General features: G+C 36.7%; 51 protein-coding genes and 3 tRNA genes (2 of these 54 cut by a window edge). 23 read left to right on the forward strand and 31 right to left on the reverse strand.

Going from position 1 to position 57671, the window contains the following annotated elements:
* Positions 1 to 9, reverse strand: partial view of a transporter gene (locus HW347_RS12925; RefSeq protein WP_214612249.1) — the beginning only. The gene continues 840 nt to the left of window position 1, outside the view; only the first 9 of its 849 coding nucleotides appear in the window; it begins with the start codon at positions 7 to 9; the stop codon falls past the left edge of the window.
* A 130-nt stretch (positions 10 to 139) separates the two neighbouring features.
* Positions 140 to 2326 carry a glutamine synthetase III family protein gene (locus HW347_RS12930; protein WP_214612250.1) on the reverse strand — a complete coding sequence of 729 codons (2187 nt, stop codon included), beginning with the start codon at positions 2324 to 2326 and terminating at the stop codon, positions 140 to 142.
* Between the two features lie 211 nt (positions 2327 to 2537).
* On the opposite strand from HW347_RS12930, the gene HW347_RS12935 reads away from it, so the two are divergent.
* Entirely contained in the window at positions 2538 to 3554 is a 1017-nt protein-coding gene (locus HW347_RS12935; RefSeq protein ID WP_214612251.1) for a glutamine synthetase beta-grasp domain-containing protein, read from the forward strand.
* A gap of 88 nt (positions 3555 to 3642) precedes the next feature.
* Here the strand turns inward: HW347_RS12935 and HW347_RS12940 are convergent, their stop codons facing one another.
* Both HW347_RS12940 and HW347_RS12945 read right to left on the reverse strand, forming a co-directional pair.
* Positions 3643 to 4788 (reverse strand): glycerophosphodiester phosphodiesterase, encoded by a 1146-nt coding sequence (locus tag HW347_RS12940; RefSeq protein WP_214612252.1) that lies wholly within the window; start codon positions 4786 to 4788, stop codon positions 3643 to 3645.
* Positions 4789 to 4935: 147 nt separating this feature from the next.
* Positions 4936 to 5874 carry a calcium/sodium antiporter gene (locus HW347_RS12945; RefSeq protein ID WP_214612253.1) on the reverse strand — a complete coding sequence of 313 codons (939 nt, stop codon included), beginning with the start codon at positions 5872 to 5874 and terminating at the stop codon, positions 4936 to 4938.
* A gap of 570 nt (positions 5875 to 6444) precedes the next feature.
* Between HW347_RS12945 and HW347_RS12950 the strand changes: the two genes are divergently transcribed.
* A complete protein-coding gene (locus HW347_RS12950; RefSeq protein ID WP_214612254.1) occupies positions 6445 to 6597 on the forward strand; it encodes an SsrA-binding protein in 153 nt (50 codons plus the stop codon).
* Here HW347_RS12950 and HW347_RS12955 read toward each other — a convergent pair.
* Positions 6594 to 7106, reverse strand: a complete 513-nt coding sequence (locus HW347_RS12955) for an adenine phosphoribosyltransferase (RefSeq protein WP_214612255.1) — start codon at positions 7104 to 7106, stop codon at positions 6594 to 6596. The genes HW347_RS12950 and HW347_RS12955 overlap by 4 nt on opposite strands.
* A gap of 120 nt (positions 7107 to 7226) precedes the next feature.
* Here HW347_RS12955 and HW347_RS12960 point away from each other — a divergent pair.
* Both HW347_RS12960 and HW347_RS12965 read left to right on the forward strand, forming a co-directional pair.
* Positions 7227 to 7300: transfer RNA gene (locus HW347_RS12960), tRNA-Arg, on the forward strand.
* A gap of 287 nt (positions 7301 to 7587) precedes the next feature.
* Positions 7588 to 11274 (forward strand): BamA/TamA family outer membrane protein, encoded by a 3687-nt coding sequence (locus HW347_RS12965; RefSeq protein WP_214612256.1) that lies wholly within the window; start codon positions 7588 to 7590, stop codon positions 11272 to 11274.
* 59 nt (positions 11275 to 11333) lie between these two features.
* Here the strand turns inward: HW347_RS12965 and HW347_RS12970 are convergent, their stop codons facing one another.
* Positions 11334 to 12218 (reverse strand): DUF6268 family outer membrane beta-barrel protein, encoded by an 885-nt coding sequence (locus HW347_RS12970; RefSeq protein WP_214612257.1) that lies wholly within the window; start codon positions 12216 to 12218, stop codon positions 11334 to 11336.
* A gap of 485 nt (positions 12219 to 12703) precedes the next feature.
* On the opposite strand from HW347_RS12970, the gene HW347_RS12975 reads away from it, so the two are divergent.
* Positions 12704 to 13267, forward strand: coding sequence for a YeeE/YedE family protein (locus tag HW347_RS12975; protein WP_214612258.1), 564 nt, complete (start codon positions 12704 to 12706; stop codon positions 13265 to 13267).
* Complete coding sequence (locus tag HW347_RS12980) at positions 13264 to 13677, forward strand: YeeE/YedE family protein (protein ID WP_214612259.1); 414 nt, start codon at positions 13264 to 13266, stop codon at positions 13675 to 13677. Before HW347_RS12975 ends, HW347_RS12980 begins: the two co-directional genes overlap by 4 nt.
* 22 nt (positions 13678 to 13699) lie before the next feature.
* Here the strand turns inward: HW347_RS12980 and HW347_RS12985 are convergent, their stop codons facing one another.
* The 5 genes from HW347_RS12985 to HW347_RS13005 form a co-directional block, all read right to left on the reverse strand.
* Positions 13700 to 13975 (reverse strand): ATP-dependent Clp protease adaptor ClpS, encoded by a 276-nt coding sequence (locus HW347_RS12985; protein ID WP_155594474.1) that lies wholly within the window; start codon positions 13973 to 13975, stop codon positions 13700 to 13702.
* Between the two features lie 28 nt (positions 13976 to 14003).
* Positions 14004 to 14840: a 50S ribosomal protein L11 methyltransferase gene (gene prmA, locus HW347_RS12990; RefSeq protein WP_214612260.1), complete on the reverse strand. Its 837-nt coding sequence runs from the start codon at positions 14838 to 14840 to the stop codon at positions 14004 to 14006.
* Between the two features lie 160 nt (positions 14841 to 15000).
* On the reverse strand, positions 15001 to 15750 hold the full coding sequence (gene tpiA, locus HW347_RS12995) for a triose-phosphate isomerase (RefSeq protein WP_214612261.1): 750 nt from the start codon (positions 15748 to 15750) through the stop codon (positions 15001 to 15003).
* Between the two features lie 57 nt (positions 15751 to 15807).
* Positions 15808 to 16905 (reverse strand): BT_3928 family protein, encoded by a 1098-nt coding sequence (locus HW347_RS13000; protein ID WP_214612262.1) that lies wholly within the window; start codon positions 16903 to 16905, stop codon positions 15808 to 15810.
* Position 16906: 1 nt separating this feature from the next.
* Entirely contained in the window at positions 16907 to 17455 is a 549-nt protein-coding gene (locus tag HW347_RS13005) for a DUF1599 domain-containing protein (protein ID WP_214612263.1), read from the reverse strand.
* A 106-nt stretch (positions 17456 to 17561) separates the two neighbouring features.
* Here HW347_RS13005 and folP point away from each other — a divergent pair, with 106 nt between their 5' ends.
* Both folP and HW347_RS13015 read left to right on the forward strand, forming a co-directional pair.
* On the forward strand, positions 17562 to 18389 hold the full coding sequence (gene folP / locus HW347_RS13010; protein WP_214612264.1) for a dihydropteroate synthase: 828 nt from the start codon (positions 17562 to 17564) through the stop codon (positions 18387 to 18389).
* Positions 18390 to 18430: 41 nt separating this feature from the next.
* Complete coding sequence (locus HW347_RS13015; protein ID WP_214612265.1) at positions 18431 to 19219, forward strand: diadenylate cyclase; 789 nt, start codon at positions 18431 to 18433, stop codon at positions 19217 to 19219.
* Here the strand turns inward: HW347_RS13015 and HW347_RS13020 are convergent.
* Both HW347_RS13020 and truA read right to left on the reverse strand, forming a co-directional pair.
* Positions 19216 to 20982, reverse strand: coding sequence for an ABC transporter ATP-binding protein (locus HW347_RS13020; RefSeq protein WP_214612266.1), 1767 nt, complete (start codon positions 20980 to 20982; stop codon positions 19216 to 19218). The two genes, HW347_RS13015 and HW347_RS13020, sit on opposite strands and share 4 nt — an antisense overlap.
* Positions 20975 to 21727, reverse strand: coding sequence for a tRNA pseudouridine(38-40) synthase TruA (truA, locus tag HW347_RS13025; protein WP_214612267.1), 753 nt, complete (start codon positions 21725 to 21727; stop codon positions 20975 to 20977). The genes HW347_RS13020 and truA overlap by 8 nt, the downstream gene beginning before the upstream one ends.
* 113 nt (positions 21728 to 21840) lie before the next feature.
* On the opposite strand from truA, the gene HW347_RS13030 reads away from it, so the two are divergent.
* Entirely contained in the window at positions 21841 to 22341 is a 501-nt protein-coding gene (locus HW347_RS13030; RefSeq protein ID WP_194532311.1) for a metallophosphoesterase family protein, read from the forward strand.
* Between the two features lie 59 nt (positions 22342 to 22400).
* Here the strand turns inward: HW347_RS13030 and HW347_RS13035 are convergent, their stop codons facing one another.
* The 5 genes from HW347_RS13035 to HW347_RS13055 form a co-directional block, all read right to left on the reverse strand.
* A complete protein-coding gene (locus tag HW347_RS13035) occupies positions 22401 to 23414 on the reverse strand; it encodes a T9SS type A sorting domain-containing protein (protein WP_214612268.1) in 1014 nt (337 codons plus the stop codon).
* A gap of 117 nt (positions 23415 to 23531) precedes the next feature.
* A complete protein-coding gene (locus tag HW347_RS13040) occupies positions 23532 to 25124 on the reverse strand; it encodes a T9SS type A sorting domain-containing protein (RefSeq protein ID WP_214612269.1) in 1593 nt (530 codons plus the stop codon).
* A 586-nt stretch (positions 25125 to 25710) separates the two neighbouring features.
* Positions 25711 to 26571 (reverse strand): hypothetical protein, encoded by an 861-nt coding sequence (locus HW347_RS13045; RefSeq protein ID WP_214612270.1) that lies wholly within the window; start codon positions 26569 to 26571, stop codon positions 25711 to 25713.
* A gap of 121 nt (positions 26572 to 26692) precedes the next feature.
* Entirely contained in the window at positions 26693 to 27190 is a 498-nt protein-coding gene (locus tag HW347_RS13050) for a DM13 domain-containing protein (RefSeq protein ID WP_214612271.1), read from the reverse strand.
* Between the two features lie 264 nt (positions 27191 to 27454).
* Positions 27455 to 27865, reverse strand: a complete 411-nt coding sequence (locus HW347_RS13055) for a DUF4293 domain-containing protein (protein WP_214612272.1) — start codon at positions 27863 to 27865, stop codon at positions 27455 to 27457.
* Between the two features lie 193 nt (positions 27866 to 28058).
* Between HW347_RS13055 and rho the strand changes: the two genes are divergently transcribed.
* A complete protein-coding gene (gene rho / locus HW347_RS13060; protein ID WP_214612273.1) occupies positions 28059 to 29666 on the forward strand; it encodes a transcription termination factor Rho in 1608 nt (535 codons plus the stop codon).
* 274 nt (positions 29667 to 29940) lie between these two features.
* Positions 29941 to 30696, forward strand: coding sequence for a hypothetical protein (locus HW347_RS13065; protein WP_214612274.1), 756 nt, complete (start codon positions 29941 to 29943; stop codon positions 30694 to 30696).
* A gap of 794 nt (positions 30697 to 31490) precedes the next feature.
* Here the strand turns inward: HW347_RS13065 and rpsT are convergent.
* The 4 genes from rpsT to proS form a co-directional block, all read right to left on the reverse strand.
* Positions 31491 to 31742, reverse strand: a complete 252-nt coding sequence (rpsT, locus tag HW347_RS13070) for a 30S ribosomal protein S20 (RefSeq protein WP_155594491.1) — start codon at positions 31740 to 31742, stop codon at positions 31491 to 31493.
* A gap of 62 nt (positions 31743 to 31804) precedes the next feature.
* Positions 31805 to 31876: transfer RNA gene (locus tag HW347_RS13075), tRNA-Glu, on the reverse strand.
* An 84-nt stretch (positions 31877 to 31960) separates the two neighbouring features.
* Positions 31961 to 32032, reverse strand: a tRNA-Glu gene (locus HW347_RS13080).
* Between the two features lie 69 nt (positions 32033 to 32101).
* Positions 32102 to 33580 (reverse strand): proline--tRNA ligase, encoded by a 1479-nt coding sequence (proS, locus tag HW347_RS13085; protein ID WP_155594492.1) that lies wholly within the window; start codon positions 33578 to 33580, stop codon positions 32102 to 32104.
* Positions 33581 to 33675: 95 nt separating this feature from the next.
* On the opposite strand from proS, the gene HW347_RS13090 reads away from it, so the two are divergent.
* Positions 33676 to 34944 carry a hypothetical protein gene (locus tag HW347_RS13090; protein WP_214612275.1) on the forward strand — a complete coding sequence of 423 codons (1269 nt, stop codon included), beginning with the start codon at positions 33676 to 33678 and terminating at the stop codon, positions 34942 to 34944.
* A 40-nt stretch (positions 34945 to 34984) separates the two neighbouring features.
* Complete coding sequence (locus HW347_RS13095; protein WP_214612276.1) at positions 34985 to 36496, forward strand: OmpP1/FadL family transporter; 1512 nt, start codon at positions 34985 to 34987, stop codon at positions 36494 to 36496.
* Between the two features lie 50 nt (positions 36497 to 36546).
* On the opposite strand, the gene HW347_RS13100 is transcribed toward HW347_RS13095, so the two are convergent.
* Together HW347_RS13100 and HW347_RS13105 are read right to left on the reverse strand one after the other, a co-directional pair.
* Positions 36547 to 37971: a T9SS type B sorting domain-containing protein gene (locus HW347_RS13100; protein WP_214612277.1), complete on the reverse strand. Its 1425-nt coding sequence runs from the start codon at positions 37969 to 37971 to the stop codon at positions 36547 to 36549.
* Positions 37972 to 38089: 118 nt separating this feature from the next.
* The gene (locus HW347_RS13105; protein ID WP_214612278.1) at positions 38090 to 39892 is read right to left on the reverse strand and encodes a T9SS type B sorting domain-containing protein; all 1803 of its coding nucleotides are present in this window, start codon (positions 39890 to 39892) and stop codon (positions 38090 to 38092) included.
* Between the two features lie 200 nt (positions 39893 to 40092).
* Between HW347_RS13105 and folE the strand changes: the two genes are divergently transcribed.
* The gene (gene folE, locus HW347_RS13110) at positions 40093 to 40776 is read left to right on the forward strand and encodes a GTP cyclohydrolase I FolE (RefSeq protein ID WP_194532324.1); all 684 of its coding nucleotides are present in this window, start codon (positions 40093 to 40095) and stop codon (positions 40774 to 40776) included.
* 12 nt (positions 40777 to 40788) lie between these two features.
* Positions 40789 to 42267 carry a cysteine--tRNA ligase gene (gene cysS, locus HW347_RS13115; RefSeq protein WP_214612279.1) on the forward strand — a complete coding sequence of 493 codons (1479 nt, stop codon included), beginning with the start codon at positions 40789 to 40791 and terminating at the stop codon, positions 42265 to 42267.
* 2 nt (positions 42268 to 42269) lie between these two features.
* Here the strand turns inward: cysS and HW347_RS13120 are convergent, their stop codons facing one another.
* Positions 42270 to 43193 carry an AraC family transcriptional regulator gene (locus HW347_RS13120; RefSeq protein ID WP_214612280.1) on the reverse strand — a complete coding sequence of 308 codons (924 nt, stop codon included), beginning with the start codon at positions 43191 to 43193 and terminating at the stop codon, positions 42270 to 42272.
* Between the two features lie 221 nt (positions 43194 to 43414).
* On the opposite strand from HW347_RS13120, the gene HW347_RS13125 reads away from it, so the two are divergent.
* The 7 genes from HW347_RS13125 to HW347_RS13155 all read left to right on the forward strand — a co-directional run bounded on the left by HW347_RS13125 (position 43415) and on the right by HW347_RS13155 (position 49110).
* Positions 43415 to 44935 (forward strand): aldehyde dehydrogenase family protein, encoded by a 1521-nt coding sequence (locus HW347_RS13125; RefSeq protein ID WP_155594500.1) that lies wholly within the window; start codon positions 43415 to 43417, stop codon positions 44933 to 44935.
* A gap of 1 nt (position 44936) precedes the next feature.
* Entirely contained in the window at positions 44937 to 45308 is a 372-nt protein-coding gene (locus tag HW347_RS13130; RefSeq protein WP_214612281.1) for a DUF779 domain-containing protein, read from the forward strand.
* A gap of 157 nt (positions 45309 to 45465) precedes the next feature.
* Complete coding sequence (yidD, locus tag HW347_RS13135; RefSeq protein WP_155595520.1) at positions 45466 to 45675, forward strand: membrane protein insertion efficiency factor YidD; 210 nt, start codon at positions 45466 to 45468, stop codon at positions 45673 to 45675.
* A 126-nt stretch (positions 45676 to 45801) separates the two neighbouring features.
* Positions 45802 to 46764: a prolipoprotein diacylglyceryl transferase gene (gene lgt, locus HW347_RS13140; RefSeq protein WP_214612282.1), complete on the forward strand. Its 963-nt coding sequence runs from the start codon at positions 45802 to 45804 to the stop codon at positions 46762 to 46764.
* A 94-nt stretch (positions 46765 to 46858) separates the two neighbouring features.
* Positions 46859 to 47347: a DUF192 domain-containing protein gene (locus HW347_RS13145; protein ID WP_214612283.1), complete on the forward strand. Its 489-nt coding sequence runs from the start codon at positions 46859 to 46861 to the stop codon at positions 47345 to 47347.
* Positions 47348 to 47353: 6 nt separating this feature from the next.
* Positions 47354 to 47872: a GNAT family N-acetyltransferase gene (locus HW347_RS13150; RefSeq protein ID WP_214612284.1), complete on the forward strand. Its 519-nt coding sequence runs from the start codon at positions 47354 to 47356 to the stop codon at positions 47870 to 47872.
* Positions 47869 to 49110: an ATP-binding cassette domain-containing protein gene (locus tag HW347_RS13155; RefSeq protein WP_214612285.1), complete on the forward strand. Its 1242-nt coding sequence runs from the start codon at positions 47869 to 47871 to the stop codon at positions 49108 to 49110. Before HW347_RS13150 ends, HW347_RS13155 begins: the two co-directional genes overlap by 4 nt.
* A 122-nt stretch (positions 49111 to 49232) precedes the next feature.
* On the opposite strand, the gene secDF is transcribed toward HW347_RS13155, so the two are convergent.
* Together secDF and HW347_RS13165 are read right to left on the reverse strand one after the other, a co-directional pair.
* The gene (secDF, locus tag HW347_RS13160; RefSeq protein ID WP_214612286.1) at positions 49233 to 52226 is read right to left on the reverse strand and encodes a protein translocase subunit SecDF; all 2994 of its coding nucleotides are present in this window, start codon (positions 52224 to 52226) and stop codon (positions 49233 to 49235) included.
* Positions 52227 to 52382: 156 nt separating this feature from the next.
* Positions 52383 to 53309, reverse strand: a complete 927-nt coding sequence (locus HW347_RS13165; protein ID WP_194532332.1) for a malate dehydrogenase — start codon at positions 53307 to 53309, stop codon at positions 52383 to 52385.
* A 346-nt stretch (positions 53310 to 53655) separates the two neighbouring features.
* Between HW347_RS13165 and HW347_RS13170 the strand changes: the two genes are divergently transcribed.
* The gene (locus HW347_RS13170) at positions 53656 to 54030 is read left to right on the forward strand and encodes a hypothetical protein (protein ID WP_214612287.1); all 375 of its coding nucleotides are present in this window, start codon (positions 53656 to 53658) and stop codon (positions 54028 to 54030) included.
* Between the two features lie 120 nt (positions 54031 to 54150).
* On the opposite strand, the gene HW347_RS13175 is transcribed toward HW347_RS13170, so the two are convergent.
* The 4 genes from HW347_RS13175 to gyrB form a co-directional block, all read right to left on the reverse strand.
* Entirely contained in the window at positions 54151 to 54993 is an 843-nt protein-coding gene (locus tag HW347_RS13175; protein ID WP_214612288.1) for a universal stress protein, read from the reverse strand.
* 91 nt (positions 54994 to 55084) lie between these two features.
* Positions 55085 to 56047: a hypothetical protein gene (locus tag HW347_RS13180; protein ID WP_225901928.1), complete on the reverse strand. Its 963-nt coding sequence runs from the start codon at positions 56045 to 56047 to the stop codon at positions 55085 to 55087.
* Positions 56048 to 56217: 170 nt separating this feature from the next.
* Complete coding sequence (locus HW347_RS13185; protein WP_214612289.1) at positions 56218 to 56970, reverse strand: hypothetical protein; 753 nt, start codon at positions 56968 to 56970, stop codon at positions 56218 to 56220.
* Between the two features lie 86 nt (positions 56971 to 57056).
* Positions 57057 to 57671 carry the 3' end of a DNA topoisomerase (ATP-hydrolyzing) subunit B gene (gene gyrB / locus HW347_RS13190; RefSeq protein WP_214612290.1) on the reverse strand. Its footprint extends 1338 nt past the window's final position, so the window shows 615 of its 1953 coding nt (coding positions 1339–1953); its start codon lies off the right edge, out of view; its stop codon occupies positions 57057 to 57059.

Genomic DNA, 57671 nt, shown 5'->3' on the forward strand with positions numbered 1-57671 from the left:
ACTATGCATATTGAGAATATTTATAATATTCTTTACTTAGTATAACTTTTCACCACTGCCTTACACCACTTTGACCAATATTTGCGCCTCTCAACTAATTGTTATCTAAAACGTAGCTGATAGAGCACCTAGTTTACACTTATTTAATAGACAACAACTCGCGGTACTTAGTTAATGGCCAAAAGCGGTTATCTACTAGTCTTTCTAATTTATCGCAATGCATCCGTATTTCATCAAAATATGGTTTTACATTATCACAGTAAGCAAATGCTTTTTTATGGGTATCGGTAAGCTTGTTTGCTTTTCTTCTAGCATCAATCATAGCATCTGTCTGCTTTTTAAGCTCTGTGACATGCTCAGCAATTTGCTCAATAATTCCCGACTGGCCATCTGTCAATTTTCTGTGTACGGCACCATAAATTTCTTTTAGGCCCAAAACATTTTTAATCAAAATATTCTGGTATTCTATTACTGAAGGAATTATATGATTGTACACTAATTCATTGAATACTCTACCCTCAATCTGGATATGTAAAATATAGGCTTCCAGCTCAACTTCTTGTCTCGCTACAACCTCTTTTTCACTCATAACGCCCATAGACTCAAAAAGGTTTAGACTCTCTTTTGAGGTCAAAACTTGTAAAGCTTGCGGCGTATTTTTGTTATTACTTAATTTTCTTCGTTTTGCTTCTTTCTCCCATTCATCGCTATATCCATCACCATCAAAACGAATACGTTTTGAAGTTTTGATATATTCACGTAGCACATTAAAAACAGCCTCATCTTTTTTAAGACTCTTTTTATCTACCAACGCGTCTACTTCCTTTTTGAACTCTTGTAACTGTTTCGCAACAATTGTATTTAGAATGGTCATTGGTTTTGCACAGTTGGTCTTTGATCCAACACCTCGCATTTCAAATTTATTCCCAGTAAACGCAAAAGGAGAAGTACGATTACGATCTGTATTGTCTAATAAAATTTCAGGGATTTTACCAACAACATTTAGTTTCAGTTCTGTTTTCTCTTCCGGTGACAGTTTCCCTTTGGACACACCTTCTAATTCATCTAAAACACTACTTAACTGTTTACCTACAAATATGGAAAAAATGGCTGGTGGTGCTTCATTAGAACCCAATCTATGGTCATTACCTGCTGATGCAATAGACGATCGCAACAATTCTTCATAGGTATCAACAGCCTTGATTGTATTTATAAAAAACGTCAAAAACTGAAGGTTCTTCATTGGCGTAGAACCAGGGCTCAATAAATTTACACCCGTATCCGTAGCTAAGGACCAATTATTATGCTTACCCGAGCCATTAATATCTGCAAATGGTTTTTCATGAAAAAGAACTTTAAGATGATGCCGATCCGCAATACGGTCCATAACATCCATCAAAAGCAAATTGTGATCTACCGCCAAATTTGCTTCTTCATAAACAGGAGCCAATTCAAATTGATTAGGAGCTACCTCGTTATGTCTTGTTTTCAACGGAATACCAAGACGCATACACTCTACCTCTAGCTCCTTCATAAAGTTTATGGCCCGTAATGGAATTACCCCAAAATAATGATCATCTAACTGCTGACCCTTCGCCGCTGAATGCCCAACTAGCGTTCGCCCCGTTAAACTAATATCAATTCTAGAAAAAGCAAGCTCCTTATCTACCAAGAAATACTCTTGTTCCCAACCTAAAGTGGCATTTACTTTTACTACTGTTTTATCAAAATATCTAGCTACGGCCGTTGCAGCTTCATCAACAGCGCCTAAAGCACGCAATAAAGGTGCTTTATTATCTAAGGCTTCACCCGTATATGAAACAAATATTGTTGGTATACACAAGGTAGTATCATATACAAAAGCTGGACTTGTTGGATCCCATGCAGTGTATCCTCTAGCTTCAAATGTATTACGGATCCCACCACTGGGAAAACTAGAAGCATCTGGTTCTTGTTGTACCAATTGTCCACCTCCAAATTTCTCCAAAGCCCTACCATCTGGCATTAAATCAAAAAAGGCGTCATGTTTCTCCGCGGTAGCCCCAGTAAGTGGCTGAAACCAATGAGTATAATGCGTAGCACCCATTTCAATAGCCCAACCTTTCATGGCTTCGGCTACTTGATCTGCTATTTTTCTATCGATTTTTGATCCTGAAAAAATAGCGCCCTGCACACTTGCCAAAGCATCTTTGGTAAGGTATTGCAACATGCGTTCACTATTAAATACATTGTTCGCAAAAAGCTCTGACCTACGCCCCTGTTCATCTACGCTTACGCGGTCTCTTTTTCTACTCTCGGCAATAGCATCAAATCGCTGTCTAGACATACTTTTACTTTATTTTTATCGGCTAAAATAAGGATTAACGATTTAATAATAAAAACTTAAAATAATCAACTTACCATAAAATACCCCATTAAAAATGGGGCTATATTAAATTATACTCATTTTTTTCATATTTACCCCCCTAAAAATTAGTATAATTCAGTAAAAAACATATTTTTGTTCGTCTTTAAATTTAAAATTAATTACCGTAATTATGAGCAAAACTAAATTAGAGTACATCTGGTTGGATGGATATTTCCCCACACAGAACATGCGTAGCAAAACTAAAGTTGTAAACGATTTTGGTGGAAAATTAGAGGATTGCGATATGTGGTCTTTTGATGGAAGCTCAACAAGACAAGCCGAAGGCGGGTCTTCTGACTGTTTATTAAAACCAGTTGCTATATATCCAGATCCTGCACGTAGAGATGCCTTTTTAGTAATGACTGAGGTCTTAAATGCTGATGGTACTCCACACGTTTCAAACGGTAGAGCTGGTATTGATGACGATGATAATGATTTCTGGTTCGGTTTTGAACAAGAATACTTTATCATGGATACAAAAACACAACTTCCTTTAGGTTTCCCTATTGGTGGATACCCTGCTCCACAGGGAATGTACTACTGCTCTGTAGGTGGTTTACACACACACGGTAGAGAACTTGTTGAAAAGCACGCTGACCTTTGTATTGATGCTGGCTTAAATTTTGAAGGAATTAACCAAGAGGTTGCATCTGGACAATGGGAATTTCAATTGTTCGCTAAAGGTGCTAAAAAAGCTGGTGATGAAATCTGGGTAGCTAGATACCTTTTAGATAGATTAACAGAACAATATGGTTACTATATTGATTATCACCCAAAACCATTAGGTAAAGATATGGACTGGAACGGTTCTGGTATGCACGCTAACTTCTCTAACGAGGTTCTAAGAACATGTGGTTCTAAAGAGACTTACGAGAAAATATGTGAAGCTTTCCGCCCAGTTGTAAAAGAACACATTGCAGTTTATGGTGAATTTAACGACCAACGTTTGACTGGTCTTCACGAAACTGCTTCAATTACTGACTTTAGCTTTGGTATTTCTGATAGAGGTGCCTCTATCCGTATTCCAATTATTACAGTAGAGCAAGGCTGGAAAGGTTGGTTGGAAGATAGAAGACCTGCTTCTAACGGTGATCCATACAAGATTGCTGGTAGAATTATCAAAACAGTTAAATCTGCTAAGCTTTAATTATAAGATTTTTTGTTGTTAACATAATGTAAAACGCCCGAACCAATTGGTTCGGGCGTTTTTTTTATATCTAAATGTATCGATAAATCTACTTTTTATCTGGGCCTTCCCAAGTTTTTATGGCATTTACAGCTTCGTCTGTGTAATCTGTAAAGACACCATCTACACCTGCATCAAAGAAAAGGTGGTACTCACTTTCCGCATCTCCGCTACTCCACTTCTCATCTTCATTTCTAAAAGTATATGGGTGTACCTGCAAATCATATTTATGGGCCAACTCAATAAAATTAGTTTTTGGTAGCACAGAAATAGCTCCGCTTTCATCCGTTGTAAACGAAATTATAAAAGGTTTCCAAGGACCAATACCATCTGCATAAGATGATACAAAATTCATACCTTCTTCTGTAGAAAAATACTCGTAAGATCTTGCATCTCCATTGGCATAAAAATCAAAAGGCGCTGCGTATGAAATAAAATCACCTTCAGGCACATTATAATCTAAAGAACCGTCAGTATTTACGTTATATGTCGATATTAATTGTACCAACTTAACGTCTGATTTTGAATTGATGTATTGTAAAGGCGCAACCTCAAAACACTGCACAAAAACAGGCGAATCATACGAGTCTAATTTTGCTTCTGATAACTTAGCTAATAGTGCATCTTCAATAGCGAGACCTATTTGGTTATGAAAATAAGGATGTTTCATTTCTGGATAAAGACCAACATCGTTTCCTTTTAGGGTCTTTTTTGATTTAGCCAAAGCAATGATTTCATCTATTGTTGGAATCTCGAACATTCCATCAAACTGACTAGAACGATCAGAACGAGCCTGCTTGGCTTTCAATTTCTTGATTTGCTCTAAAGTAAAATCAGAAACAAACCAGTCCGTTATTTCTTTTCCATCGAGATTTTTAGTGGTTTTAAGGCTGGCGAATTCAGGTAAATCAGCAACGTTTGTTGTACCAGAAATAAAAGGCTCATGTCTTGCTACCAAAAAGCTATCCTTTGTCATTACAAAGTCTGGCTCAATATAGTCAGCCCCCATTTCAATAGCCTTAGCATACGCCTTTAACGTATGCTCTGGATAAATAGATTGCGCTCCTCTATGCGCAATTATCAATGGTTCGCGCACCTGCTCTTCCTGATGCCCTCCTCCAATAAAATCATCTAATTTATCGCATGAGACACCCATTGTTAACAGTGCGAAACCTGCCATTGATAAAAAATTCATTCTTTTCATTTTAGTGGTTTTAAAGTTAACACTAAAACAACAAAACGAATATTAGCTAAGCGTAAAAGAAAGTTACCATATCAATACGATTAGATAATGTAATCTTTAGGAGAATGTAAAGAATACTGCAGATACGATAGAAAAGCCTTATGAAATGGTTGTGTAGACAAAAGCAATATAAACTCCCAGCAAAATTATACCATCTCGCCACCCCAAGCGCAAACCTCTAGGAATGAAAACCAAAGGAAGAATAAGAAAGGAAATTCCTAACATCCAAAAAATATCGCTACTTAGCAAACCTTCATCCATTACTCTAATTGGCGTTATAATAGAAGTAATACCAAGTACAGCCAAAAGGTTAAAAATATTAGACCCAATAAGGTTCCCCAAAGAAATAGCTTTTTCTTTTTTGATAACTGCAATAACCGAAGCTGCCAATTCTGGTATACTGGTACCCACAGAAACAATTGTCACAGCAATTATACGCTCACTAACACCATATAAAGTAGCCAAACCTACCGCACCATTAATAAGCAACTCTGAGCCTCCCCAAAGTGCCGTACCACCAAGTCCTAAAAATAGCACCAGCTTATATAGCGGTAGAGGTTCATCATCCTCTGGAGACTCGTCCTCAACTGCCTGTTTTTGAAAGCGTAGTAAATAGACTAGGAACAAGAACAACACTACAACCATAATAATACCTTCGTACTGTTGCAATTCTCCATCAAAAAATATAAAACCAAAAAACAGTAGTGAAGCGGCCATCATAACCGGCCAATCCGTTGTATAAAAAGTTCTTCTTACGTCTATACTCCCCATAAGTATGGTTATACCTAGCACCAAACCTAGATTAGCAATATTAGACCCAACCACATTACCTAGCGCTAAATCCGGAAAACCGTCTAAAGCTGCTTTTATACTCACAATAAGCTCCGGAGCAGAAGTGGCAAAAGAAACCACCGTCATACCAATAACAATTTTCGGAATATTTAATCGTAAAGAAAGAGCAACGGCCGATTTTAAAAGCCAATTACCTCCAGCTATTAAAAGTATAAGGCCAAGCGCAATAAAAAGAAGATTCTGCATGTACTGGTTTCAGGGAATTAAAAAACAAAGATATATGAACATTTTAACTTTTAGTCGTCTTTTTTACCGAGTTGCCGAAGCAAAATAGACCCTAAAAAAAAGTCTATCGAAAATGGTTTTACAACAAAAGCATCAATTCTGGCTCAAAACTATACTTAAAAAAGAGAAGGGGTATCAAAACATGCCTTCAGATGTTACATATTATAATCATATGTAACATTTTTAATAATAATTTAAAACAACACTGAAGAAACTATTTTAAAATTATAAACACAAACCATTAATACACTTATAAAATCGCATTAGAATTGATTAATTCGCATCAATTCGCTTGGATATGAATATTTCTTTTAATTATCTTGATTGGATAATCGATTATTATCAACTATCTATTAACCTTAAAAATCCCTAATTATGATTACACTTGCTAAACTTCTGTTGTTACTCCTAGTATCGCTGATCACGATAGTAGCGTAAGTTAAATCATATAGGCCTATATAATAAAAAGACCGCCGTACAGCGGTCTTTTACTTTATTTTCAATAAGTTAGCATCTTTGATAAATTAACCGATGAAAAAACTAGTATTTAAATTTCTTGCCAAAGTAAACCAGTTACTTCTTCCTTCTTTTTCTAAAAAAAGGCTTGACCTTTCTAAAGCATCAAAGTTTCAGATGGCTTTAATTGGCTGGCGTTATTTCGTTACTAGCCGCGCTTTGGATTAATAATTTAAAAGTGCCTTTACATCAGTTTCTCCCAATTTGCTCCTTCCCTTTAAAAAATCTAGTTCAATTAAAAAATTACATTGAACGATTTCCCCTCCCAAACGTTTGATTAAATCACACGTAGCTTTTGCTGTACCACCTGTAGCAAGAACATCATCATGCACTAATATTTTTTCTCCGGTTAAAATTGCATCGCTATGTATTTCTAAAGTATCGGTACCATACTCTAAATCATAGGTCTGACTAGTTTTCTCAGCAGGTAGCTTACCAGGCTTACGCACTGGAATAAATCCGGCATTTAATCGCTGAGCTAATAAAGGTGCGAAAAAAAATCCGCGGCTTTCCATACCCACAACTTTATCAATCTTAACATCACCCACCATTTCAAGAAGTCTATCTAGTGTATACTGCATAGCTTTGGCATCTGCCAACAGAGGTGTTATATCTTTAAAGATGACACCTTCTTGCGGAAAATTGTCTATATCTCTAATAAACGCTTTTAAATTCATTTAATAAGTAACTTATATTTTGCCGTAAATGTAAAAAGAAATATATTTGCACCCCGTTAGGCAAAAAACTAGCTAAAACTAGTTTCCGTTAAGGAAAGACCCAACAGGAATACTTTTATTGGCCCTGTGGCGCAACTGGATAGCGCATCTCACTACGAATGAGAAGGTTACTGGTTCGAATCCAGTCAGGGTCACTTAAATAGGAAGCAGTTACATTTTTTGTAGCTGCTTTCTTTTTTTTTAATAGATTCTCACTATTAAGATAGGCTACTTGTAAATTTCTTGATTTTCGCCGACTATATCACCTTAAAAAAGCATATTTTGTATTGACAAAGCACATTTATGGTCTCTTAACCGCAATCCTCAAATTTCAATTTTCATGAATTCTCTGCAGCTATTACCTCTGCAACAACTTAAAATTGAAACCTAATCTATTATATCCTACATATTATCTATTGGAGTTTCACTAAAAATTTGAGCTATGTACAACCGTCTATACCTTACTTTATCCCTATTATTTCTCATAGTTTTTGGAACGCACTACTCAATTGCGCAATCTTCCGAAGTTGAACACCGAGTATATTTATTAGGTAATACTACGGATATTGGATTAGAGTCTCCATTTTATGACAGCCTCTCCGAGCTTCTTTCAACAACAGACCCTTTTACGGTTATTCTTAACGGCGACCTCATAAACAGTGGCAAGACTAAAGAACCCACCACCCAAGATTCTCTGAAAATAGACAAACTCCTACAAAGTATAACCCAACATGAAAACGGGAAGGTCGTTATCATTCCTGGAGATAGGGATTGGGCCAATTCCGGAAAAAAAGGACTAAGCAGTGTCAATAAACTTGAAAAGTTGGTTAAGTCCATGGATTTCGAAAATGTAAAATGGGCTATTCGCAAAGGCTGTCCAGGACCCGATATCATAGAAGTGAACGACCATTTAATATTGGTATCTATAAACACCCAATGGTACAACCACCCTTATGACAAACCCGAAGCTTCTACCGCGGAATGTGGAATAGCCACTGAACGCGATTTTCTTATTGAACTAGAAAATGCTGTTGAGGATTCTGAGGATAAGAATATTTTGGTAGCGGGCCATTTCCCTCTGGAGTCATTAGGTAATTACGGAGGACATTTTCAATTGGCTAAATATTTATCCCCTCCTATTATAGGAAGTCTTAATGCTGGCTATAGACAAAACATAGGTTCTTCCGTAGATATTGTTAATTCTCGTTTTGATGCCATCCGCGGTAGCATTGAAAACATTGTACTCCGTAAAGGGTCTGTAATCTACGCGGCCGGACATGAGAAGAATTTACAAGTATTACGGATGGGTGAAAATTATATCATTAATAGTGGTGCTCCAACCAAAGCAAAATACGTAGCGAAAGACAAAGAACATACACTTTTTGCAAAGGCCATTCCAGGACTAGTAGAATTGGACTATTATACTTCGGGCAAAGTAGACTACACTATACACCGTTTTGAACTATCAGGAAAATTTGAATTAAATACAACTGAAACTCTATTTACATCGCCTTGCGAAGCAGGTAACGAGGACAATTTTAATTTAGCTTATAATCCATGTAAACCCTCACTCACGGCAAGCCATGGACAAAGAACATGGGCAGCGGACACTACTGCTATAGCGGGCGATTACACTATAGGGGGTATAACAAAGTTCTTTATGGGCGAACACTATAGAACCACTTGGAAGGCTCCCGTAAAAGTACCCTATTTAGACCTTGAGCAAACCTTTGGCGGATTATCGGTTTACGAAAAGGGAGGCGGACACCAGACCACTTCTTTAAAAATTAAAGGAGGAGACGGCAGAGAATATGCGTTCCGTTCTGTAGACAAAGACCCTCTTCAGTTACTACCCTATGAACTTCAAGGAACCATAATAGCTAGAGTAATGCAAGATGTTACTTCTTGGCAGCAACCTTATGGCGCCATGGCAGTTGGCTCTATGCTAAATGCTACTAATATATTACACGCTACGCCAAAACTCTATATGATGCCACCTTCAGATGAATTAGGTGCATTTAAAAGAAAGTATTCCAATTTACTGGGCATGTTGGAAGAAAAACCGGTGAATGTAAAAAAGGTAACAAAGCCTTTTGGAGATGCCAATGAGATTCTTCAAAGTCGCAAAATGTTCAGGGAGCTTTATAAAGACCATGATAACAAGGTAGATGCTAAGGAGTATGCCAAGGCGAGAATGTTCGATATTTTAGTGGGAGACTGGGGAAAACACGAGGACAATTGGAAATGGGCAGGTTACAAGAAAAAACATGATAACCTTTATAGACCAATTCCTCGAGATAGGGATTATGTCTTTTCGCTTTGGAATGGTCTCCTACCCTACTTTGCAGACAGGAAATGGGGCCTAGAGCGTGGAGAAACCTTTGGATACAAAATTAAAGATATTCGTAGCCTAACGTTTAGCTCACAACCAGCAGACCGTCGTTTGCTAAACGAGCTCACTAGAGAAGATTGGCAAGAAGCTGCAGCTTATATCCAGACCCATATCACAGACCAAGTTATTGAAGAGGGCATTAAAGCAATGCCCCCAGAAATTTATGAACTTTCAGGTAAGGAAATAGCAGACAAATTAAAGCAACGCAACAAAGACTTGAACACCTATGCCAATCAATATTACGAGCAATTAATGATTGGAGGCGTAGAGGTAGTTGGATCCAACAAACGGGAATATTTTGAGGTAACCAGAAACGATAATGGGTCTGCAGAGGTGGCCATGTACAATACCAAAGATGATAAGAATGAAAAAGGCAAACGACTCTACTACCACCGGACTTTTGACCCAAAAGAAACTAAAGAAATCCGGCTTTATGGATTAGATGGTCATGATGTTTTCAATATTTCAGGAGCAGCAAAAAAGTCTATAAAAATACGAGTAATTGGAGGACCTGACCCTGATGTTATTACTGACAACTCAGAAGTAAAAAAAGGGGGTAAAAAAACCTTGATATATGAAAAGGGTGATACATCTGAGCTCAATTTTGGCGAAGAAGGTAGAATGATTGACCACTGGAACAAGGAACTTTATTCTTATGACAGACATAGATTTGGGTTCAACAGGTATTTTCCTATAGCCGCAATACGGTACAACAGTAATCAGGGACTTGGACTAAACGCCGGAGTTAAGTTTACTCAAAAGAACGCGATGAAGAAGGACTATAGTTCTATTCATAAAATAACCGGCACTTTCACGACTGAAAATATGAACATATTAAAGTATGAGGGTAGGTTTCACCATGTATTTAAAAAATGGGATATTCAGATTGGTGGTTTGTTTGCAGACCATACTGGGTTTACAGATTTCTATGGTATTGGTAACGGGACTATAAAAGACGATGACCTTGATTCTGATGATTTTTACGAAACTCGGTATGATTCCTATAGCCTTCAAGCTGGTCTAATAAAAGACTTTTGGAAAAAAAGTAGCCTTGGCTTTCAACTGAACTATGAGAACAACAAAACAATCCGGGAAGAGGGCACTATTTTAGCCGCGGACAACCCTAATCCGCTACCGGGAGTTTTTGGCTTTGGAGATGCCAATCTTTATGAAATCATAGCAAAACTAGATTTTGATTTTAGAGATCGTGCTAGTCTTCCAGAACAAGGAGCTCGCTTTTTTCTAAAACATCAAAGCGGCTTGGTTTCGGACAACATGAATTCCAATTATGGTATCACTGAAGCTTTCTTTGAACAATATCTGACTACTAGAAGGAAAATACCAATAACATTAGGACTTCGCTTTGGAGGCTCTACTACTTATGGCGAAGGCACTATTCCTTTTTATAAATTAAAATATCTGGGGCAAAACTCCAATTTACGAGGTTATGTAAATAACCGATTTACAGGAAAATCTACTTTGTATTTAAATTCAGAATTACGGCTGCAACTGGCAGAATTCCGAACATCTATTGTACCAATGAAATTTGGTATAAAAGGTTTTTATGACAGTGGTAGAGTCTATTCTGATTTTGACACGAATTCCGATTGGCATAAAGGATACGGCTTTGGACTTTATCTTGTTCCTCTTTCTGAAGAATTTGCAATTGGTGTCTCGGCAGGATTTTCAGATGAAGAATCTGCGCTAATATTATTTAGTATTGGATCTACGTTTTAAACAATTTCTGACAAGCAAAAATTTTATAAAACAAGAAGAATGTTTTTAGATAATCAGCATTAAATCTTAAAACGAACTCCTGTCCTTAAATAGTAAATATTGTTCTTTCTAACAGAGTTTACCGTATTGTTATCATTATCCTTTAGTTTAGCATTACTGCGTAGAATATTGGAAACGTTGAAATACAGCTCAAGGTGCTTTGTAAATTTATACTCATAACGTAAGCCTGCTATGATAATAGACATATTTGCCGTATGCGCTATTTCATCCTCATTAACTAGAATTCCATCTTGAATGTTTGCCGTAAATCCGTCAAGCTCTGCTACCAGTTTAAATCTAGATTTCTCGGAAAGATGATACTGCAAGTTCATCTTGGGAACTCCTAATTTATAAGACCAATTTTGATGAAACTTCCTATAATAGCTAATAAATGGAATAGGAAATGGAATCCCCCTATTTTCAGCATAGGATACTCCAATAATTAATCTGTAGGGTTTAGATACCGTACTATCTTTTCTTTTGTCATTAATAAAAACCACATCCCCAGAAAAAACCGCATCTTCTACGGAAAGTTTCCTGACCAAGTTGGAGCTATACCCAGTGGACAACCTAGCTCCAAAACGCCAGTCTCCTTTCATTTTGTATGTATAACCCAAGTTTATATCCAGTAATTGAAAATCTTCAATCGCAGTAATATCAAAATTGGTTACGCTCTCATCAAAAGACAGTTCTATTTTGCTATAGTCCATCCCTACAAGAAAATAACTGCCGTCATTTACCTTAATAGGATAATTGAACACTCCCCTAAGCCGATCATATCCCACTTCTGAATCCCCTTTGGGAAGGCGTGTATAATCTATTTTAGCCAAATCCGACAACTGCGCCGAGCAATTACCTATGCCCAATAAAAGAACTACAAGTAATTTGAATGTAATATGTCTCATTTCTAATCGCAACTTATTTCCTGCAAACCCATTACGTAAGCGTACGAAAAGGATAACTTATTTTTCTAGGATAAATTACCTACCAAGCTCAGAGCAAAGACATTGAAGCACTTTCAACATCAATAGGACTAAAGTTTTAATGGGATATTTTCAGTATATCTATATACTTAACAGAACAAAAGTACCGAATTTAATTCTGTAGAGAAGGCTCAAAATCAGATAGTTCGTGTGTCATATTAGAGATATGCAAAAACATGATATATTAGATACTTGAAGAGGTATTAACACTATAAGTTAAATATTTAATAATTAAAAGATTACAAGCTTAATCCTCCTCAAAACCACATAAAATTACTCTTGAATAATTTACATTAAAGATGTTATTTTTGTAAGGATTATCCACAATATCGACTTCAATAAATCCTTATGTAACATATATTACATTAACTAAACTCATTAGCTTTAACTTCGCACAAATTTTAAATATGGATAGCATACTTCAACCTTGGCCTTGGTACGTTTCCGGCCCCTTGATCACCTTGGTAATGGTTTTTCTTTTATACTTTGGAAAGACTTTTGGCATGTCTTCAAACCTAAGAACCCTTTGTAGTATTGGAGGAGCAGGAAAGTATTCTGATTTCTTTAAATTTGATTGGAAAGCTCAAAGGTGGAACCTTACCGTAGTACTTGGTGCTATTATTGGCGGTTTTATTGCTGTAACCTTTCTTTCTGACGGATCTGTCATGGATTTGAACCCTGAAACGGTAAAAGACTTAAAAGAACTTGGTTTTGAAAATGCAGGAACTTCTTTATTACCAGGGGAAATTTATGATTGGAACAATGCTCTATCCTTAAAAGGATTGGCCATATTAATTGTTGCTGGTTTTCTAGTTGGGTTTGGAACACGTTACGCCGGTGGGTGTACTTCTGGACACGCCATTACAGGCTTAAGCAACTTGCAGTTACCTTCACTAATTGCCGTGATAGGCTTTTTTGTTGGCGGACTTATAATGACACACTTTCTAATACCCCTAATCTTTACAGCATGAAATATCTAAAATTCTTACTTGTAGGTATATTTTTTGGTATCATACTCGTTAAATCAGAGGCGGTATCTTGGTACAGAATATATGAAATGTTTAAATTTCAGTCGTTCCATATGTACGGCATAATTGGTTCTGCCGTAGTTCTTGGCGCCATTTCTGTATGGGCTATTAAAAAGTTCAGGGTAAAAAGTATTGAAGACCAAGAAATTGTTCTTCCTCCAAAAAATAAAAGCTATGCTCGCTATATCTTAGGAGGTAGTATTTTTGGTTTGGGATGGGCGTTAGCAGGTGCTTGCCCAGGCCCTATGTATATTCTATTAGGCACTGGGGTTTTTAGCATGCTAATAGTTATAGCAGCGGCTATGTTGGGGACTTTCGCTTACGGGTTACTTAGAGATAAGTTACCTCATTAATAGCGGTACCTGCACAAATAAATTAAACAATTTCTGCGCTAAGACCCGCCTCAAGTAACCTACTACAACGCGGCTCTAAGTCTTTATAATCGCCTGTCTTAACAGTACACTTACCGTTGTAATGTACGATAAGAGAACATTGTTCTGCCTGAACAGGTGTATGATCACACACATCTACCAAGGTGTCTATGACGTGATCAAAAGTATTTACATCATCATTAAAAACAACAATTTCATTTTGTTTTGAAACTTCTTCTTCCAATAATAGTTCTTCCGATACTTTTTCTTTGAAACTCATATCAATCAATTTAAAATAGTATACCTCTCTAAAATACATATTTTACTGCAACCCAATTATTCTTTTGCAGATTTTTTTCAAACTTTAACCCTGCCTTTAGACATGTTTCTGAAATTAAGGAAATATCTTCTTCATAGAAACCGCTTAAGAAAAGGGTTCCATTTTCCTTTAAATTATCAGCATAAACAGAAATATCCGCTAACAGAATATTTCTATTTATATTTGCTAAAATGATATCATACTTGCGGTTTCCCAATAGTGAAGAATCACCTTCAAAGACAGAGATATGTTCACAATTATTTCGTTCTACATTCTCTTTAGCATTAAGGTAACACCAATTATCAATATCAATAGCATCTATATGATTGGCATGTTTCATGGCAGCTAGAATAGCTAAAACTCCCGTACCACTTCCCATATCCAAAACATCTTTTCCTTCAAAATCATTTTCAAGAATAAACTGAAGCATCATGTGGGTAGTCTCGTGATGCCCTGTTCCAAAGCTCATTTTTGGCTCAATAACAATATCATATTGCACATTGGGCTTCTCATGAAATGGAGCACGAACCACACATTGGTCCGCTACCTGAATAGCTTCAAAGTTCTGTTCCCAAGTGGCATTCCAGTTTTCTTGTTCTATTTCTTTTAACTCAAAACTGACCTTGAACAGTTCACTATCCAAAATTTCTACTGTTTCAAGAATATTCTCGTTCCAGTCATTCTTCTGAATATAGGCCAATACACCATCTTCATTTTCAAGAAAACTCTCAAATCCAACCTCTCCAAGCTCGGCAATTAAAATATCCGACCCAGGTTGTAATGGGGTTACGGAGAAATTGTATTCAATATAAATAGTATTGGACATTTTACTGTTTTTTGACGGGTTGTTGGTCGGGTTTACCTTCCATTACTTACAAAACCACTAATAGGTTTTCTTTACTTTTCAACTTGTATTTTTATTGTTAAATGAATAACCCTTTCCATAAACTGGGAAAGGGCTTTCAAAATAACATTGCAATCTAAATTTAGATAGCTTTTATAATGGCAACAAAATCATCTGCAACCAAAGCGGCTCCACCAATAAGACCACCGTCTACATCTGGCTTACCAAAAATTTCTCCTGCATTACCAGGTTTTACACTACCTCCATAAAGGATAGAAACATTATTCGCTATAGTTGCGTCATAAGCCTCTGTAATTGTTTTACGGATAAAAGCATGCATTTCTTGTGCTTGATCAGCTGAAGCCGTTTCACCAGTTCCAATAGCCCATACTGGCTCATAAGCCAGTACTATTTTACTCCAAGCAGATGCTTCCAAAGAGAAAAGTGCATTTTTCAGTTGGCTTTCAACTACATTAAAATGATTATCAGATTTTCTATCTTCTAGTTCTTCACCAAAACAAAACATTACACGAATGTTTTTATCTAAAGCTGTAACCACTTTTTTAGCCAATATCTCATCAGTTTCACCAAAGTAAGCCCTTCTTTCTGAGTGACCAATAATTGCAGTATCCACACCAATACTCAACAACATATCTGCTGAAATCTCACCTGTATATGCTCCGCTTTCCGCAAAATGCATATTCTGAGCAATAACTTCTATAACTGAAGACTCTAAAGTTCTAACAGCAGAAGCCAGGTTTACATAAGTTGGTGCAACCATAACCTCAGCTTGAGTATCTGGCAACTTAGCTGCTAACTCAGTTAACAATGCTTCCGTTTCAGTTAAGTTTTTATTCATTTTCCAGTTTCCTGCAACAATTTTGCTTCTCATTTTCAAAGTGTTTAGTGTTATTGTATTGGGTTCAATTCAAAATCATCAACTTAAAAATCAATCAAAAGTCAAATCATCTAAATCATTATAATGTACTTTTTGTTTTATAGTTCCTTTTTCCAAAACCAGTGCTCCGGGATTGGAACGAACAATCGTTTTTAAGGCCGTTTCATCCGTAAAGTAAAAATCAAAATTTAATCTATAAGATTTCTTTAAGGCACTTGTTTGTTCATCATTAGATGCAGACATACCAATTACCTTATAGCCCTTTTTGATAGCTTTGTCCGTTACTTTTTTAACCTCAGAATACACATCTTTGTTGGTTTTCCTAAGATCGTATGCTATTATCATAAGCAATTTAGGTTCTTGCAAAAGCGTATCTGCCATATTAATTTTATCCATCTCTATGGTAAAATCATGAATAGGTGGTTCGTAGCCTTTCTGCACTTCCGTAGTTTCTACATCAATAAATTCACCGTCTACCTGAGGATAATCTCCTTGGGTAACGATAATTTGATCATTGCCGTCTACATTGAATCGCCAAGCGTAATCGTAAATAGGCTTGGGTGCATCATCTGGTACGGTCATACCTTCAGTAATGTTCGCTCCTATTTTGTAGGGTCTAAAATCTATAACCGGTAGGTGGTTTAATACATAATTGCAATATCCTACACAAAGTACCAATGCTGCGAGGGTTGCTATTCTTTTTGCATTAGCTCCAAAAATAGGTGTAATGTATTGCTTGCCTTTAAAAAGGATTATTATAAACACCAGAAGAACAATATCTTTTGTGAACGACTCCCAAGGGGTAAGTTTTATAGCATCTCCAAAACAACCACAGTCTGTTACTTTATTAAAATATGCCGAATAAAAGGTAAGAAAAGTGAACCCTACTATCATTAGCAGCAGGCTCCATACCGTAAATTTTACCCGAAAACCTACTAAAAGCATCACTCCTAAAAGGACCTCTAGAATTACTACAAAAATAGAAATAGCTAAAGCGTGCGGCTCAAAAAATGCAAGATCAAGAACTCCGGGGCTAAAATATTCTTCTAACTTAAACGAAAAACCAACGGGATCGTTCAGTTTTATAAAACCGCTGATGATAAAAAGTATACCTACAAAAACTCGGCTAATGCCAACAAGATATTTCATATTAGGATTTTGAATTTACACCGAGATGAATCATGGCAAAAATCGCATAATTAACCATATCCTGATAATTTGCGTCAATACCTTCACTCACTAAAGTTTTACCTTTATTGTCTTCTATCTGCTTAACCCGTAAAAGCTTTTGTAAAATAAGATCTGTTAAAGAACTTACTCGCATATCGCGCCAAGCCTCTCCGTAGTCGTGGTTTTTATTTTCCATGAGCGTTTTGGTGGTCGTAGCATGTTTATCAAAAAGTTCCACTGCCTGCTCTACAGAAAGGTCTGGCTGATCAGCCACTCCTTTTTCTAATTGAACAAGTGCCATTATGGAGTAATTGATAATTCCAATAAATTCAGAACGTTCCCCTTCATCTACCTTACGCACCTCATTTTCCTGCAAACTTCGGATGCGTTGTGCTTTAATAAAAATCTGGTCTGTTAATGAGGGAAGTCGTAAAATACGCCAAGCACTACCGTAGTCCTTCATTTTCTTTTCAAAGAGGTCTCTACAGGTTTTTATTACCTCATCATATTGTTCGGATGTCTTCTGCATGGCTATCCCTTCTAATTTGCGTAAATTTCACTCAAAATTCTGAATTGCTCAAAGTTCGTGTTTTAAACTTGGTTAATCAAGTGATACGGCTTCAACTTTATCACATATGACTCTAAATTGTAAAGGCCGCCTTATAGACCTATCCACACCAAAAGTGATGGGTATTTTAAACTGTACACCAGACTCGTTTTACGACGGCGGAAAATATCTAAATGATAACGCCATTTTAAAGCAGACTGAAAAAATGTTGAACGATGGCGCCACCTTTATTGATGTTGGCGGCTACAGTTCTAGACCAGGCGCCAACCATGTTACGGAAGAAGAAGAAATTAAACGCATGCTTCCACTAACTGAACTACTGCTTAAACAATTTCCTGAAATTATACTATCTATAGATACCTTCAGAAGCACTGTTGCATCTGGCTGTCTTGATGCAGGTGCTGCTATTATAAATGATATTTCTGCAGGAAAATTAGACGATAATATGTTGCCTACAGTGGCCAAGCATCGTGTGCCCTACATTATGATGCACATGAAAGGAACGCCGCAAAACATGCAACAACAGACTAATTATGACAACCTTTTAGTTGACATCATTAAATATTTCTCTGAACGAATTGCAGCTGCAAAAGCCATAGGTATGGTTGATATTATTGTAGACCCAGGATTTGGATTTGCGAAGACCTTGGAGCAGAATTATGAAATTCTACAAAAACTGAATCTTTTTCAAAATTTAGAACACCCTATACTAGTTGGCATTAGCAGAAAATCCATGATTTACAAAGTGCTAAAAACCGATGCAAAAAGTGCACTTAACGGCACCACAGCCCTTAATATGGCCGCATTAATGAATGGCGCCAATATTTTAAGGGTTCATGACGTTAAAGAAGCGTATGAATGTGTTAAACTTGCAGAAGAATTAATGCCTTGTTAAAAGTGTATGGATTTCATTAATTTTACAAAAACGTCTCCACATTGGATTTTCTGAATTTTCTTGAATTTAAGATTACCGATATACTAGATATTATTCTGGTAGCTATACTCTTGTACTACATCTACAAATTGGTAAGAGGCTCTGTTGCTATTAATATTTTTCTTGGTATCGTAATCGTTTGGGGATTCTGGAAACTGACCGAACTATTGGGCATGGAAATGATCAGTAGTCTTGTAGGCGCGTTTATGCAAGTAGGACTTATTGCTCTTATTATTGTTTTTCAGCAAGAGATCAGAAAATTTCTTTTAATGGTGGGTTCTACCAATTTCGCCAACAAAAGAAACTTCATTAAACATTTCAAATTTTTAAGACAAGATGGTGCAACTTTAAGCATGGATGTGGATTCCATTATTGAAGCATGTAAAAAAATGAGCTCTACAAAAACGGGTGCATTAATTGTTTTAGAAAGAAACAACTCTTTGGACTTTATAAAATCATCCGGAGACAAAATGCATTGCGAGGTAAACACCCCTATTTTAGAGAGCATTTTTTATAAAAACAGCACATTACACGATGGCGCAGCCATAATAGAAAACAATTATATTGTTGCTACCAGAGCAATTTTACCAGTTTCTAATGAACGTAACATTCCATTGCGCTTTGGACTTCGTCACAGAGCTGCTGTAGGTGTTTCTGAAAAAACCGATGCTCTTGCTTTAGTAGTAAGTGAAGAGACTGGAAATATCTCGTATATCAGAAGCGGAAGGTTTGTTGATTTTGGCAATATGGATGAATTAACTGCTATAATAAAAGAAGACTTAATAGCTTAAGCAACTTCTTCTGAAAGGAATTGAGCTTCATAAAGACCACTATAATACCCTCCTTTTTTCAACAACTCTTTATGAGTTCCCGTTTCTACAATTTTACCTGCATCCATTACAATTATCTTGTCGGCTTTCTTAATAGTTGCCAAACGGTGTGCGATGATTATAGAAGTTCTTCCTTCGGTTATTTTCTCTGTAGCTCTCTGTATTAACTGCTCAGAATAGGTATCTACGGACGACGTAGCTTCATCTAAAACTAAAATACTTGGATTGCTTACATAAGCCCGCAAAAATGCAATCAGTTGGCGCTGGCCACTAGACAACATTGTTCCTCTTTCTTTTACGTTATATTGATATCCGCCAGGAAGACTGCTTATGAACTCATCCACTCCAATTTGCTTGGCAGCATCTTCAATAAGCTCGTGAGTTATATCCGAATTTTTTAAAGAAATATTATTTTCTATAGTATCCGCAAAAAGAAATACATCTTGGAGTACAACAGCAATCTGAGATCGAAGCGAAACCAAACTAAAGTCTTTGATATCAACATCATCAACTAATATAGAACCTGAATTAATCTCGTAAAAGCGGTTCAATAAATTAATAATGGTTGATTTTCCCGCTCCGGTAGCTCCTACAATAGCAACGGTCTCCCCTGCTTTTACTTCAAAAGAAATACCGTGCAACACTTCTTCCTCTTCTAAATATCCAAAGTGTACATCATTGAATTTTATATCTCCTCGTACATCTTCTTTAACCACAGTACCCAAGTCTTGTATATTACTCTGAGTATCCAAAATTTTAAAAACTCTATTGGCAGCTACCATTCCCATTTGTAGCGTATTGAACTTATCCGCAATTTGTCTTAAAGGACGAAAAAGCATATCTATCAACAATATAAATGCGAACAGCGTACCTAGTTCTTCCTTAGAAAGATTGGATACATTTTGAAGTCCGCCATACCATACAATAAGACCCACTGCAATAGAAGAAGAAATTTCTGCGATCGGAAAGAAAATGGAATTGTACCAAACTGTTTTTAACCAAGCATTTTGATGCTTTTCATTGATGACCCTAAATTTCTCACTTTCAATCTTTTCACGCGTAAACAATTGTACGATTTTCATACCTGTTAAACGTTCTTGCACAAAAGAATTGAGATTGGAAACTTGTGTTCTAACCTCAGCAAAAGCAACTTTCATTGCCTTTTGAAATAAACGTGTTGCGTAAAGAATTAACGGTAATATAGCAAAAACAATTAGCGCTAGACGCCAGTTCATTATTAGCATTACCACAGCGGCAACCAACATTTTCAACAAATCTGCAACAATAACAAAAAAGCCTTGACTAAAAATTTCACCAATACGCTGCATATCCGCAACCGCACGAGTTACCAGTACTCCAAGAGAAGAACTGTCAAAATACTTCATTCTAAAGCCCAACATGTGTTTAAACAAGTTGATTCTAATATCTTTTATTACTGATTCCCCCAACCAGTTGGCGTAGTAATTAAATGAAAGCTGACTAATAACCTGTCCCAAGAGAACACCGGCCATTGCTAGGGTCAGAATTAATAACTTTTCTTCATCACCCACCTTAATGGCGTCATCAATAATTCTTTGAACTATTATAGGAGTCATTACGGCAAATCCGGATAGCAGAATAGCCGCTAGAGCAACACCATAAAAGGTTGTGCGATATGGACGCGTATGCGCCAATAAGCGTTTAAACAGCCGCATATCAAATGCTTTTCCAGAATCTTTATCCATGTTTTTCCGTAATCTTTTTGGGGTATAAAACAGAGGTCAAATATAGCCCTTTTGCCGGTACCGATGGGCCGGCCTTACTCCTGTTCTTGCTATTTATGATTGATTTAACATGGGCTGGCTCCGTTTTCCCTGTGCCCACTTCTAGCAACGTACCTACTACGGCACGCACCATATTTCTCAAAAAACGATCTGCGGTTATTATAAAAACAAGTTTATCTCCTTTCACTTCCCAAATTGCTTTTTTAACATCACACAGATACGTCCTTACATCTGTATTGGACTTTGAAAAACATTCAAAATCTTTGAATTCCAAAAGCAACTCCGCGGCTTCATTCATTGCCTCAACATCCAAAGGGTGTTTTATATAATGTGCAAAATCACCATAAAACGGATTTTTATCTTGCAACACCCAATATTCATAGGTGCGTTCTTCTGCATCAAAACGCGCATGGGCATGTTCGTTTACAGCAAAAACATCATGAACAGCAATAGCCTCTGGCAAAAGCGCATTCAATCTATAAACGAATAACTGCACGTCCTTAATTTCATCAAAATTAAAATGGGCGAACATTTGCTTGGCATGAACACCTGCATCAGTTCTGCCTGCACCTACCAAAGCCACAGGCTCCCGCAACAAGGTAAAGAATGCCTTTTCAAGAACTTCTTGTACGGTAATGGCATTAGGTTGGTTTTGCCAACCATGGTAGTCTTTACCTAAGTATGAAAATTCAATAAAATATCTCAACCGAAACCTCTAATTTTGTGAACTTCAAAGATACTTCTCTTTGATCAAACAGAAGAAGGCTCTTAAAACTATTGATAAGGCCAAATCTAACCACATAACTTTTAGTTCAGTACATGACCAAAATTCTATTGCTTTCTGATACCCATTCGCATATGGATGATGCTATTTTAAAATATGCCCGTCAAGCGGATGAAATATGGCACGCTGGAGACATAGGTACCTTAGAAGTAACCGATACTTTACAAAAAATTAAGCCGTTGAGAGCGGTTCATGGAAATATTGATGACCACGTAATTCAAAAAGAATTTCCTCTTAACAACCGTTTTTTCTGCGAAGGTGTAGAAGTTTTTATGACTCATATTGGAGGATATCCTCCAAAATATAATATCAGGACACGTGATATTATAAAGGCCAACCCCCCAAAATTATTCATCTCTGGACATTCACACATCCTTAAAGTAATGATGGATAAAAAACTGGGCGTATTACATATGAACCCTGGTGCATGTGGAAAACACGGTTTTCACCAAATACGGACAATGTTACGCTTTACCATAGACGGTAAAGATATAAAAGACCTAGAGGTTATAGAACTAGGGAAGCGCGGGGCTTAAATAAAAAAAACCTGCACTATAAAATAGTGCAGGTTTTCAACTCTAAGGTTCCAAGGGTATTAGTTTTTGATTAGTTTTAATGCTTTTTCATCTTGAGAAGTATTGATGCGCAAAATATAGATTCCCGCATCTAAATCACTGGTATCAACTATATCATTATAATTTCCAGGCCTATGACTTTCTTTACTTTTTAAAGTTTTTATTTTTCTGCCATTGAGTGCGTATAAATCTACAGTTACATCATCATAGTTTTCAACGCTGTATTCATACTCAAATGAATTGACGAATGGGTTGGGAGAGACTGTGAAATCATTAAGAATTTCTTCTTGAGAATTATTAGAAACAATAAGTGTTTTTGCTTTCATATTTGTTGTCTTTCCTACTATTTCTTTCCCTTCTTTAGTTACTGTTGCAAGAACTGTTTTCCAATTGCTATCGTACATTTGAACATTCCATTTATAATCAGCGCCAGGAGGAATATTAGATGGGATGTTCACAGGAATACTTAGGCCGCCAGTACCATCACTATTAGATACTGTATTTTGCGCCCATATTTTTCCAGATTTAGACAACAACCTTGCTTGATAAATAGCTTTACCTGAGTACTTTTTACTAAAAAGAAATTTAATTACCTCTGTACTTCCAGCAGAAGCTTTTTCTGGCGGGTAAAAAACACTAATACTATTATATGACGCAGATGAAGGCCCAGCACTAATTGTTAGGTTAGGACCATAAGACTCAGCAAGTTTCATTGACCAATCACTATTATACATTTGAACATGCCATATATTATCACTTCCTGAATTAAAAGCATTAGTATAAAACTGAAAATTAATTTCCCCAGAAGATGTATCCCTCATAACCATTACTTCCTTAATTACATCTTTAGTTGGCGATAATTGTCTTAATTGAATATAAACCGGCTCTGACACTTCTTTTGTAAAATTGACATATACATTGACTCCCTCCCCCGGGCCCATTATATTCGGAGCAGAAGTAATCTCCAAAGAGTTTTGAGCATTGCTCGCAAACGAAAAAAGTATTGCAAAAAGCAGTGTAATTTTTGTTTTCATAATTTCAATATTAGTGTTCTTAACTTTTGTTTGAATTAGATACAGGACGTAAACCTTGGATAAAGAACCCGCTCCACCCCACAATGGAACGGGAACTTTCAAAAATGTTTTGAAAAATTAATTTTTGATTAGTTTGATTGCCTCCTCGCCTTTAGAAGTGTTGATTCTTAAAATATAAATACCGGCATCCAGGTCGCTAGTATCTACCACATCACTATAATTTCCCGGCCTATGGCTTTCCTTATTTTTTAAAGTCTCTATTTTTCTACCATTTAGAGCATATAAATCCACCGTAACATCATCATAATTTTTTACACTGTATTCGTACTCAAATGAATTGATGAAAGGGTTGGGAGATACGCTGAAATCTTTAGCTTCAACTATAGAATCCTTTTGAGCTATTTGTGTTTTAAGAGAAGTAGAAGTTCTAACATTTGGTATGCTATATGAAGTAAATGTAAAACGGCCTTTACTATTTGGTATAAATTTTTTACTGCCATCATTATTGTAAGCACCAGATTGACCTACCACAGTCCATTCTAAATTAAATATGTGCCAACTGTTATTTATAGGTATTTTATATCCATCGAACTTACTCTCTAGTTCTATCACCCTATCAATAATCATTTTCATATCAATGTCTGATCTGATTAAAGAAGTACTAATATTACTAGTTGGATTCGCCTGTACCTCAGAATCAGGAATAAGATTATAAGAAGCAAGCTCACCTGCTCCACCAGGTCTTGATCTTAACACCCTATAATTTTTACCATTAGTTGCCCCGAAAGAACCCATGTTAACATAAGTTTCGTAGCCCGAACCATCATATATGTACTTTTGATAAAATTTTCCTTGATTATCAAAAGCATGAACAATAATATCAACCCTATTACCGCTCCAGGCACCCGTTTCAGTTAGCCAAGCGGTCATATTAATATGTCCCTTACCTTTACTTCCCGAAGAATACTTGCCTGTCATTGACGTATTTATCGAACCCTGTATTGTACTTATTTTAGCAGGCAAACCACCATTTCCTCTATCCGCAGATTTTCGAATCTTTAAATCGAATTCATTGTGTTCATATGCATCGGTGGTTGTGTTTGTCCATTCTACCCATGGATTAGTCCCCCTTTTAAAATTAGCCTTTAAGGGACCTTTCCACTCACCGGCCCAACGACTAGAATTAGGTTTTGAAACATACCAATTACTCCAGTATCCGTTACCCATATCTTGATCATAAACCCTGTCACTCTTGCTGGCATCATAACATTTAACTCCATTTCTTGGATCGGACGGCAAACATTCACCAAAGGCAGTGTCAGAAGACTCTGCTGAGCCTATTGTCAGCGAAGGCCCAGTTACGTATGTTAATCTATCACTCCATGTACTGTTCATTAATTGTGCATACCACTTATAACTTCCATTTGAGGTTTGCGGAATTTCAATATCAAAAGATGCCGTACCTCTTTTTTTGGTTGCTGTTTCTGTCCATTCTTTTACCTTGGAGCCATCTAAATACATAATCCAGAGTTGAACATAGACTGTTCCTGGGCCTTGTTTCGTATAGGCTACACTTACTTTTTTATTATCTCCTACCTTAACCGAGCTTGGAGGGTTAGAAAAAATTAGAGAGTTTTGACCATAAATTGGTACTGCAAAAACCATCGCCAAAAGCATAACGGCTGAAAATAAAGTAATTTTTGTTCTCATAACTTCAAAATTTAGGGGTATTCAATTGCGCATCCGATTATCGGACGTGCTATAAACCTGAAGTTATTTGCGATGTATTTGAAAAAGGGGCTGGTCGGGAACTAAAGTTGATTACTAAAAAAATTGACTTTAGCCAGACAAGAAAATTGGGGGAGCTTTCATTATTCCAGGTTTTAGGGTTAAAAAATTCTATACAAACTCTGCAAAGAACATCGATGAAAAATTCAAAGTTGCCCACTGATAAGTTATTAGAGTACTAAAATTGGTTTGGAAATAATGGTCTGCCTAAGTACAGTAATTCTCTACTTGAAGGCAACCAAATGTAGTTAAATATAGTTACGGAAGATCATATTCGTATAAAAATACTGGTTTTCCAGTAGTTTTTAAACTACAATGAGAAAGAGGAAAAATCTACGAAAATAGAAAATTCCGTAATAGTTCATTTTTTTATAAATGCGTATCTCAGTGATTTTGAGAAACAAAAAAAACCCGGTATCTAACCCGGGTTTGAAATAGCTAATACAATAAAACACTTTTTTTTTCTACAGAACTATCCTGAATAGAATGGCAATCTTACTTTTCTGAATTAGTATTCAAAAGACAATCCTAATGAAATAGTCCCCCCGTCATAAATATTCTTACGTTCTACCAAAAAACCCGCATAATCAGAATAATTAGCGACTAGGTTTAAATGGTCGTTCAATTTATACATAGATGTAATTCCAATGTTTGTAAAGGTGGTTCCCTCTCCGTATAAAAATGAGCCACTTTGATTATTGATTTCAGAAGATAGTTTTTCTTGAATTTTCAACTTCCCTATCAAATACAATTTATCAAAGAATAAGTGGCCTACCTCTGCCCCAACTTGAAGTTGATTGCTAAAAGATTCTGTTCTAAAATTGATACTAGTAAATGCGGATGCATAGGTCTTTCCATTAGCAAAACCATGAGATGCAGCTAAGGTGGTCCATACATTAAACTCACCATCTGACAAAGGCAAGTTAATCTCGTTAATCTGCCCGAAGTCATCAGGACTTTTAGATTGTGCAAAATTCTCGCCGTCATTGCTAGGTATATCCAATGCTACCTGTAAAGACAACGGGAAATTTTTTAATAATTTATACTTTACAGCTAGTTGAATATTTCCAACACCCCCTACTGTTTCTGTTGTACTAAAGCTATTTAATCTTACCAAAGGAACATCTACTATAGCCGTAAGTCTATTAGAAATACCATATTCTCCGTACAACAAAAGTCCGCTGCTATTAAATGTACTACCCTGATCAGCTAATCTACCTTCCGTCGTATAGTAATCATTAGAAGAAAAATAGGATGCTGTGGCCTGAACGTAGAACCCTTTTGCTTCTCTAGTCCATCCACTTTGTGCTTGTAAATAAGTAGCACAAAAAGAAAGCATCAAGAGAATGATATATTTATTTTGTTTCATAATTCTGTTAGGTTATAAGTAGATATTTTAGTCCCTAAGACCAGATACCTAAAAAAAGCCTTTGGGAAACATAGAAAAACAGAATCATGTATCTCTATTCCCAAAGGCCATAAAATTCTAATTAATTCAATGCTACATTTCCGAACGGAATGTTAGCCGTAGCACACCATAAGATGATGTGTGTATATTTTGCATCTGGTGCTGCATCTAACTTAATAAACATCTCCCCGTTACTTCGTACGTTACCTATTAACATTAAATCTGGATTTCCGTTTGCTGGATCTGCGGTAAACGTTTCCGAAGTAGATAAAAATATACCTACTGTACCCGTACCTAACTCAGTAGTAAAATCATCTGCAAAGTGAACAAAACTTGTATCGTCAGTGTCCATACCTATTTCTACCAAACCTTGTGTAGGTGTACCGCTTTCAGCCGTTAAACTTCCACTTGATGCGACTGCTAAATCACCTACCGGTAAAGATGAATCTACTTCAATAGTTTCTGTCTCAACAACTGTTTCAGTAACTGTTACCGTTTCTACATCATCATCTGAACAACTTACTACAAATGTTGTCATGGCCAAAGCTACAAGAGCAATAGAAAAGTTTCTGTTTTTCATAATCGTAAAATTTAAATTGTTTATCATTTTTTAAACAGTTTTACAATCGACTATCGATAGCTCTGCTGTTTCTTGGGACAAACATAGAAAGGTGGTATCACGAAGTATTCAAGGAAGTATAAAGAGTCTATCACAGAAACCTGATATTATGGGACACTTCTGTGATATATTCTGAGAAAAGAAGATTTTTAGCTAAAAACAAGGCGCAAAAAAACCCGGTAACTACTCCGGGTTTTACGCACTAATACTACTAAGATGTAAGGTTTATCGTAGACGATCCACAGATTTTACAAGATCCTCATCCTTTTTTATGGCTCTATTTGCAAGAACCAAGAAAACGATAGAAATGATAGGAATCAGCATCCCAATACCCTTCTCCGAGACCGAAATCTCTCCGGATAAATTTTGCGACCGGTAAACGAAAAATCCTAGTAAAAAAATATTTAATATCATGTTCAATCTGTTTAACACAAATTGATTTTTTCTATTTTTAAATAATACTATAGTAACTACAGCAAGTACTGCCGATATGTAAAAGGCTCCAGATATAAAAACGTCATTTCTGGCAAATATTTCATTTCCTTCTACATCTGACCAAAGGTTTATCCAGAATGGTAGTATACCCGCAATAAGGGCTACTATCAATAAATAAATAGTTTGTATTCTTTGAATCATTATCTAAACATCATTGTACGTCACAAAAATACACGTCTTTTTCAAAAAAAGCAGTGTCGAAAGCAAAATAATTCGTAATATTGTGAGATTATTAGTTATTATCTTACCTATCGGGAAATCTTTCCTTCGTAATACTCAGATAACAATTCACTTCTTATCAATCTCAAGAGACGTATAATTTATATCATACTTAATGTTTGAAATTTCAGATTTAAAAGCAAAAAAACTGCCTGAATTGCAGGAAATTGCCAAAGGCCTTAATGTGCCAAAGTTCAAAACCCTAAAAAAACTGGACCTTGTTTATCAAATCTTGGATGTACAAGCAGCCAACCCCAAAGTTGTGGCAGAAGTTACCGCGCCAAAAACAACAGAGCCAAAACCTAAACCGAAACCAAGACCTAGGAAGCCAAGAACCGTAACCGAAGAAAAGAAACCTGAAGTTAAGGCTGTTGTTGCTCCCGAAAAACCGGTAAGCACAGAACAAGCTGCACCAGCGCAACCAACAGAAATTAAAAAACCGCGCCCAAGACCTGTTAAGAGAGAGCCTAAAAGCAATCCTCAACACAAAAACCAGAATACCCCCAACGGGAACAACAAAAATCAGCGTAACCAAAAGCCAGCTACCTACGACAAAAGCAATTTTGACAAGGATTTAAAAAACCGCTACAAGGAACCTGAATTTGAATTTGACAGTATTATAGAAAGCGAAGGCGTTCTTGATATTATGCAAGACGGTTATGGCTTTTTACGTTCTTCTGATTACAACTACCTTTCATCTCCTGATGATATTTATGTATCACAATCTCAGATTAGATTATTTGGATTGAAAACTGGAGATACTGTTCTAGGAAACGTAAGACCACCAAAAGAAGGTGAAAAATATTTCCCTCTTATTAAGGTGAACAAAATAAACGGAATTGACCCTCAAATAGTTCGTGACCGTGTCTCTTTTGAACATCTTACACCTTTATTCCCAGATGAAAAATTCAATTTAGCCGAAAGACAGGGTAATATTTCTACAAGAATTATAGATTTATTTTCTCCTATTGGTAAAGGGCAAAGGGGTATGATTGTTTCCCAACCTAAGACGGGTAAAACAATGCTATTAAAGGATATCGCAAATGGTATTGCAGCTAACCATCCTGAAGTTTATCAAATTATTCTTTTAATAGATGAACGTCCGGAAGAGGTTACTGACATGCAACGTAATGTTCAAGGTGAAGTAATTGCTTCTACTTTTGATAAAGAACCTTCTGAACATGTTCGTGTAGCAAATATCGTATTAGAAAAAGCAAAAAGATTAGTAGAATGTGGTCATGATGTTGTTATTTTACTAGACTCCATCACCCGTTTGGCAAGAGCATACAACACCGTACAACCAGCTTCTGGTAAAGTATTAAGTGGTGGTGTAGACGCTAATGCATTAAATAAACCAAAACGTTTCTTTGGAGCTGCTCGTAACATAGAAGGCGGCGGATCTCTATCTATCATAGCTACTGCACTTACTGAAACTGGTTCTAAAATGGACGAAGTTATCTTTGAAGAGTTCAAAGGTACAGGTAACATGGAACTACAGTTAGATCGTAAAATCTCTAACAGAAGAATATTCCCTGCTATTGACCTTACTTCATCTAGTACTCGTAGAGATGATTTATTATTGGATAAAGACACTATACAACGTATGTGGATTTTGAGAAAGTACTTGGCAGATATGAATCCTGTTGAAGCTATGGAGTTTATTGAACAACGTATTAAACAGACCAAGAATAACGATGAATTCTTGCTTACTATGAATCAATAAGAGCAATTGATTTACTGAAATCACAAATTATAGAATCCTGAATTCCTAATTATAAAATGGAATTCGGGATTTTTTTATGGATATATCCCTTCTGCTTATTCGTAGAAAAAACATAAAACCTTTTCTTATTTGTAGCGCTAGTAGTCTAAAGATTACGGAATTATGCGAATAGCATCCTAATTATCCGTTTTTTCGGATATCTTTATAGCGCAAAAAATTTTCTTCCCCCGAATTTTGCATGTATAACAAAGTAGAACTTTAAAAAACTTATGTCATGAAAAATTCGCGAAAATCCGTGCTTACTAGCGCGACCCTTATTCTTTTATTAATTTTTACAGGATGTCGGCTAGACGACAAACCAGAACCTTGCCCTGACTGCCCTTGTGAGACCGTATTAAACGACACATACGACAATGGCATCATTCTCCCTGAAAAGGCTCACAAACTATACGCTAACTATGAAAATAGACGTGTAAACCTCATTCAAGGATATGAAGACGCAATAGACAAAAAGCAAAGAGACCCAAAAAAATTATATAACCAAAAAGTTCAGAATTCCACAGAAGAAAATAACATAGAAGCAAGCGCAGAGAGATTCAAGGTTGCACGCTATGTGTCTTATAATTATAAAGATTTAAAAGAATACCTAGCTTATATTGAAAATGAAGCTAAGTTATCAGGGGAAGAACTTACCACAATGAGATTTTACTTTGCCAATTATGCCAATGAGAAAAAATATAAGGACGGTAGACCAGTACAACACCCAAGGCAAAATTCAATTATGATGTCACCTACCGTAAATAAAGATGGAGCTGACCATATATTTTATACCGATGATGCTGCGGATGGCAAGCGCAGAATTGTTTTGTTAGATGATAACTTTAATCCTAGAAAAGGCCAAGAAGGAAACCAAACATCTCCAAACACCAAAAACGAAGCTTCGTTTTTACCAGGATTTTTCTCCTTCTCAAATGCACCCTTTTATGCAGCAAGAAGTACCACAAAGAATGAGGGAGGTTCAAATCCATAATCATTACTAACAGAATAGACATCTTTTGGAGAATGTAGATTATTTTTTACAAAACTCGTACATCCCCATCTATGGGGTAACGTTGCTATTGTCTTTATATAAGTATCCCAAATACTTTGATTCAAGACTTAAGTATCTACCTATTATATTTTTTTACACGTTATTAAATGAACTCCTAGGCTATTTAATAAATAGCTACGAAGAATTCAGTTTAATTTCAGCGGACGCCTACCACAACTATAATTGGTTGATATACAATATTTATATGCTGGTATTCTACCTCTATTTCTATTATATATTCCGGTTTTACATTGAAGATTTAAAACAAAAGCGAAATATATTATATGGAGCTATTTTCTTTTTGGTAGTCTGTATTACAAATGCTTTTATTGATGATTTTAGTAAACTACCACAAGTATACTCGTATATAACAGGTGGTCTGGTTCTTATTTATTGTTCCATTTTATACTTGAAAAAGTTCTTTGCTCTCAAGAAATTTTTTACAACAAAAGAAAATCTTCTATTCTGGTTAAGCACCGGGCTAATAGTTTTTTATGCAGGCTATCTTCCAATAAAGGTGATACGTTACATCCATACAATACAGGAAACACCAAACCCTCCAATAGTCAAAAGAATCCATTTTATCTTAATAATAGTAAGCTACTTATGTTTTATAATCGGCTTTTTACGAATGAGAAGAAGGTTACCAGAATAAAGCTATTTCACTGTTTTATGGGCACAAAAAAAGCCCTGATGTAAGATTACATCAGGGCTTTTTTTAGATTTTATAAATCTTACAACGCAGCTACATGCTTTGCTAATTTACTCTTCAAGTTTGCCGCTTTATTATTATGAATAATATTACGCTTAGCCAATCTATCGATCATGCTAACAATGCTAGGCAACAAAGCTTCAGCATCTTTTTTACTTTCTTCGCTACGTAATTTCTTAATAGCGTTACGAGTAGTTTTGTGTTGATAGCGGTTACGTAAACGTACTGCTTCGTTTCTTCTGATTCTTTTTAATGCTGACTTGTGATTTGCCATCTTTTTCTAACTTGTTAATTTTTTTAAAAATTCCTTTTCGCCAATGCTCATCGAACCTTTTGTAGTCCGTAGGGGAATCGAACCCCTGTTACCAGGATGAAAACCTGGCGTCCTAACCCCTAGACGAACGGACCAATAAATACACTCTAAGTACGACACTAAACTTAAGACTTCGCGAATTCTACTTGAGAACCCATCTACCGTTCAATTGTACTTTGTAGTCCGTAGGGGAATCGAACCCCTGTTACCAGGATGAAAACCTGGCGTCCTAACCCCTAGACGAACGGACCATACTTTGCGCAATTGCGGATGCAAAAATACAATTATTTTTTACTAACACAATAGTTAGCATATATTTTTTAATAAGCTTTTGCAAAAAGTACTCTTTTTGATGATGTTTTTCCGGTTACAATACACTTCCCCTCTTTGTTTTCGGTAGCTAAGGGGATACAGCGAATTGTTGCCTTAGTTTCATTTTTTATTTTTTCCTCAGTTTCGTTAGTACCATCCCAATGAGCAGAAATAAACCCACCTTTTTCTTCCAAAACCTTCTTAAACTCCTCGTATGTATCTACTTCGGTAATATTATCCTCCCTAAAAGCATGTGCCTTCTGATAAATATTCTTTTGAATGTCTTCTAGCAGAAATTCAATTTTTGCTACTACATCATCCATAGGAACGGTCTCTTTGGCCAACGTATCTCTACGAGCAACTTCATACGTACCGTTTTCCAAATCACGCTGACCAATAGCCAAACGAACGGGAACACCTTTTAATTCATATTCATTGAATTTGAAACCAGGCTTATGTGTATCTCTATTATCAAATTTCACTGAAATACCTTTAGCTTTCAATTCTTTCACCAATGGCCCAACCTTTTCAGAAATAGCATCTAATTGCTCAATTCCTTTATAAATTGGAACAATCACAACTTGTATTGGCGCCAATTTTGGAGGTAACACCAAGCCATTATCATCACTGTGGCTCATTATAAGAGCTCCTACCAACCTTGTAGACACACCCCAAGAGGTAGCCCAAACGTACTCTTGTTTTCCTTCTTTGGTAGCAAACTTAACATCAAATGCTTTAGCAAAATTTTGTCCTAAAAAGTGAGAAGTACCTGCTTGTAATGCTTTACCATCTTGCATTAATGCTTCAATACAAAAAGTTTCTATTGCTCCGGCAAAACGCTCGCTTTCAGTTTTAACCCCCTGTATAACAGGCATAGCCATAAACTCTTCAGCAAACTGAGCATAGACCCCGTTCATTGTTTTAGCCTCATCTATTGCTTCAGCCTCAGTAGCATGAGCCGTATGGCCTTCTTGCCATAAAAACTCTGCTGTTCTAAGAAACAAACGTGTACGCATTTCCCAACGAACCACATTGGCCCATTGATTGATTAACAAAGGCAAATCTCTATATGATTGCACCCAACCTTTAAACGTATTCCAGATAATAGCTTCACTGGTTGGACGCACAACTAGTTCTTCTTCTAATTTAGCGTTTGGGTCAACTCTCAATTTACCAGGTTTGTCCGGGTCATTTTGAAGTCTATAATGAGTAACAACTGCGCATTCTTTTGCAAAACCTTCCGCATTCTTTTCTTCGGCTTCAAATAAACTTTTGGGCACAAATAGCGGGAAATAAGCATTCTCATGCCCTGTTTCTTTAAACATCCTATCTAGTTCTGCTTGCATTTTCTCCCAGATAGCAAAACCGTAAGGTTTAATCACCATGCAACCTCTTACAGCTGAATTTTCAGCCATGTCAGCTTTTACCACGAGTTCGTTATACCATTTGGAATAATCCTCGCTGCGTTTCGTCAAATTCTTACCCATTATATTTAGTTTGGCACAAAACTTGTGCTTATGTTAGCAAAATAATTGGGTAAAACTACTTATTTTTACTATGTTCAACAATAAAAATTGCACCCATGATACATTTACCATCCCACAGTAAAATTCGTCTCATTGCACTTTGCACCCTAACTGGCATTGTTGCAGTGTCTTGCGGCTCATACCAATCAGCCTCATACTATGATAATGACGGAATTTATTCCAGTGACAATCAAGTTAGTGTGGAGCGCCAGACAAGACCGCAACAGACTAAGCAACAAGCTCAAGCTAATGATGAACCATATTCTGACTATTTCGGACAACAGGCCGGTCAATATGACCAAACGCTTGATGGTGAAATTTTCACTGATGTAGATTCTTATTCAAGCGGAACGGCTCAAGATAGCATTTCTGGCGGAGAACTTACCGATTATTATAATAACGACAATGATTATGCCGGTTACGCAGGATGGGGTGATAATGCGACCGGTGTAGAAATCAATGTTTACGATAACGGATGGAATGGTTACGGCGGTTTTGCCTGGAGCTCTCCATGGTTATATAATTCTTATGGATGGGGTGGCTACGGATATGGTGGCTTTTACAATCCTTGGAGAAACAGATACCGTCCTTGGGGATGGGGTGGCTTCGGTTACGGATATGGATACGGTGGTTACAACGGTTTTGGCTGGGGTGGTTACGGAACATGGTGTCCTCCTTATGGCTATTACAATGGATACAACAATTACTCGCACAGAAACCGAAGCTATGCATACAATCGCAGTAGAAGAGGTTACAACACAAACACCAACGCCATTTCAGGAAACAATTCTAGATATGCATCTAGATCAAATGTAAATAGAAGCAGCAGATCTACACCTAGATACTCTGCTACTAGATCAAGATCTAATGCAAACGGAAGCACAACTGCACGTAGCTCAAGAAGCACTGGCACGAACCGTTCTTCGGCAGCATCAAGAAGAACCGTAGGTGTTGATAGAAATAGCTCGTACAGAACTAGTAGAAGCACAAGAGCTACACCAACTTACAATAGCTCTTCGCGTAGCAATACGTATAGAAGCAGCGGATCGACTACTCCACGTTCTTCTACCTATAGAAGTTCTGGAACAAGAACGAGTAATGGTGGCACTTACAGGAGCACAACACCTAGAACAAGTACTTCTAGATCATCTGGAACAAGCAGAAGTAGTTCTAGCAGTGGAACTTACAGAAGCTCTGGAAGCTCTTCAAGAAGTTCTGGAACTTACAGTTCCGGTAGTTCAAGCAGGTCTTCTTCGGGGTCAAGCTCTAGATCATCTGGATCGAGTTCAAGATCGTCGTCGTCGTCATCAAGCCGTCGAAACTAAGTCCATAAATCAAAAGTAACTTACTTAAAAATTGCCAGGAATGAGAAAATATATAACATTCATAGGGCTGTTTGCATGTGCTATTGCAAGCGCTCAAAATATAAATGATGTATTACGTTACAGCACTGAGAACTTACAAGGCTCTGCTCGTTTTCAAGCCATGGGAGGTGCATTTGGGTCTTTAGGTGGTGATTTATCCGCTTTGAACATCAACCCTGCCGGCAGTGCTGTTTTCAATAATGGGATATTCTCAATATCGGGAACTAATTATAACAGAAATACAGATTCTGATTACAACGGTACACTAAGCAACTCTACCAATAACAATTTTGATATCAACCAGGTTGGTGGTGCATTTGTTTTTAAATCCACAAATCCTGATAGTAAATGGAGAAAATTATCTTTAGCTCTTAACTACGATGTTGTTCAAAATTTTGATGACCGTCTTCTTACAAAAGGGTCAAGCAATGAAGGTATTGACAACTATTTTCTAGATAATGCAGAGGGTATACGATTAGAAGATATAGGAGTACCTGATAATAGAACTATTGGCGAGGCTTACCTAGATATTGGTGCGACTAATGACTTAGGGTTTATACCCCAACAAGCCTTTTTAGGTTTTCAATCGGGTATTATAGATCCTGTTGAGTTCGAAGACAAAAACACCGGTTATTTTTCAAATGCAAATTACCAAACCGTTAATCAGGATTTTAGACAAATAGTAACTGGCTACAACAGTAAATTTACTGTTAACGCCGCTACTCAATATGGCGACTATCTTTATTTTGGAGCCTCAATGAACTTTCATACGATTCAATATGATCAATTTAACCAATACGATGAATCCTATGATGATGTAGGTGAAACACGATTTGTTGCTTTTGATAATCTTTTAGAAACTGATGGAACAGGTTTTTCTCTTAGCCTTGGAGCAATTGCAAAACTAAATGATGTTATTAGAGTTGGAGCTAGTTACCAATCACCAACTTGGTATCGTTTAACAGATAATTTCTCGCAAGGAATAGATAACAATTACCCCTTAAAGCCAGACAATTTCAATTTTTTCGACCTTAATTACATAAACATCTTTGATTATCAGATAAAAACACCTGGAAAAGTAACAGGAAGTATTTCTGCTGTTTTTGGTAAAAGCGGACTTTTAAGTCTTGATTACGGTTACCAAGATATGTCCAATGCAGAATTAAGACCCACTAGTAATTCTGATTTTGCCGATGAAAATGTATTTATTTCAGAAAGTTTAGGTGGTGTTTCCTCAATTAGAGTTGGTGGTGAATACCGAATAAAAAGAGTAAGCTTACGAGCAGGCTATCGTTACGAGCAAAGCCCTTATGAAAGTGGAAATATCGTTGGAGACCTTAATGGAATCTCAGGCGGTGTAGGCTATAATTTTGGCAGAAGCCGATTAGATTTAGCTGTAAGCCGTACGGAACAAGATGTGCTTCAATACTTCTTTGATACAGGAATTAATACTCCTGCCTTATTGAACAACGTTAATACAAATGTTACTTTAGGATATACTTTGAATTTCTAACGAAACACACATATTATTATTGATTTAAAAGTCTGGCTTATGCCGGACTTTTATCTTTTTAAAGCAAAATGGGCCTTAGTTAATTTAGCCACCTCTATATTATTTTCTTGCTCACCATATTCTAATCTAAACCAATACGTAGAAGATGGTAATAGGTTTCCGTTTAATGTTCCATCCCAATCTGTGCCTGTACTTAATTGTGCTAAGAGCTTACCATAGCGGTCAAAAACAAATACCACTGGATCCGTTAAGGTTTCAATACCCTTAATATTCCATGTATCATTGGCACCATCATTATTAGGTGTAAAAAACTTAGGATAACCTACCACTAAAAATTCAATAGCCTCTGTTGTTCCACATCCATTTTTATCATTAATAATTACGGTATTAATGCCCGGAGGAACATCGTTAAAAACAGCATCGTCTTGAAATTCACCTTCGTTAATAGCATATTCATACTCACCATCGCCATCAACAAAAACTTCTATATTGTTCATGTCAGGATCCAATGATAAGTTGGTATTCAGCGTTTCAACACGATCAAGTACAGGAATTCCATAATAAGTTATGAGAATATCATCTTCAATTATAGTTCCCTCGTCTGTAGTTATAGCAACATAATACCTGCCCGAATTAGGACTTGATACCGCAATCTCAGTAGCAGAAGGACCAGAACCCAAAGGTGCATCAATTACACCATCGTCATCATAATCTACCGTCCAAGCAACATTCGTGAAATTTGGACCTGCCGGAGAATTCAATGCAATCAATGGAATATCTGGATCACCTTCACAAGCGGTTATATCCAATCCCAAAAATTCATCACGCAAAGTACAGTCAAGAGCCGTCTTCTGGTTAGCTTTCACTGAATTTCCTGTAAATGTGAGCATAAAAGGCTCCCGTTCTTCATCAAAATTAGTATTGAAATTATTGATTAGAATATAGTATAACTCACCAGGCAACACATCTAAATACTCATCATACGTATTCAAATTCTGAGTGATAGAAGGTACACCGGCTTTCCCATCTTCTGGGTTAACCCCTAGCCCTGTAAACCTTGTAGTATTTACTTCATAGTTACATCGTATAGGCTCAACCGCTCCAGAACTAACATCTACACAACTCACATCAGGGCCATAAACGGCAAAATCCCATTCGGCTGTTGGTGTTCCAGAACCGCTAACGGGTAGCGCTTCTAAATCAAACCCAACCTGGCCTTCGGTACCGGCCCTAAATACGAACCAAGATGTGTTATTTTCAATATTAGCATTACTGACACTACCTTTTTCAAGACAGCCTGTTTCAATTATCACCTCTGGGTCAAAGTCATCTATTGCACCTGAACCATCTGCATAGCCCATAATGGGTGCATCAGCACAAACGGGAATGGCCGTTCGGCAATCAGCTGAATTTTGTGCTTGAATTTCTGTGCTAAAGAAAAAAGATACACAGACAATAGATAGTAAAAAGCGCATAAGTATGGGGCTAAAACGATACTATTAAATAACTCAAAGAGCGTTATTTTAGTATGTTAGACGTAAATTTTAGGCGGTTTATCGATGAAATACCTAATCAAAATATAGATTCCGAACCCTACCGCTTTAAAGAAAAGTGATTATTAATATATTTGGCCGTTACAGTTTGGCCATCTCCAGCGGTGTATGTTAATTTAAACCAGTAATCGGATTCTGGTAAAAGCTTACCATTTAAAGAACCATCCCATTGAGAATCGGTTGAACCTAATTGAGCTAGTAATTTTCCAAAACGATCGTAAATAGTTATTACAGGAGAATCCAATAGCTCTACTCCGGTAATACTCCAATAATCATTAGAATTATCGCCGTTTGGTGTAAAAAACTTTGGAAAACCTACCACAACGATACCCTCTGTAACATCTCCACATCCTTTTGGATTATTAACGGACACCGTATGCATTCCTGGTTCTACTTGATAAAACTTATGACCAGATTGATAAGCACCATCGTCTAATCGGTATTCGTATTCTTCCAAATTATCAGTAATTACAGTAATCGTATTGTTATTTCTAAGATCTTCAATTTCAATATCTATGATTTGCGGCGGTCTTGAAGTTAGTACATTAACCACTTTAGCAGCACTGCAACTTAAACCAGATTGGGTATTTGTAGCGGTCAGTTTATATTCTCCTGCAACGGACACTACTATACTAGGCGTTGTTTCACCAGAACCCCACTGGTAAGTGTAATTTGAACTTCCATTTTCCAGACCAATAGTAATCCCTGCATTATCCTCGCACAAAAAAGCTTCTGAAGAAAAATCTAAACTAGGCGTTTCTAAATTAACCAGTTGAAATTGCTGCGAAGCATCAAAACATCTAGAATTGCCAATTGAAGTAAGACGTACATAAATAGTTTGAGAACCAGGTTGGGTCGGGTATTGTTTGGGCAGAGCATTTGCACCATCAACTGCATCAGTCATAGTAAGATGGTAGCTAACTAAAAACTCATTCGCGCTTTGACTACCCAAAACTTCGTTATCTTTTTTAGTAAGGTCATAAACTGCTAAGCCACTACAGGATGCATCATCAGACACACTATTTGCTACTGGCATGGTTGAGAAAAAGACCTGAACATCACTAATAATATTTCCAGCGGAACGAGCAACCTCTACCCTATAATTGGCAGATGCACTTACTTCATAAGTAGAACCAATTTCACCTGACACCAGCGTAAAACCACTACCCAAATCAATAAACCAACTATAAGACAATGCGTCCACAGTTGTAGCATCTAAAATAACGGTTTCATTTTCACACGCCGCTATTGGAGGCCCAAGGAGATTATTTATGATAGAGCAATCTAAAGCATCAAAAGGGTTGGTAACGAATATATGACCAGAGAACTGTATGGAAAATCCAGAATTATTGTTACTGAAATTATTAAGTAGCAAATAATAATCTTCACCTGGTGTTACTTCTAACCAAGTTTCATATTGAACGTTTTCAGTATTTCCAGAAGGATCCTCTCCTACCCCAACAAACGTATTTTCATCTTGATTATCGAAAAAATTACATCGTACGGGCTCACCTAAATTGTTACAGTCATTAGATTTGTACAGGGCAAAATCCCAATCTTCCAAAGTATCAATTCCTATATTGAACCCTAATTGCCCCGAGGCACCAGTTCTAAATCTGTACCAAGCAGAATTGGATTCTATTACTCCACTTAAAGTCTGCTCTAAACAGCCACTAGTCGCGGCACTATTAAAATCATCTATACCAAAACCTGTTGTACCTCCATTTACAGGAGTATTATTACAGATAGGTATAGCATTGCTACAATCTGAAGAAACTTGTGCAGAAACCACACTTATTCCCCAAAAGAATAACACAAACCATAAGATTATAAAACGACTCATTTTACGGGCTAGAACTTATATAATATAAAAGTACCTCCTTACTTTTGTTAACAGCAATTTATGTTGTGTATCAGGACTTATAGAACATAAAGTGCCATATTATGTATATCTTTGCAGTTCGTTTTACTTGGCACGAAGTGTAATGTATCGAAACTTTTTAAGACGAATTGGGCATTAGAAATACCAATAGATATAAGCAGATGAAAATTGATAGTACTTTGGAAAAGCAATTTGAAGATTTAGGAGACGATCACGTTTCCGCATCGGAAGATACACCCTTACGTGAAGACGCATTCGTGTTAAGCGATGACGAAAAGATTGAAAAAATACAAGATAATGTTAGAGAGATATTGCTCACGTTAGGCCTAGACCTAAATGACGATAGTCTTAAAGGTACTCCTAACAGAGTTGCTAAAATGTTCGTAAAAGAGATTTTTGGTGGGCTTAACCCGGATAAAAAACCAAAATCATCTGTTTTTAGCAACAAGTACAAATACGGCGAGATGCTTGTAGAAAAGAACATTACGCTCTATTCTACGTGTGAACACCATCTTTTACCAATAGTAGGTCGTGCACACATTGCCTACATCTCTAACGGAACGGTTGTTGGGCTTTCTAAAATGAACCGTGTGGTAGATTATTATGCTAGAAGACCACAAGTACAAGAACGTTTGAACATCCAGATTGTTAGAGAACTTCAAAAAGTTATGGGCACTGAAGATGTTGCCTGTGTAATTGACGCTAAACACCTTTGTGTAAACTCAAGAGGCATACGCGACATAGAAAGCAGCACGGTAACAGCTGAGTATGGCGGTAAGTTTAAAGAAGATTCCGTACGCCGCGAATTTTTAGAGTATATAAAATTAGAGACCAAATTTCAATAGCCCAAGCATAACATGCATTTGTATCAGAACCAGCAGTTAAAGATTTACAATTCCCTTTCCGGTAAAAAAGAAATATTTGAACCTTTAAATGAAGGCCATATAGGCATGTACGTCTGCGGCCCTACAGTTTACAGTAATGTACACTTAGGAAACTGCCGTACTTTTATGTCTTTTGATATGATATTTAGGTACCTAAGACATCTTGGCTACAAGGTGCGTTACGTGCGTAATATTACAGATGCCGGTCACTTGGTTGATGATGCTGAAGATGGCGAGGATAAAATTGCGAAGAAAGCAAGGTTAGAGCAGCTAGAACCTATGGAAGTCGTACAACGCTACACCATAGATTTCCATAATATATTAGAACAGTTCAATTTTTTACCTCCAAGTATAGAGCCTACGGCTACAGGGCATATTATTGAGCAAATAGAAATTATAAAGGATATTCTTAAAAAAGGATTTGCCTACGAAGTTAACGGTTCCGTATATTTTGATGTTTCCAAGTTCAATGACAGCTACGAATATGGCAAATTGAGTGGACGAAAATTAGAAGATATGATTGCCAATACTCGTGAGTTGGCTGGTCAAGACGAGAAAAAAAGTCCACAAGACTTTGCGCTTTGGAAAAAAGCCGAGCCACAGCATATAATGCGCTGGCCTTCTCCTTGGGGAGATGGTTTTCCTGGTTGGCACCTAGAGTGTACAGCTATGAGTACCAAATATTTAGGAGAGACCTTTGATATTCACGGTGGCGGTATGGACCTTAAATTTCCACACCATGAATGTGAAATAGCTCAGGCCGAAGCTTGTTATGGACATTCACCTGTACGGTATTGGATGCATGCCAATATGCTTACAATGAATGGCAAAAAAATGGCTAAATCTACTGGGAACAACATTCTTCCTGGTGATATATTTACTGGTGAGAACGATATTCTGAGCAAGGCATTTTCGCCTTCAGTAGTTCGTTTTTTCATGATGCAGGCACATTACACAAGTATTCTAGATTTAAGTAACGATGCTCTATTAGCCTCTGAAAAAGGATTCGGTCGCTTAATGGATACGCTTTCCACTTTAGAAGCTTTAGAGACTGGTATAAGTAGTGATTTTGACGTTGAAGCATGGAAGCAGCAATGCTACGATGCTATGAATGATGATTTCAACACACCAATCCTCATCGCCAACCTTTTTGAAGCGGTTAAGCATGTCAACCTAATCAAAGAAGGTAAAGAAAGCATTACCGCTGGGGATAAAGAAACACTCACCCAATCCTTAAATGCATTTATTTTTGACATTTTAGGCCTAGAGCAAAAAGGAGGTACTTCTGAAGATGCCGGAAAGCTTTCTGGTGTTGTAGAACTTTTGATTCAATTGCGAAAAGATGCTCGGGAAAATAAAGATTTTGCGACCTCTGATAAAATTCGCGACCAATTGGCAGAACTTGGCATTCAACTAAAAGATGGTAAAGAAGGAACCACTTTTAGCATCTAAGACTACATCTGATTACGAATATTCATTGTTTTTGCCTGATACTCACTTGGCGATAGATGTTGGCGTGTCTTAAATACTCTATTAAAATACGAGCGGCTTTCAAAACCACATTGCAAGTAGACATTCTTTATACTCCGCTTTGGGTCCTGAAGAAGACCTACGGCCAGTTTTATTCTTTCGTTGTTAATGAACTCAATAGGAGAGATTCCTAATTCAGTTTTAAAGACTCTATGAAAGTGCGAGGGGCTCAAACATGCCTTATTACTTAACTCTACAATATTTAAAGGCTCATGGAGATGCTCTCTAATATAACGTATAACCGTAGCCAATCTACTATTAGAATTTAGTTGTAACGTAGAACTCGAATAAATTTTACGTTCATTGGTTTGCAAGATTCTAATGATAAGTTCCCGCAACATATTATCTACAAAGAAATCTTTGGATGGATGGTTTTCAGAAAACAAGAACAATAAACGTTGTAGAATTTGGAAGATACCCGCATCGTTTACAAAATGGAAATTGTAATCCATTAACCCCCACTCCTTATTATCGTGCTTGGGCATATTCTCGTTCATGAGCTGCAATACCTTATCTATCTTATCCTCAGAAATAGCCAATGCCAAGCAACGCGTTGGATTTTTTCTCATCGCTTCCGGAAAATCTATGCACATAGTTTCATTGGCAGGAAGCACTAAAGACTCACCAGGTAAAAAATCAAAAGATTCATAATCCCTTAGATGCATTATTTTCTTTCCTTCTATCATACTAGCCAATACCGGCTGGTCAAACTTTAACAATACACGGTCTGCCTGCTGGTGTGTTTCAAATACATGTAAAGCTGCATTATTAAGTGTGTAAGAGGTTTGATTCTCCACCAATGTTTCCAACTTTCTATTTGAGAGAAATTTATTAGTCAACTCTACCATAACCAATCAAGTATCAATTTAACAAGGAAATTATTAAGAAATATACAAAACAACTGTTATTAAAATACTAATTTCTTAAAGAATGATAGAATTGTTCATGCTAATAGTAGAATTGGTCAGACATTTTAGGTTCAACTCTACTACATTTAGAAAACCATTTATATACGTCTGATAAACAGGTATATAATAATGAACATACTATTAATTAAATACACTTAACTATGAGCACACAGACAGTTGAACACAATCTTCTACAAAAGCCTAAGTTTAAAGATCAATATGAAAATTATATTGGTGGAAAATGGGTTGCACCCGTAAAAGGGGAATATTTTGACAACCTCTCGCCTGTTGATGGTAAGGTATATACAAAAATAGCACGGTCTACAGCTGCAGATATTGAATTAGCTATTGATGCGGCTTGGGAAGCTGCTCCGGAATGGAATACTTCATCTGCTACTACAAGAAGTAATATGCTATTGAAGATTGCCGATGTTATGGAACGTAATCTTGAAACTTTGGCACGAGCTGAAACTTGGGACAACGGGAAAGCCATTCGCGAAACCACTGCAGCAGATATTCCTTTGGCTATAGACCATTTCAGATATTTTGCAGGTGTTATCAGAGCAGAAGAAGGCTCTGTAAGTGAGTTAGATTCTAACACGGTAGCTTTGAACGTTACTGAACCTCTAGGTGTGGTAGCTCAAATTATTCCATGGAACTTCCCACTATTAATGGCTACGTGGAAATTAGCACCGGCATTAGCAGCAGGTAATTGTGTTGTAATAAAACCAGCAGAACAGACTCCTGCGGGCATCATGATTCTTATGGAACTTATTGAAGGCATTCTACCTGCAGGCGTATTGAACGTCGTCAACGGTTTTGGAGCTGAAGCAGGTAAACCATTGGCATCAAGTCCAAGAATAGATAAAGTGGCATTTACCGGTGAAACCACAACAGGGCAGTTAATCATGCAATATGCTTCTAAAAATATCACTCCAGTAACCTTAGAGTTAGGCGGAAAATCACCAAATATTTTCTTTGAAAGTATTATTGATGCAGATGATGACTTTTTTGACAAATGTTTGGAAGGTGCAGTTATGTTTGCATTGAACCAAGGTGAAATCTGTACCTGTCCTTCTAGATTATTAGTACAAGAAAGTATTTATGACCGCTTTATTGAAAGAGTCATTGAGCGCACTAAAGCTATTAAATTAGGACATCCGTTAGACCCAACTACTATGATGGGTGCACAAGCCTCTAACGATCAATTTGAAAAGGTTATGAGCTATATAAATATAGGTAAAGAAGAAGGATGTGAGTTATTGACAGGTGGAGATGTTGCCTATGTTGAAGGTCTAGAAGGTGGTTTCTACATTCAGCCTACCATCCTAAAAGGAAACAATAAAATGAGAGTGTTCCAAGAAGAAATTTTTGGACCTGTGCTTTGTGTAACTACCTTTAAAGATGAAGCTGAAGCTATAGAAATTGCAAATGACACCCCTTATGGACTAGGGGCTGGGGTTTGGACTAGAGATACACATCAAGCTTACCAAATATCCAGAGCGGTACAAGCCGGTAGAGTTTGGGTAAATTGCTATCACTTATATCCTGCTCATGCACCTTTTGGAGGCTATAAAAAATCAGGTATTGGTAGAGAAAACCATAAAATGATGTTAGCTCACTACAGACAAACTAAAAACATGCTGATTTCATACGACAAAAAAGCAATGGGCTTCTTTTAATATGAAGACAAAAAGAGTTTTAGTTACGGATGAAGCCAAGAAAATCATTGAACAGCTAAGAGAAACACATGGTGAACTTATGTTTCACCAAAGCGGCGGATGCTGCGATGGCTCTGCTCCCATGTGTTTTAGTAAAGGTGAACTTATGTTGAACGAAACCGATGTTTGGCTTGGAAATATAGCCGACTGTGATTTTCACATGGCTAAAGACCAGTTTGAGTATTGGAAACACACGCAATTGACCATTGACATTACCAAAGGAAGAGGAGCAAGCTTCTCTCTAGAAATACCATTGGGAATTCGGTTTATTGTTAGATCAAGGTTGTTTTCCGAAGAAGAAGCACTTGATTTAGAGCCTATACATTACGCTTAAAACTTGATAAAGTTTGCATTAACAAACAAAAATCCGCATTGAAGAATGCGGATTTTTCATATTATACCACCAACCTTCCCTTTACATGTTTTAATCAAAAAACCGTACTTTTACACTTCTAAAACACCTCATTTTGGCATTAACTTTCAAAAAAATAATGATAGCCCCTTTCGTATTTTTAGTCAGGTTTTATCAGCTTGCCATCTCGCCCTACACACCTGCAACCTGCCGTTATTCACCCACTTGCTCTCAATACACTTTAGAAGCCCTAAAAAAACACGGACTTTTTAAAGGTGGCTGGTTGGCTATTAAACGGATTTTCAGTTGTAACCCCTGGGGAGGAAAAGGTTATGACCCAGTACCTTAATTCATTTTATTAGTGTTGACTGTGCCAATTCTTACCAATCCTTCAAATTTATAACGTCGATTTAAGATGTAGTAAAGCTTAACGGTTATCTATTTTATTATCTTAGTGCCCTTAAAACTCCTTTACATGTACTTTTTAGGTATTATCTGGAATCCGAACGAAACACTTTTCACACTCGGTCCGTTACAGATTAAATATTATAATCTACTTTGGATTACCACTTTTGCTCTTGGCTGGTATATCATGAAGCGTATTTTCACTAATGAAAATAAGACTGTAGAGCAGTTAGATTCGCTCTTCATATACACGGTTTTATCCACTATGTTAGGAGCGCGACTAGGTCACGTATTTTTTTACGATTGGCCTTATTATCAAAATCATTTAGCCGAAATATTGCTACCTATTCGTGAGAGCGCCTCAGGTGTGCTTTTCGGGTTCATTAAAGGTTATGAATTTACCGGTTTTACGGGCCTTGCAAGTCATGGCGCAATTATAGGGATTCTTATTGGAACTTATTTATATCAAAGAAAGCACTCAGACATGAAAACCCTTTGGCTATTGGACCGTATGGTTATTCCAGCTGCTATTGGTGCGTTTTGTGTTCGATTGGGTAACTTTTTCAATTCAGAAATCAACGGAAAAACAACCGACGAATCTTTCATATTCGCTACGAAATTTATTCGTGATTCAGATGATATGCATCCATCAAAGGCATTGGCCATTACACAAGAAAAAACCGTAAATGCCGCTTATGATGCTATAGAAAACAACCCACAATTTGCCGATCAACTGGCACAGATTCCTTTCCGTCATCCAGCACAATTGTATGAAGGGGTTGCTTATATTTTTGTTTTTATCCTTCTTTATTACCTCTACTGGCATACTAACAAAAAAAACAGCACAGGTTATCTTTTTGGTCTGTTCTTAGTATTGCTTTGGACCATTCGTTTCTTTGTAGAGTTTGTAAAGAAAAGTCAAGGTGGTTTTGAAGAGAGCCTTGGGTTACTATCAACTGGGCAATGGTTGAGTATTCCATTCATCCTTATTGGTTTTTACTTTATGTTCCGACCAAAAACTGGCAAATCTTAATATAATAGAGATTCCTGAAAAAATTTAATCAGCGCTTTGCTAAAAAGCGAATCGCTTCATTTATCATCGACTTTAAAACTTAAGCGATACTGAAATGAAACATATTAAAATTAGTCTGTATTTAGTCCTTATGGCTTTTGCGTTTCACTCTTGCAAAGAAGAGACTAAAAAAGTTGTAAAAGCAGAGCCGGTAGTTTTTAAAAAAGAAGGTGAACTTTCTATTTTCAAAAAAGAAACGGACAGTTTAATCGCTTCTTTTGATATTGAAATTGCCGATAGCGAATACGAGACACAAACTGGTTTAATGTACCGAAAGAGCATGAAGGCAAATCGCGGTATGTTATTCGTTTTTCCTGAAGTAGCAGGACATTCATTTTATATGAAAAATACCGAGTTTCCTTTGGATTTGATATTTATAAAGGAGGACATGACCATCTCTAATTATCACGAGAACGCACAACCCATGGACGAATCCAGTCTACCTTCCCAAGGTGCAGTACAGTATGTTCTTGAGTTAAATGCAGGCCTTGTTCAAAAATTAGGAATACAGTCTGGAGATAGTATTGCGTTTAAAAAATTATGATTTCAGATGAATTTGCTTTTGGAAGGAGAACAAACCGAACGATTGCTATTCCGAAAAGTACGCCCTTCCGATTTTGAAGCTTGGTTATCTTTTCATGAAGACAAGCGGTCTTCTGAATTCTGGGAAGGACTGCCAACAGACCCTAAAATTGCTTGCCAAGAACAGTTTGACCGGATATTTGAACGCTACGAAAATAACCTAGGGGGTATGAACGCCCTTATTTCAAAATCTACTGGAGAATTCATTGGGTTATGTGGACTTCTTAAACAGACCGTAGATCAAATAGAGGAGCTAGAAATAGGCTACTCCATTCTACCTAATTATTGGAAACAAGGTTACGCAAGTGAAGCTGCCATTAAATGTAAGAACTGTGCAAAAGAACAGAGCCTTGCCAAATCGTTAATTTCTATTATTCATATTGACAATCTACCATCTCAAAAGGTAGCCCTTAAAAATGGTATGTATCTAGACAAGACAACAACATATTACAACAATCCCGTACACATTTTTAGAGTCCTACTATGAAACAAAAACATTGGGCCATTTTTACAGCAAACACTTCCCATAAAGAAGAATTAATAGACGCTTTCTTTGAAGGCCCTCTTCCTAAAGGCTTTGACGAACTAAAAAATTTACAAGGCGCTCTTTTATCTAAATTGGCAGTTGCGCGCTTTATTGATATAGAGGACCGTCATGGCAGTAAAGTAATTACTTCAGGGACAGCACAAAGTTTAAAATCAATGTCTAGTGGCGAGCAAAAAAAAGCCTTACTAAAACATATACTCAGCTCTCAGCCGGATTTTATTGTTCTGGACAACCCGTTCGATAACCTTGACACCACTGCTCAGGAAGACTTGAAATTAACTTTAGAAGAAGTTTCAGCACGTACTCCAATGGTGCAGTTATTAAGCCGTAGAACAGATTTACTGCCTTTCGCCAATACATTTGCCAAATTAGAAGGCAACGATATAGTTTTTGCAGATTCTGCGGATGCACTTTCAAATCAACAGGAAAAAGAACTCTTTAAAAATGATGTTCCAAAACCCATTAGTGCCTATGAAATTGAGGGCAACACTCTAATTGAGTTAAAAGGCGTTGGAGTTACCTATAGCGAAAAGCCTATTTTAAAAGATATTAATTGGCATATTAAGAAAGGTGAATTCTGGGAATTAAGAGGAAGGAACGGTAGTGGAAAAACAACCATCCTATCCATGATAACGGGAGAAAACCCCAAAGGTTATGGTCAAGAACTCTATATTTTTGGACGTAAGAAAGGTACAGGAGAAAGTGTTTGGGAGATAAAAAAGAGAATAGGTTATTTCACGCCTTCTATGACTGATAAATTTACTGGTTATCATTCTGTAAGCCACATGATTATTTCAGGTTTCTATGACTCAGTTGGCCTTTACATAAACCCTACCGAAGCTCAACTAAGACTAGCTAAAGAGTGGTTAACCCTAATTGGGCTATGGGGTATGAAAGATGCTCTCTTTCATGACCTATCTATGGGGCAAAAAAGATTGATCATGTGCGCAAGAGCCATGATCAAACATCCACCGCTACTTATCCTTGATGAACCAACAGCGGGATTGGATGATGACAGCGCGGCACTATTCGTGGGGTTAGTCAACAAGTTTGCAACACAAAGTAATACTACGGTCATTTTTGTATCACATAGAAAAGAACCAGGTCTTGAAGCAGAACTCATCTATCAACTAGAAAAATCAGAAACCGGTTCTACAGGAGAAGTATTGACTTCATAGCTCCTTCCTATATTTTATAAAAATCCAAAAAAATCATTAAACAAAAAAGCCGTTTGCATATGCAAACGGCTTTTGTAATTAATTGAGTTAGTTAGTTCTTAACTCCTCAAATATAGAGAAATTTATTTTACTTCCTCAGTTTCTTGTTCAACTGAACTATTTTCTAGCCCTGCTGCTTGCGATGACTTACTCAACGTATCGAACATTACAGGAGTTGCAATGAACAATGAAGAGTACGTACCTACAATAACACCAATTAGCATGGCGAACATGAATCCTCTTAATGATTCTCCACCAAAAATAAATATAGCCAATAATACTACTAAAGTAGTCAAAGACGTATTTAAAGTACGGCCTAACGTACTATTAAGTGCTAAGTTAATGTTGTCGCCTCCGCGCCATCCTCTCTCACCAATAATCTCACGAATACGGTCAAAAACAACAACGGTATCATTCAGCGAATATCCAATTACGGTTAATATAGCCGCAATAAACGCTTGATCAATCTCCATGTTAAAAGGCATAATCGTACCAAACAAAGAGAATATACCTAACACAATCATAACATCGTGAAAAACTGCTGCTACCGCTCCTAAAGAGAATTGCCACTTACGGAAACGGAACAAAATATATAAGAACACTACTGCAAGCGAACCTAAAATGGCTAAGAATGCATTGTTCTTAATATCATCTGCAATTGTAGGACCTACTTTTACAGATTGCAAAATACCAATTGACTTATCACCTGAACCTACTTTAAAGTTCTGCTCGCTGATACCATCCGGAAGATATTTCTGTAAGGCAACATATAGTTTATCCTGAATCTCATTATCTACTTCAATACCTTCTACATCTACTTTGTAAGCCGTAGTAATTTTTATCTGATTAGATTCTCCAAACGTTTTAACTTGAGTACCACTACCGAATACATCATTCAATTCAGAACTAATTTCGGATGGATTAACAGACTGTTCAAAACGCACTTGATACGAACGTCCTCCAATAAAATCAACACCTTGTTGCAACCCATTCGTTGCTAAAGAGAAAACACTTACCCCAACCAAAATAGCGGAGAATACATATGCAATCTTTCTTTTTGAAAGAAAATCGATATTGATATTCTTGAACAAGTTCTTTGTAAGTCCTGTTGAAAAATCCAACGAACGACCTTGACCTTCAACATACCAATCTACTAATAGACGAGTGATGAAAATTGCAGTAAACAAAGAAGTTAAAATACCTATAAGTAAAGTGGTTGCGAAACCTTTAATAGGACCCGACCCAAATATAAATAAGATAATTGCGGTAAGACCTGTTGTTATGTTCGCATCAAGAATAGATGAAAGTGCATTGCTGAAACCATCTGCAACAGCTAATGATTTTCCTTTTCCTTTCGCTAATTCTTCTTTTATACGTTCAAAAATAAGTACGTTAGCATCTACCGACATACCAATGGTAAGAACAATACCCGCAATACCCGGTAAGGTCAATACAGCACTTAAGCTGGTAAGAACCCCAAATATCAATAGAATGTTCAATAATAAAGCGATATCTGCAAAACCACCTGCTTTACCATAATAGAAGATCATCCATACCAATACAATTGCCATTGCAATCATAAATGATGTAAAACCACTATCAATAGCTTCTTGACCTAAAGATGGCCCTACAACCTCTGATTGAATAATTTCCGCAGATGCCGGTAACTTACCAGCACGTAATACGTTGGAGATATCTTTTGTTTCGTTTACTGTAAATGTACCTGTAATCTCTGAACGACCTCCAGAAATAGGTCCTGATGAAACGCCAGGAGCAGTATATACCTTATTATCTAATACAATAGCAATACCAGTCCTATTAGTATATGCATCACCAGTTAGTTTTTCCCATTCTTTAGCACCTTTTGTGTTCATGCTCATAGTAACGGCTGGTTTACCGTTTACAAACTCATCACGTGCATCACTAACAACATCACCACTAATTCTTGGTGTGTTATCTCTGTTTGATTTTAAAGCGTATAGCTCAGCTATTTCAGAACCTTCAGATGGTCTTTCCCACAAGAACTTTACAAACTGTAAGTTCGCAGGAAGCAACCTTCTAACTTCTTTCATTCTAAGGTACGCACCAATTTCGGCAGTATCTTGAATAGCGGCAACACCAACAGCATAACTTTGTGCACCTAATTGAAACTTATCGAACAATGGATTAACCTGTCCAGCAATATCCAATGAGTCAGCAGAAACATCAGAAAGAAGAGAATCTAATTCCGATTCCTTCTTTATTGGTTCCTTAACATCTGCTACATCAATAAGTGATTTTAATTTTTCGTTGGTCTGAAAGAAGAAACCTTGTAATTCTGGATTGTTAGGCTCATAGGTTTCCCAGAACTCTAACTGTGCAGTACTTGACAATAACCCTTGTGCACGAGCAATATCTCTTGCACCTGGCAATTCTACCAATATACGACCTGAATTACCTTCACGCTGAATGTTTGGCTGTGTTACTCCAAAACCATCAATACGCTCACGAAGTACTTCAAAAGCAGAAATTATAGATTCGTCAATTTTTCTTCGGATAATAGGCTTAACCTCATCATCTGACATCTGAAAATTAACCTCGCCACTAAGTCCTTTATTGGCGAAAATATCTGGAGAAGCTAATTTAGTATCTCCCTTTATTTTTTCAAAAGCATTAAAGAAAAGCTCTACGTAGGTATCATCGCTGTCTTTGGAAGCTGCATCTGCATCTGCCAAAGCTTTGTTGAAAATAGGGCTCTTAGTATTATTAGCTAAACCTTTTAGAATGTCCTTTACGGAAATCTGAAGAGTTACATTAATACCACCTTTAAGGTCAAGACCTTTGTTTAGCTCTTTCTTTTTGGCTTCATTATAATTAGTGAAACCAAGAATGGAGTTGTCTCCAATCGAGTCTAAATAACTAGCTTCTAAATCTTCTCGTTTAGAAACAAAATTATCTTCAGCATCTGAAATACGGCTTTCCGCATATGATTTTGCTTCGTCCTCTACCTTACCACCTATGAAAGTGTATGATAATTGGTAGATACTTACTAGCCCGAAGAGTAGGGCAAAAAGCTTAATAAGTCCTTTATTCTGCATTGGTTGTGTGAATTAATTGCGTGCTTTTTATAACAGCGTGCAAATATATGATTTTCCCATAGGAATTGACAATATATTTAGAGTTATTGTAAACAGAAACATCTGCCCCAGAAATACTTCTAGGACAGATGTTCTAATTTATTATTGTCTTAACGACTATAATTCTAGTAGACCGTTGGTCTTTTTTACACCAGCTGCACTTTCTTGCATTTTTGCTTTTTCAGCATCGCTTAGTGGAATATTTACTATTTTTTCGATTCCGTTTTTACCTAAAACTACAGGTACACCTATACAGATATCGTTAAGATCATACTCTCCTTCTAATAAGGTAGAACATGGGAATATTTTTTTCTGGTCACAAGCAATTGCCTGAACCAAACCTGAAACCGCTGCACCTGGCGCGTACCAAGCACTTGTTCCTAACAATTTAGTTAATGTAGCACCACCTACTTTAGTATCTGCAGCTACTTGCTCTAAACGGTCTGCAGACAAAAATTCTGAAACACGTATACTATTTCTTGTAGCATGAGATGTTAATGGCACCATACCGGTATCACTATGACCACCTATAACCATACCATCTACATCAGAGATTGGAGCTTCAAGAGCTTCAGCCAAACGGTACTTAAAACGTGCGCTATCTAAAGCTCCACCCATACCTATAATCTTGTTCTTAGCAAGACCTGTTGTTTTGTGTACCAAATAAGTCATAGTATCCATTGGATTACTAACAACTATTAGAATTACATTAGGAGAATGCTTTACCAAGTTGGCTGATACCGTTTTTACGATACCTGCGTTGATTCCTATTAACTCTTCACGAGTCATACCAGGTTTTCTTGGAATACCAGAGGTAATTACTGCAATATCACTATTAGCAGTTTTAGAGTAATCGTTAGTTACACCTGTTATCTTAGTGTCGAAACCGTTTAAAGATGCGGTTTGCATCAAATCCATAGCTTTACCTTCGGCATATCCTTCTTTGATATCTAAAACGACTACCTCAGACGCAAAATTCTTGATGGCAATATACTCGGCACAGCTTGCTCCTACTGCTCCTGCCCCTACTACGGTAACTTTCATTTGTTATAATTTATTTGTTATTAAAACTTTTTTTGAATATCCTTTTTCAAATATTGACTTGCCTCTCCTACAGCATTCAGTAAGGGACACATGTAACCTATAGTGTCAATATTTGAAATAGGTTCTCAAAAATAAACAATCTTAAAGGAAAAATATAGTGAATACTGGGTTAAATGGCAGAAACATTATCGACCAAATGCTCGACCAAATGCACTCCTGTTAAAAAAGAATGCGCTTTAACGAAGATAAAAGGGTTTTGTTGCCATACATCGAATTGTAGCAATAGTACCTTGCAATTGGGCGTTCTTAATATAACAAAACCCCCAAATAATTAAAACCTACCACAATGAAAAAAGTCTTTTCATTTTTAGCAATAATATCCATCATACTAGTCAGTAATTGCACACAGATACCTGAAAATGATAATCCAGTTATAGGTATATGGTCAGATGTAGAAGTAGCACCTGCCAGCCTAACCGGCAAGTCAGAAACCGTTCGTAAGGAGTGGATATTTAATGATGCTTATTTAGGACGTTACCACCGCAAGAGTAATGGCAGCATTACTTTTAAAACAGACTTTAAATGGAGTTATGAAAATGACACCTATACAATATCATACCCTGGAACAGATATGGAGAGCAAAATTGTCTCTATGAGGACTTCCGAGGATGGAAATACATTAGCAGATTCAGAAGGACACACAATGGCCCTAATGGAATAAAAATATTACTAGGTTTCAAATACGCTAAAACCCATATTCTTAACTGAATATGGGTTTTTAAATAAAGTAGATCTCTATCTACTTATTGTCCTCAACAGACTTCTCTTAAATTTCTTGTTTCTAATCTCTATATATAGCCATAACAGGCGTATTAATGTTTCGTATTAAATCTTCAGTAAGACTATAAGTAAATAAACGTTGATAGAAATTACGTTTGTGATTGATCAGACAAACCATATCTATTTCATTTTCTATACAATAGTCCAATAACGACTTTTTTATATCTATAGAATCTATGGTCTTGAACGTAACATTGCTCACGTCATGATTTTTAAGTGAATCTTTAAAACGATCCATCATCGGTACAATAGAATCTCCATGTGCTAAATCAAAATGCACAACGTGTAGCTTTGCTTTAAAACTCTTAGACTCATTGATTAAATCTTCCAGCGGTTCTTTTTCATCTTCTTGATAATCCACCAAAAACAGAATATTATCTAAATCACCGTCAAACTTGGCATGGCCAGGAACCACAACAACAGGCTTATTTATCTCGTCTAAAATCTTTAAGGTACTGGTTTCCGTAAATAGTTGAAATAGTCCGCTTTTACTAATTTGCGTACCCATAACCACCACATCTATCTTATCCTCCCTTTTTACAATATACTGAGTAAAAGTTTCAATAAAATTTCCTTGACGCACTACATACTTCACTTTTAAACTATCAACCTTATTTTCTTTGAGTATTTTTTCAAAAGGCGGAAAGGTTTCCTTTTTATTCCTAAAACTTTGTATATCTACCTTTTCATATAATTTCTGCTCTACCTCCGTAGTTTCCGTTTCAAGGTTATAGGCATGAAAAACGATTATTTTCTTCTCGGTCTTTTTTGCATATTCCACTGCATATAAAAAGGCATTCATTGAAACTTCCGAAAAATCTGTAGGAAAAAGTATGCAGTCCATAGTAATTGTTTTAAAATAATAGTCCTAGGTTAAGTTCACTGAGTAAAAAGGTAATCATAAAGTGCCATGCAAGTTCCATTTCTATATAAAATTAAAAAGATGTTGCCAGATATTTTACAGCAAAGACCAAAATAATACTTACCGCAAGACCTATGACCACTTTAATCAAATCCATACTTAATGATTTAAACATCTTAGCTCTAGGCTCGTTCTTTCTTAGCATATAGTTTAAAGCTATTTCACGACCTGCCAGTATACCAATAAACACCCAAGTTGTACTCATTGGCACATTGTTCATCTCCTTAAAATAAAAAAGAACAACACCATAAACAAAATCTATAATTGTTGCAGATCGAATGTCTACCGTATTGGTTTTAGACTTGATGATATTTTGAATAGCCCCACCTTTTGAAGCTATTATATAAGCTAATAGGCCCATAATAATCACCAATGAAAATATTAATGTATAGATATCTAATTCTCTTGGTAAATAAACATAGATATTTGCGAAATCCTGAATAAGCCATTGCGACCATAAAAAACCTGTAGAACACCATTGCAACACAGTCCATAACCGTTCTTCCTTTGCTGTAATAGATTTCTCTATAAATTTTTTCTCTACCAATTTTGATATTGCCAAGTAGAGCAAAATGGCTGTAACAAATGCCACTCCGTACCCAGAGAGCGATTTCACGACCATACTACTTAGATTCTTTTCATTGAAGAAGGTAAGAATTAGGAATGATGTACTTACCGGAATACCGGTACGGGTTAACAACATTAGAATTAATGGCGGAAGTAAATAATACCAAGAAAATGGTTCTGGCATAGGGTATTTGGCCAATCTACCATAAGAAACATCGCCACCATGTGTTATATACCCATAGATAAGAGTAACAGCCAGTATACCACCCGCAAACAACCATAACACCCACCATTTCTTTCTTTCATTAGAACTCAAAAATGTACCCAAGGTTTGTATAGTATCATTTCCTACAACGGAGTATGCAGCTAATGTGAAGCCTAAATACATAACTATAACTGAAAAGTCCAATATGCTCTGGTTTTATATTTTGCCGTAAATAAAGAACATTCACAAGGAGTACATTGCTCATTACAGATTATCAAATATTTAAATAATTGATAACTTAAAAACAAAAAAGGCCGCAATCATAAATGATTGCGGCCTGGTATACTATAATAGCATTTAGCTATCTAAGAATTCTATTGGCTATCTTCTAAAAGAAACTCTGTGTAATCTAAAATATATACACCTAACAAACTCCACTTAAACTTTTCGCCACCATACTTAGCTTTGAATTTATCATTATCCATGAATAAAGACTCAAAGTGTTCATCGAAGTCTTTTTTAGTTAACCATAATACTTTTTCATCACCTTTTTTAATGTAATATGACTTAGCAATACCACCAGCTAATTTCATACCTCCAATTCCGATACTAGCAGTCTGCTTAGCCCATGGATCAGAATACACTTCAATAAACTGGCTGTATTTTGGATTAACAACTTGCATCAAGTATTCCTCTTCCTTCTTTTTGTTTTTCAAAGAAACCATTTGGTTAGTATACATAGTATACCCTTTGTTCATATACTTAGAAGCATCGGTTTTTCCCCATTTGGTAGCGTCATTCATGAAGTTACCTTGGTTGTTCAATTTCTCTAGTCCAGAAGGTGCCATATACAAATCGACAATTTCTTCCGCTTTAACACGAACTTTTTCACCATCTGGCTTAATAAATTTGATTTCGTTAATCTGACCTTTCTTACGATCTACATCTTTAATATCGGCTTCTAATTTGGTGCCGTCTTTAAGCGTAACATAAGCTGGTTTTTTTCGAGAGTAAGAAGAATAAGCTGGATCGAACGCGGCTTGTTGTTCGCGCTCTTTTAAACTCTCTTGTCCAAAACAAACAACGCCGGACATAAATAATACCATTGATACTAATTGTAATTTCATAATAGGGGTTTAGGATTATTGTACTACCCCTAAAATAGTTCGTCCGCCAAGTGGCGGACGAATATTTGTTGTGAAAACACTAATTGTTATGCATCAATGTTCGCATACACAGCATTTTTCTCTATAAATTCTCTTCTTGGAGGAACTTCATCACCCATTAACATAGAGAATACTCGATCAGTTTCAGTAGCATTATCTATCTGAATCAGACGTAGTGTTCTAAATTCTGGGTTCATTGTAGTATCCCATAACTGATTAGCATTCATCTCACCAAGACCTTTATAACGTTGGATACTTACACCCCCACTATAGCTGTCTGCTATCTCATCACGTTCCTTATCAGACCATGCATAACGTTTTTTGGCTCCTTTTTTTACCAAATATAAAGGTGGTGTAGCAATATAAACGTGCCCGCTCTCAATAAGCTCGCGCATATATCTAAAGAAGAACGTTAGAATTAGTGTTTCAATGTGACTACCGTCTACATCGGCATCACACATAATCACTACTTTATGGTAACGTAGTTTTTCTAAGTTCAATGCTTTACTATCTTCTTCCGTACCAATAGTTACTCCTAGTGCGGTATAGATGTTTTTAATTTCCTCGTTTTCAAAAACCTTATGTTGCATGGCTTTTTCTACGTTCAGAATCTTACCTCGTAAAGGAAGAATTGCCTGAAACTTACGGTCACGACCCATCTT

It is taken from the genome of Zobellia barbeyronii, from assembly GCF_018603515.1.
Classification (GTDB): Bacteria; Bacteroidota; Bacteroidia; order Flavobacteriales; family Flavobacteriaceae; genus Zobellia; species Zobellia barbeyronii.

What these genes read in the sequence shown, in the direction of transcription:
- cysS (WP_214612279.1), top strand. Translation starts at nt 40,789, where the DNA reads ATGCATTTGTATCAGAACCAGCAGTTAAAGATTTACAATTCCCTTTCC.
- HW347_RS13000 (WP_214612262.1), bottom strand. Translation starts at nt 16,905, where the DNA reads ATGAAATATCTTGTTGGCATTAGCCGAGTTTTTGTAGGTATACTTTTT.
- HW347_RS13170 (WP_214612287.1), top strand. Translation starts at nt 53,656, where the DNA reads ATGAAAAAAGTCTTTTCATTTTTAGCAATAATATCCATCATACTAGTC.
- proS (WP_155594492.1), bottom strand. Translation starts at nt 33,580, where the DNA reads ATGGGTAAGAATTTGACGAAACGCAGCGAGGATTATTCCAAATGGTAT.
- HW347_RS13040 (WP_214612269.1), bottom strand. Translation starts at nt 25,124, where the DNA reads ATGAGAACAAAAATTACTTTATTTTCAGCCGTTATGCTTTTGGCGATG.
- folE (WP_194532324.1), top strand. Translation starts at nt 40,093, where the DNA reads ATGAAAATTGATAGTACTTTGGAAAAGCAATTTGAAGATTTAGGAGAC.
- rpsT (WP_155594491.1), bottom strand. Translation starts at nt 31,742, where the DNA reads ATGGCAAATCACAAGTCAGCATTAAAAAGAATCAGAAGAAACGAAGCA.
- tpiA (WP_214612261.1), bottom strand. Translation starts at nt 15,750, where the DNA reads ATGAGAAGCAAAATTGTTGCAGGAAACTGGAAAATGAATAAAAACTTA.
- HW347_RS13090 (WP_214612275.1), top strand. Translation starts at nt 33,676, where the DNA reads ATGATACATTTACCATCCCACAGTAAAATTCGTCTCATTGCACTTTGC.
- HW347_RS12970 (WP_214612257.1), bottom strand. Translation starts at nt 12,218, where the DNA reads ATGAGACATATTACATTCAAATTACTTGTAGTTCTTTTATTGGGCATA.
- HW347_RS13045 (WP_214612270.1), bottom strand. Translation starts at nt 26,571, where the DNA reads ATGAAACAAAATAAATATATCATTCTCTTGATGCTTTCTTTTTGTGCT.
- HW347_RS13155 (WP_214612285.1), top strand. Translation starts at nt 47,869, where the DNA reads ATGAAACAAAAACATTGGGCCATTTTTACAGCAAACACTTCCCATAAA.
- HW347_RS12955 (WP_214612255.1), bottom strand. Translation starts at nt 7,106, where the DNA reads ATGAATTTAAAAGCGTTTATTAGAGATATAGACAATTTTCCGCAAGAA.
- HW347_RS12975 (WP_214612258.1), top strand. Translation starts at nt 12,704, where the DNA reads ATGGATAGCATACTTCAACCTTGGCCTTGGTACGTTTCCGGCCCCTTG.
- HW347_RS12965 (WP_214612256.1), top strand. Translation starts at nt 7,588, where the DNA reads ATGTACAACCGTCTATACCTTACTTTATCCCTATTATTTCTCATAGTT.
- HW347_RS13065 (WP_214612274.1), top strand. Translation starts at nt 29,941, where the DNA reads ATGAAAAATTCGCGAAAATCCGTGCTTACTAGCGCGACCCTTATTCTT.
- HW347_RS13055 (WP_214612272.1), bottom strand. Translation starts at nt 27,865, where the DNA reads ATGATTCAAAGAATACAAACTATTTATTTATTGATAGTAGCCCTTATT.
- secDF (WP_214612286.1), bottom strand. Translation starts at nt 52,226, where the DNA reads ATGCAGAATAAAGGACTTATTAAGCTTTTTGCCCTACTCTTCGGGCTA.
- HW347_RS13175 (WP_214612288.1), bottom strand. Translation starts at nt 54,993, where the DNA reads ATGGACTGCATACTTTTTCCTACAGATTTTTCGGAAGTTTCAATGAAT.
- HW347_RS13165 (WP_194532332.1), bottom strand. Translation starts at nt 53,309, where the DNA reads ATGAAAGTTACCGTAGTAGGGGCAGGAGCAGTAGGAGCAAGCTGTGCC.
- HW347_RS13125 (WP_155594500.1), top strand. Translation starts at nt 43,415, where the DNA reads ATGAGCACACAGACAGTTGAACACAATCTTCTACAAAAGCCTAAGTTT.
- HW347_RS13030 (WP_194532311.1), top strand. Translation starts at nt 21,841, where the DNA reads ATGACCAAAATTCTATTGCTTTCTGATACCCATTCGCATATGGATGAT.
- HW347_RS13150 (WP_214612284.1), top strand. Translation starts at nt 47,354, where the DNA reads ATGAATTTGCTTTTGGAAGGAGAACAAACCGAACGATTGCTATTCCGA.
- HW347_RS13130 (WP_214612281.1), top strand. Translation starts at nt 44,937, where the DNA reads ATGAAGACAAAAAGAGTTTTAGTTACGGATGAAGCCAAGAAAATCATT.
- HW347_RS13005 (WP_214612263.1), bottom strand. Translation starts at nt 17,455, where the DNA reads ATGCAGAAGACATCCGAACAATATGATGAGGTAATAAAAACCTGTAGA.
- HW347_RS12985 (WP_155594474.1), bottom strand. Translation starts at nt 13,975, where the DNA reads ATGAGTTTCAAAGAAAAAGTATCGGAAGAACTATTATTGGAAGAAGAA.
- HW347_RS12935 (WP_214612251.1), top strand. Translation starts at nt 2,538, where the DNA reads ATGAGCAAAACTAAATTAGAGTACATCTGGTTGGATGGATATTTCCCC.
- HW347_RS13100 (WP_214612277.1), bottom strand. Translation starts at nt 37,971, where the DNA reads ATGCGCTTTTTACTATCTATTGTCTGTGTATCTTTTTTCTTTAGCACA.
- yidD (WP_155595520.1), top strand. Translation starts at nt 45,466, where the DNA reads ATGATAGCCCCTTTCGTATTTTTAGTCAGGTTTTATCAGCTTGCCATC.
- HW347_RS13120 (WP_214612280.1), bottom strand. Translation starts at nt 43,193, where the DNA reads ATGGTAGAGTTGACTAATAAATTTCTCTCAAATAGAAAGTTGGAAACA.
- rho (WP_214612273.1), top strand. Translation starts at nt 28,059, where the DNA reads ATGTTTGAAATTTCAGATTTAAAAGCAAAAAAACTGCCTGAATTGCAG.
- HW347_RS12945 (WP_214612253.1), bottom strand. Translation starts at nt 5,874, where the DNA reads ATGCAGAATCTTCTTTTTATTGCGCTTGGCCTTATACTTTTAATAGCT.
- HW347_RS12950 (WP_214612254.1), top strand. Translation starts at nt 6,445, where the DNA reads ATGAAAAAACTAGTATTTAAATTTCTTGCCAAAGTAAACCAGTTACTT.
- HW347_RS13145 (WP_214612283.1), top strand. Translation starts at nt 46,859, where the DNA reads ATGAAACATATTAAAATTAGTCTGTATTTAGTCCTTATGGCTTTTGCG.
- HW347_RS13105 (WP_214612278.1), bottom strand. Translation starts at nt 39,892, where the DNA reads ATGAGTCGTTTTATAATCTTATGGTTTGTGTTATTCTTTTGGGGAATA.
- HW347_RS12930 (WP_214612250.1), bottom strand. Translation starts at nt 2,326, where the DNA reads ATGTCTAGACAGCGATTTGATGCTATTGCCGAGAGTAGAAAAAGAGAC.
- folP (WP_214612264.1), top strand. Translation starts at nt 17,562, where the DNA reads ATGACTCTAAATTGTAAAGGCCGCCTTATAGACCTATCCACACCAAAA.
- HW347_RS13035 (WP_214612268.1), bottom strand. Translation starts at nt 23,414, where the DNA reads ATGAAAACAAAAATTACACTGCTTTTTGCAATACTTTTTTCGTTTGCG.
- HW347_RS12980 (WP_214612259.1), top strand. Translation starts at nt 13,264, where the DNA reads ATGAAATATCTAAAATTCTTACTTGTAGGTATATTTTTTGGTATCATA.
- lgt (WP_214612282.1), top strand. Translation starts at nt 45,802, where the DNA reads ATGTACTTTTTAGGTATTATCTGGAATCCGAACGAAACACTTTTCACA.
- HW347_RS12940 (WP_214612252.1), bottom strand. Translation starts at nt 4,788, where the DNA reads ATGAATTTTTTATCAATGGCAGGTTTCGCACTGTTAACAATGGGTGTC.
- HW347_RS13020 (WP_214612266.1), bottom strand. Translation starts at nt 20,982, where the DNA reads ATGGATAAAGATTCTGGAAAAGCATTTGATATGCGGCTGTTTAAACGC.
- HW347_RS13095 (WP_214612276.1), top strand. Translation starts at nt 34,985, where the DNA reads ATGAGAAAATATATAACATTCATAGGGCTGTTTGCATGTGCTATTGCA.
- HW347_RS13050 (WP_214612271.1), bottom strand. Translation starts at nt 27,190, where the DNA reads ATGAAAAACAGAAACTTTTCTATTGCTCTTGTAGCTTTGGCCATGACA.
- prmA (WP_214612260.1), bottom strand. Translation starts at nt 14,840, where the DNA reads ATGTCCAATACTATTTATATTGAATACAATTTCTCCGTAACCCCATTA.
- HW347_RS13185 (WP_214612289.1), bottom strand. Translation starts at nt 56,970, where the DNA reads ATGAAATTACAATTAGTATCAATGGTATTATTTATGTCCGGCGTTGTT.